58 protein-coding genes (1 of these 58 running past the window's edge) are annotated in these 55,367 nt (G+C 58.6%); 30 read left to right on the top strand and 28 right to left on the bottom strand.

Going from position 1 to position 55,367, the window contains the following annotated elements; genetic code table 11:
• The 5 genes from gcvA to ACE3SE_RS04715 form a co-directional block, all read left to right on the top strand.
• Positions 1 to 468: the 3' portion of a transcriptional regulator GcvA gene (gene gcvA, locus ACE3SE_RS04735; RefSeq protein ID WP_131358505.1), read on the top strand. The gene continues 447 nt to the left of window position 1, outside the view; the window shows 468 of its 915 coding nt (coding positions 448-915); its start codon lies off the left edge, out of view; it ends in the stop codon at positions 466 to 468.
• A gap of 73 nt (positions 469 to 541) precedes the next feature.
• Complete coding sequence (locus tag ACE3SE_RS04730) at positions 542 to 1,579, top strand: extracellular solute-binding protein (RefSeq protein WP_374554082.1); 1,038 nt, start codon at positions 542 to 544, stop codon at positions 1,577 to 1,579.
• Positions 1,580 to 1,582: 3 nt separating this feature from the next.
• Positions 1,583 to 3,307, top strand: coding sequence for a diguanylate cyclase domain-containing protein (locus ACE3SE_RS04725; protein ID WP_374554081.1), 1,725 nt, complete (start codon positions 1,583 to 1,585; stop codon positions 3,305 to 3,307).
• Positions 3,308 to 3,354: 47 nt separating this feature from the next.
• Positions 3,355 to 4,617 carry an Hpt domain-containing protein gene (locus ACE3SE_RS04720; RefSeq protein ID WP_374554080.1) on the top strand — a complete coding sequence of 421 codons (1,263 nt, stop codon included), beginning with the start codon at positions 3,355 to 3,357 and terminating at the stop codon, positions 4,615 to 4,617.
• An 83-nt stretch (positions 4,618 to 4,700) separates the two neighbouring features.
• Positions 4,701 to 6,227, top strand: a complete 1,527-nt coding sequence (locus ACE3SE_RS04715) for a fumarate hydratase (RefSeq protein WP_374554079.1) — start codon at positions 4,701 to 4,703, stop codon at positions 6,225 to 6,227.
• Between the two features lie 75 nt (positions 6,228 to 6,302).
• Here ACE3SE_RS04715 and ACE3SE_RS04710 read toward each other — a convergent pair whose 3' ends face one another.
• Complete coding sequence (locus ACE3SE_RS04710) at positions 6,303 to 6,830, bottom strand: cysteine hydrolase family protein (RefSeq protein WP_374554078.1); 528 nt, start codon at positions 6,828 to 6,830, stop codon at positions 6,303 to 6,305.
• A 120-nt stretch (positions 6,831 to 6,950) separates the two neighbouring features.
• On the opposite strand from ACE3SE_RS04710, the gene ACE3SE_RS04705 reads away from it, so the two are divergent.
• Positions 6,951 to 7,895: a helix-turn-helix domain-containing protein gene (locus tag ACE3SE_RS04705; RefSeq protein ID WP_374554077.1), complete on the top strand. Its 945-nt coding sequence runs from the start codon at positions 6,951 to 6,953 to the stop codon at positions 7,893 to 7,895.
• Here ACE3SE_RS04705 and ACE3SE_RS04700 read toward each other — a convergent pair whose 3' ends face one another.
• The gene (locus tag ACE3SE_RS04700) at positions 7,896 to 8,786 is read right to left on the bottom strand and encodes a LysR family transcriptional regulator (protein WP_045847432.1); all 891 of its coding nucleotides are present in this window, start codon (positions 8,784 to 8,786) and stop codon (positions 7,896 to 7,898) included.
• Positions 8,787 to 9,151: 365 nt separating this feature from the next.
• Here ACE3SE_RS04700 and ACE3SE_RS04695 point away from each other — a divergent pair, with 365 nt between their 5' ends.
• The 3 genes from ACE3SE_RS04695 to ACE3SE_RS04685 all read left to right on the top strand — a co-directional run bounded on the left by ACE3SE_RS04695 (position 9,152) and on the right by ACE3SE_RS04685 (position 12,086).
• Positions 9,152 to 10,375, top strand: a complete 1,224-nt coding sequence (locus ACE3SE_RS04695) for a GGDEF domain-containing protein (protein ID WP_045847431.1) — start codon at positions 9,152 to 9,154, stop codon at positions 10,373 to 10,375.
• Between the two features lie 143 nt (positions 10,376 to 10,518).
• The gene (locus ACE3SE_RS04690; RefSeq protein ID WP_045847430.1) at positions 10,519 to 11,397 is read left to right on the top strand and encodes an MBL fold metallo-hydrolase; all 879 of its coding nucleotides are present in this window, start codon (positions 10,519 to 10,521) and stop codon (positions 11,395 to 11,397) included.
• Positions 11,391 to 12,086: a DsbA family protein gene (locus ACE3SE_RS04685; protein ID WP_374554076.1), complete on the top strand. Its 696-nt coding sequence runs from the start codon at positions 11,391 to 11,393 to the stop codon at positions 12,084 to 12,086. Before ACE3SE_RS04690 ends, ACE3SE_RS04685 begins: the two co-directional genes overlap by 7 nt.
• A 42-nt stretch (positions 12,087 to 12,128) precedes the next feature.
• Here the strand turns inward: ACE3SE_RS04685 and ACE3SE_RS04680 are convergent, their stop codons facing one another.
• On the bottom strand, positions 12,129 to 13,277 hold the full coding sequence (locus ACE3SE_RS04680) for a PP2C family protein-serine/threonine phosphatase (protein ID WP_374554075.1): 1,149 nt from the start codon (positions 13,275 to 13,277) through the stop codon (positions 12,129 to 12,131).
• Positions 13,278 to 13,475: 198 nt separating this feature from the next.
• Here ACE3SE_RS04680 and ACE3SE_RS04675 point away from each other — a divergent pair, with 198 nt between their 5' ends.
• A complete protein-coding gene (locus ACE3SE_RS04675; RefSeq protein ID WP_374554074.1) occupies positions 13,476 to 13,928 on the top strand; it encodes a YaiI/YqxD family protein in 453 nt (150 codons plus the stop codon).
• 288 nt (positions 13,929 to 14,216) lie between these two features.
• Positions 14,217 to 14,969, top strand: coding sequence for a class I SAM-dependent methyltransferase (locus ACE3SE_RS04670; protein ID WP_374554073.1), 753 nt, complete (start codon positions 14,217 to 14,219; stop codon positions 14,967 to 14,969).
• Between the two features lie 212 nt (positions 14,970 to 15,181).
• On the opposite strand, the gene ACE3SE_RS04665 is transcribed toward ACE3SE_RS04670, so the two are convergent.
• The 3 genes from ACE3SE_RS04665 to tadA are packed head-to-tail and all read right to left on the bottom strand — an operon-like array spanning position 15,182 to position 16,999.
• The gene (locus ACE3SE_RS04665; protein WP_045847426.1) at positions 15,182 to 15,595 is read right to left on the bottom strand and encodes a DUF2721 domain-containing protein; all 414 of its coding nucleotides are present in this window, start codon (positions 15,593 to 15,595) and stop codon (positions 15,182 to 15,184) included.
• Positions 15,596 to 15,600: 5 nt separating this feature from the next.
• Positions 15,601 to 16,251: a L,D-transpeptidase family protein gene (locus ACE3SE_RS04660; protein ID WP_374554072.1), complete on the bottom strand. Its 651-nt coding sequence runs from the start codon at positions 16,249 to 16,251 to the stop codon at positions 15,601 to 15,603.
• A 1-nt stretch (position 16,252) separates the two neighbouring features.
• Positions 16,253 to 16,999 (bottom strand): tRNA adenosine(34) deaminase TadA, encoded by a 747-nt coding sequence (gene tadA, locus ACE3SE_RS04655; protein WP_374554071.1) that lies wholly within the window; start codon positions 16,997 to 16,999, stop codon positions 16,253 to 16,255.
• A gap of 127 nt (positions 17,000 to 17,126) precedes the next feature.
• On the opposite strand from tadA, the gene ACE3SE_RS04650 reads away from it, so the two are divergent.
• Positions 17,127 to 18,041 (top strand): hypothetical protein, encoded by a 915-nt coding sequence (locus ACE3SE_RS04650; protein WP_374554070.1) that lies wholly within the window; start codon positions 17,127 to 17,129, stop codon positions 18,039 to 18,041.
• A 40-nt stretch (positions 18,042 to 18,081) separates the two neighbouring features.
• Here ACE3SE_RS04650 and ACE3SE_RS04645 read toward each other — a convergent pair whose 3' ends face one another.
• From ACE3SE_RS04645 to ACE3SE_RS04635, 3 genes are read right to left on the bottom strand one after another with little or no spacing between them, the layout of a single operon-like run.
• Positions 18,082 to 18,360 (bottom strand): hypothetical protein, encoded by a 279-nt coding sequence (locus tag ACE3SE_RS04645; RefSeq protein WP_045847423.1) that lies wholly within the window; start codon positions 18,358 to 18,360, stop codon positions 18,082 to 18,084.
• Position 18,361: 1 nt separating this feature from the next.
• Complete coding sequence (locus tag ACE3SE_RS04640; RefSeq protein ID WP_374554069.1) at positions 18,362 to 18,748, bottom strand: phage holin family protein; 387 nt, start codon at positions 18,746 to 18,748, stop codon at positions 18,362 to 18,364.
• A gap of 15 nt (positions 18,749 to 18,763) precedes the next feature.
• Entirely contained in the window at positions 18,764 to 19,114 is a 351-nt protein-coding gene (locus tag ACE3SE_RS04635; RefSeq protein WP_445290645.1) for a DUF883 family protein, read from the bottom strand.
• Between the two features lie 432 nt (positions 19,115 to 19,546).
• Here ACE3SE_RS04635 and ACE3SE_RS04630 point away from each other — a divergent pair, with 432 nt between their 5' ends.
• Positions 19,547 to 20,314: a glycosyltransferase family 2 protein gene (locus ACE3SE_RS04630; protein ID WP_131358541.1), complete on the top strand. Its 768-nt coding sequence runs from the start codon at positions 19,547 to 19,549 to the stop codon at positions 20,312 to 20,314.
• Positions 20,315 to 20,401: 87 nt separating this feature from the next.
• Here ACE3SE_RS04630 and ACE3SE_RS04625 read toward each other — a convergent pair whose 3' ends face one another.
• From ACE3SE_RS04625 to smpB, 4 genes are all read right to left on the bottom strand, one after another.
• On the bottom strand, positions 20,402 to 20,770 hold the full coding sequence (locus ACE3SE_RS04625) for a 50S ribosome-binding protein YggL (RefSeq protein ID WP_374554068.1): 369 nt from the start codon (positions 20,768 to 20,770) through the stop codon (positions 20,402 to 20,404).
• 231 nt (positions 20,771 to 21,001) lie between these two features.
• Positions 21,002 to 22,579, bottom strand: coding sequence for a glutamine-hydrolyzing GMP synthase (gene guaA, locus ACE3SE_RS04620; RefSeq protein WP_374554067.1), 1,578 nt, complete (start codon positions 22,577 to 22,579; stop codon positions 21,002 to 21,004).
• Between the two features lie 65 nt (positions 22,580 to 22,644).
• Positions 22,645 to 23,001, bottom strand: coding sequence for a hypothetical protein (locus ACE3SE_RS04615; RefSeq protein ID WP_045847418.1), 357 nt, complete (start codon positions 22,999 to 23,001; stop codon positions 22,645 to 22,647).
• On the bottom strand, positions 22,998 to 23,453 hold the full coding sequence (gene smpB / locus ACE3SE_RS04610) for an SsrA-binding protein SmpB (RefSeq protein WP_045847417.1): 456 nt from the start codon (positions 23,451 to 23,453) through the stop codon (positions 22,998 to 23,000). The genes ACE3SE_RS04615 and smpB overlap by 4 nt, the downstream gene beginning before the upstream one ends.
• 178 nt (positions 23,454 to 23,631) lie before the next feature.
• On the opposite strand from smpB, the gene ACE3SE_RS04605 reads away from it, so the two are divergent.
• Entirely contained in the window at positions 23,632 to 24,069 is a 438-nt protein-coding gene (locus ACE3SE_RS04605) for a type II toxin-antitoxin system RatA family toxin (protein WP_045847416.1), read from the top strand.
• Positions 24,062 to 24,370 carry an RnfH family protein gene (locus tag ACE3SE_RS04600; RefSeq protein ID WP_045847415.1) on the top strand — a complete coding sequence of 103 codons (309 nt, stop codon included), beginning with the start codon at positions 24,062 to 24,064 and terminating at the stop codon, positions 24,368 to 24,370. Before ACE3SE_RS04605 ends, ACE3SE_RS04600 begins: the two co-directional genes overlap by 8 nt.
• A gap of 37 nt (positions 24,371 to 24,407) precedes the next feature.
• Here the strand turns inward: ACE3SE_RS04600 and ACE3SE_RS04595 are convergent, their stop codons facing one another.
• The 5 genes from ACE3SE_RS04595 to ACE3SE_RS04575 all read right to left on the bottom strand — a co-directional run bounded on the left by ACE3SE_RS04595 (position 24,408) and on the right by ACE3SE_RS04575 (position 30,460).
• The gene (locus ACE3SE_RS04595; protein ID WP_131358549.1) at positions 24,408 to 26,201 is read right to left on the bottom strand and encodes a GGDEF domain-containing protein; all 1,794 of its coding nucleotides are present in this window, start codon (positions 26,199 to 26,201) and stop codon (positions 24,408 to 24,410) included.
• A 76-nt stretch (positions 26,202 to 26,277) separates the two neighbouring features.
• Entirely contained in the window at positions 26,278 to 26,568 is a 291-nt protein-coding gene (gene ftsB / locus ACE3SE_RS04590; protein WP_045847413.1) for a cell division protein FtsB, read from the bottom strand.
• Positions 26,569 to 26,576: 8 nt separating this feature from the next.
• Complete coding sequence (eno, locus tag ACE3SE_RS04585) at positions 26,577 to 27,860, bottom strand: phosphopyruvate hydratase (RefSeq protein ID WP_045847412.1); 1,284 nt, start codon at positions 27,858 to 27,860, stop codon at positions 26,577 to 26,579.
• A gap of 105 nt (positions 27,861 to 27,965) precedes the next feature.
• Complete coding sequence (gene kdsA / locus ACE3SE_RS04580) at positions 27,966 to 28,817, bottom strand: 3-deoxy-8-phosphooctulonate synthase (protein WP_374554066.1); 852 nt, start codon at positions 28,815 to 28,817, stop codon at positions 27,966 to 27,968.
• A 2-nt stretch (positions 28,818 to 28,819) separates the two neighbouring features.
• Complete coding sequence (locus ACE3SE_RS04575) at positions 28,820 to 30,460, bottom strand: CTP synthase (RefSeq protein WP_045847410.1); 1,641 nt, start codon at positions 30,458 to 30,460, stop codon at positions 28,820 to 28,822.
• Positions 30,461 to 30,728: 268 nt separating this feature from the next.
• Here ACE3SE_RS04575 and rpmB point away from each other — a divergent pair, with 268 nt between their 5' ends.
• From rpmB to ACE3SE_RS04560, 3 genes are read left to right on the top strand one after another with little or no spacing between them, the layout of a single operon-like run.
• Positions 30,729 to 30,962 (top strand): 50S ribosomal protein L28, encoded by a 234-nt coding sequence (gene rpmB / locus ACE3SE_RS04570; protein ID WP_011137003.1) that lies wholly within the window; start codon positions 30,729 to 30,731, stop codon positions 30,960 to 30,962.
• 34 nt (positions 30,963 to 30,996) lie between these two features.
• Positions 30,997 to 31,152, top strand: coding sequence for a 50S ribosomal protein L33 (rpmG, locus tag ACE3SE_RS04565; RefSeq protein WP_028453358.1), 156 nt, complete (start codon positions 30,997 to 30,999; stop codon positions 31,150 to 31,152).
• A gap of 2 nt (positions 31,153 to 31,154) precedes the next feature.
• On the top strand, positions 31,155 to 32,084 hold the full coding sequence (locus ACE3SE_RS04560) for a type 1 glutamine amidotransferase (RefSeq protein WP_374554065.1): 930 nt from the start codon (positions 31,155 to 31,157) through the stop codon (positions 32,082 to 32,084).
• A 21-nt stretch (positions 32,085 to 32,105) separates the two neighbouring features.
• Here the strand turns inward: ACE3SE_RS04560 and ACE3SE_RS04555 are convergent, their stop codons facing one another.
• Genes ACE3SE_RS04555 through ACE3SE_RS04515 form a run of 9 tightly spaced genes read right to left on the bottom strand, consistent with a single transcriptional unit; the run spans position 32,106 to position 40,438 of the window.
• Positions 32,106 to 32,954, bottom strand: a complete 849-nt coding sequence (locus ACE3SE_RS04555) for a uracil-DNA glycosylase (protein ID WP_374554064.1) — start codon at positions 32,952 to 32,954, stop codon at positions 32,106 to 32,108.
• Positions 32,951 to 33,388 carry a ribosomal protein S18-alanine N-acetyltransferase gene (gene rimI, locus ACE3SE_RS04550; protein ID WP_374554063.1) on the bottom strand — a complete coding sequence of 146 codons (438 nt, stop codon included), beginning with the start codon at positions 33,386 to 33,388 and terminating at the stop codon, positions 32,951 to 32,953. Before rimI ends, ACE3SE_RS04555 begins: the two co-directional genes overlap by 4 nt.
• The gene (tsaB, locus tag ACE3SE_RS04545; RefSeq protein WP_374554062.1) at positions 33,385 to 34,053 is read right to left on the bottom strand and encodes a tRNA (adenosine(37)-N6)-threonylcarbamoyltransferase complex dimerization subunit type 1 TsaB; all 669 of its coding nucleotides are present in this window, start codon (positions 34,051 to 34,053) and stop codon (positions 33,385 to 33,387) included. The genes rimI and tsaB overlap by 4 nt, the downstream gene beginning before the upstream one ends.
• A 32-nt stretch (positions 34,054 to 34,085) precedes the next feature.
• Positions 34,086 to 35,309, bottom strand: a complete 1,224-nt coding sequence (locus ACE3SE_RS04540) for an EAL and HDOD domain-containing protein (RefSeq protein ID WP_045847405.1) — start codon at positions 35,307 to 35,309, stop codon at positions 34,086 to 34,088.
• A 24-nt stretch (positions 35,310 to 35,333) separates the two neighbouring features.
• Positions 35,334 to 37,232 (bottom strand): chemotaxis protein CheA, encoded by a 1,899-nt coding sequence (locus ACE3SE_RS04535; protein ID WP_374554061.1) that lies wholly within the window; start codon positions 37,230 to 37,232, stop codon positions 35,334 to 35,336.
• Between the two features lie 43 nt (positions 37,233 to 37,275).
• Positions 37,276 to 38,016, bottom strand: coding sequence for a protein phosphatase CheZ (gene cheZ / locus ACE3SE_RS04530; protein ID WP_374554060.1), 741 nt, complete (start codon positions 38,014 to 38,016; stop codon positions 37,276 to 37,278).
• A 54-nt stretch (positions 38,017 to 38,070) separates the two neighbouring features.
• Positions 38,071 to 38,460, bottom strand: coding sequence for a chemotaxis response regulator CheY (gene cheY, locus ACE3SE_RS04525; RefSeq protein ID WP_082696246.1), 390 nt, complete (start codon positions 38,458 to 38,460; stop codon positions 38,071 to 38,073).
• A 51-nt stretch (positions 38,461 to 38,511) separates the two neighbouring features.
• On the bottom strand, positions 38,512 to 39,453 hold the full coding sequence (locus ACE3SE_RS04520; RefSeq protein WP_374554059.1) for a chemotaxis protein: 942 nt from the start codon (positions 39,451 to 39,453) through the stop codon (positions 38,512 to 38,514).
• A 34-nt stretch (positions 39,454 to 39,487) separates the two neighbouring features.
• On the bottom strand, positions 39,488 to 40,438 hold the full coding sequence (locus ACE3SE_RS04515; RefSeq protein WP_374554058.1) for a chemotaxis protein: 951 nt from the start codon (positions 40,436 to 40,438) through the stop codon (positions 39,488 to 39,490).
• 202 nt (positions 40,439 to 40,640) lie between these two features.
• Between ACE3SE_RS04515 and ACE3SE_RS04510 the strand changes: the two genes are divergently transcribed.
• The 10 genes from ACE3SE_RS04510 (at position 40,641) to cheD (ending at position 52,106) form a co-directional block, all read left to right on the top strand.
• Positions 40,641 to 41,801: a sensor histidine kinase gene (locus ACE3SE_RS04510; protein ID WP_374554057.1), complete on the top strand. Its 1,161-nt coding sequence runs from the start codon at positions 40,641 to 40,643 to the stop codon at positions 41,799 to 41,801.
• Positions 41,802 to 41,822: 21 nt separating this feature from the next.
• A complete protein-coding gene (locus tag ACE3SE_RS04505; protein WP_045848486.1) occupies positions 41,823 to 42,128 on the top strand; it encodes an STAS domain-containing protein in 306 nt (101 codons plus the stop codon).
• 441 nt (positions 42,129 to 42,569) lie between these two features.
• Positions 42,570 to 43,493 (top strand): methyl-accepting chemotaxis protein, encoded by a 924-nt coding sequence (locus ACE3SE_RS04500; protein WP_165494168.1) that lies wholly within the window; start codon positions 42,570 to 42,572, stop codon positions 43,491 to 43,493.
• 28 nt (positions 43,494 to 43,521) lie between these two features.
• Entirely contained in the window at positions 43,522 to 43,887 is a 366-nt protein-coding gene (locus ACE3SE_RS04495; protein ID WP_062791228.1) for a response regulator, read from the top strand.
• Between the two features lie 78 nt (positions 43,888 to 43,965).
• On the top strand, positions 43,966 to 46,242 hold the full coding sequence (locus ACE3SE_RS04490; RefSeq protein ID WP_374554056.1) for a chemotaxis protein CheW: 2,277 nt from the start codon (positions 43,966 to 43,968) through the stop codon (positions 46,240 to 46,242).
• A gap of 16 nt (positions 46,243 to 46,258) precedes the next feature.
• A complete protein-coding gene (locus ACE3SE_RS04485) occupies positions 46,259 to 46,753 on the top strand; it encodes a chemotaxis protein CheW (protein ID WP_045848483.1) in 495 nt (164 codons plus the stop codon).
• A gap of 30 nt (positions 46,754 to 46,783) precedes the next feature.
• A complete protein-coding gene (locus tag ACE3SE_RS04480) occupies positions 46,784 to 49,561 on the top strand; it encodes a methyl-accepting chemotaxis protein (protein ID WP_374554055.1) in 2,778 nt (925 codons plus the stop codon).
• Positions 49,562 to 49,579: 18 nt separating this feature from the next.
• Complete coding sequence (locus tag ACE3SE_RS04475) at positions 49,580 to 50,422, top strand: CheR family methyltransferase (protein ID WP_045848482.1); 843 nt, start codon at positions 49,580 to 49,582, stop codon at positions 50,420 to 50,422.
• 2 nt (positions 50,423 to 50,424) lie between these two features.
• A complete protein-coding gene (locus tag ACE3SE_RS04470; RefSeq protein WP_374554054.1) occupies positions 50,425 to 51,504 on the top strand; it encodes a protein-glutamate methylesterase/protein-glutamine glutaminase in 1,080 nt (359 codons plus the stop codon).
• A complete protein-coding gene (gene cheD / locus ACE3SE_RS04465; RefSeq protein ID WP_131358596.1) occupies positions 51,501 to 52,106 on the top strand; it encodes a chemoreceptor glutamine deamidase CheD in 606 nt (201 codons plus the stop codon). The genes ACE3SE_RS04470 and cheD overlap by 4 nt, the downstream gene beginning before the upstream one ends.
• Before the next feature lie 2 nt (positions 52,107 to 52,108).
• Here cheD and fdxA read toward each other — a convergent pair whose 3' ends face one another.
• Positions 52,109 to 52,435: a ferredoxin FdxA gene (fdxA, locus tag ACE3SE_RS04460; RefSeq protein WP_374554053.1), complete on the bottom strand. Its 327-nt coding sequence runs from the start codon at positions 52,433 to 52,435 to the stop codon at positions 52,109 to 52,111.
• Positions 52,436 to 52,614: 179 nt separating this feature from the next.
• Between fdxA and gluQRS the strand changes: the two genes are divergently transcribed.
• Positions 52,615 to 53,508 (top strand): tRNA glutamyl-Q(34) synthetase GluQRS, encoded by an 894-nt coding sequence (gene gluQRS / locus ACE3SE_RS04455; RefSeq protein ID WP_374554052.1) that lies wholly within the window; start codon positions 52,615 to 52,617, stop codon positions 53,506 to 53,508.
• Between the two features lie 339 nt (positions 53,509 to 53,847).
• On the top strand, positions 53,848 to 55,176 hold the full coding sequence (locus ACE3SE_RS04450) for an amino acid permease (protein WP_045848479.1): 1,329 nt from the start codon (positions 53,848 to 53,850) through the stop codon (positions 55,174 to 55,176).
• Positions 55,177 to 55,367: the final 191 nt, after the last annotated feature.

Here is a 55,367-nt window from a genome sequence, read left to right as displayed (position 1 = left end):
AATGGGGTGTGGCCCGGTGCCGAGGCCAGCTGGCTGTTTGGCGAAGAAATGATTCCGGTCTGCAGCCCGCAGCTGGTGTGCGGGGCCGCGGTACCGGCTGCGCAAATCGCCCAATACCCCTTGTTGCATTTGTCGGCCCGGCATGAGGCCTGGCAACGTTGGTTTGTAACGGCAGGGGTGGATAATCCGCAGGCTATGGTAGGGGCGCGCTACGAGCTGTTTTCCATGCTGGTGGAAGCAGCCCGTGCCGGCATGGGCGTGGCACTGGTGCCACGCTTTCTGGTGCAGCAGGAAATCAGCAGTGGCAATCTGCTCACCCCTTGTGATATTTCCTTGCCCAGTGACAATGCCTATTACCTGGTCTGCCCGCCGGACCGCCAGCAATCGCCGCCACACCGGGCTTTTGCCGACTGGTTGTTGCAGCAGGCGGCGCGCTATCGGGAAAGCTTGTCAAAGCAGAATGAATGAGTGAAAAAAACAAGTAGAAATGCTTACAAACAGCTACATTCAAACGGTGGCTTGAAAAAGAAGAACAGTAAACGTGACATCAAGAGCAATACGCCTGCTTGCGGGGGTGATTGGCTGCCTGTTGTGCTGCCAGTTGGTCATGGCCAAGGACGTGCTGCGCGTGTTGGCCTGGCCGGGTTACGCCGACCCGGATGTGGTGCATGACTTTGAACGGCGCTATCAGGTCAGCGTCGAAGTGACCTTTGTCGATTCCGACGAGGCACTATGGGCCCGCATGCACGCCGCAGGCGGACCACGTTTTGATGTGGTTGCCGCCAATACCGCCGAAATGCAGCGCTACCATGCTGCCGGGCTGTTATTGCCACTGAACCCGTCCCTGATTCCCAATCTGCAACGCCAGCTGCCACGCTTTCGCGACCGGGCCAGCATTCCCGGCCTGCAGCAGCAGGGGAAGCTGTATGCCGTGCCCTATACCTATTCCACCATGGGCATCATTTACGACAAGCGGCAATTTGCCCGTCCGCCGGACTCCATGAACGTGCTGTGGGACCCGCGCTATCGTCACAAGGTGCTGGACTTCAACAGCGGGCCGCACAATTTTTCCTTTGCCGCGCTGGCCAGCGGCATTGCCCAGCCCTTCCAGCTGGATACTGCACAACAGGCCGCCATGGTGAAGCGGCTGATCGACCTGCGGCGTAATGTACTGACTTATTACAACCTGCCCGAAGAAGCCACCGAACTGTTCATCCGCCACAAGGTGGCGGTGATGTTCGGCAATTACGGCACCCAGCAGCTCAACTCGCTGCGCCAGGCCGGGGCCGATGTCGGCTATGCCATTCCGCGCGAGGGCGTGCTGGCCTGGCTGGACTGCTGGGCGATGACGCGCGCAGCACGCCAGCCGCAATTGGCCCAGCAATGGATCAACTACATGCTGGAGCCCTCGGTCAGCGCGCTTCTGCCCACCAGACAGGGGCTGGCCAATACACTCAGTGCCAGTGCCGACCTGCCGTCCGGTGCGCGCGTGTTGTGGCTGCAGCCGGTGGAAAATGCCAACCGGCGTGAAGCGCTGTGGCAAAAAATCTATTCTGGCGACTTGCCGGGGAGCTTCTGAATCATGCGCTCCGGTCTCTTGCTCAAACTCGCCTTGCTGCTGGCCATTTTCGGCATCCTGTCCTCCGGCATTACCGGCTACTACGCCTATACCGCCAATCGCGCCATGCTGGTGTCGGCAACGCAAAGCGACTTGCTGACCGCCGCGCGCGCGGTGAACCGGCGCATGGTGCAATGGGAGGATGAAGCCGCAGACGATACCTTGCTGCTGTCACGGCTGGTGCAGGTGCAGGTGGTGATCAACCAGCGCAATGGCAGTGAAGCCAGGCGGGCGCGGGATGAACTGGCGCAGGCCTTCGCTGCCATGCTGGCCCTGCATCCGGAATACCTGCAGGTGCGGCTGATCGGCGCGGCGGACAATGGGCTTGAACTGGTACGGGTCGACTCCAGGTCCGGGCTGACAGCGCGGGTGGATGGTGGCGATTTGCAGGAAAAAGGCCACTTTCCCTATGTGTTTGAAACCCTGGCGCTGCCGGCCGGGCAAATTTACCAATCCTCGATCGAAGTCAATCACGAGCGCTCCTCCCACGATGCCGAAGGCCGGCCCGGCCTGATGGTAGCTACCCCCTTGCCACGCAGTGATGGCCAGCCCGGCGGCCTGCTGGTAATCAATCTGGACCTAGAACGCTTGCTGGGCCAGTTGCGCAGTGATTTGCCCAAGGATTACCAACTGTATCTGGCCAATCGCTGGGGGGATTTTCTGGTTCACCCGGACCCGGCGCAGACCTTCGGTTTTGACAAGGGACGGCGGGTGCTGATGCAGGACAGTTTTGCCGCCACCAAAGCCTTGTTCGAACGCAAGCAAAACCAGCTGGCGCTCAGCGGCCTGGACGACCCGCAACAAGCCGCCGGACAGGTGATGGCCTTTGTCCGCCATCCGCTTGGCCGTGGCAATCGAGACGACTTCATCGTCACCGGCCTGGTGCAGCCGCTGGATACCGCGGTGGCCGGTGCGGCACCACTTGGGCAGCGCATCATCCACATGGTGCTGGCTTTCAGCGTGATTGCCATCATGCTGGCGGTGGTGTTTGCCCGTGCCATGCTGCGACCCATCAACACCCTGGCGCAGGCGGCCAGCAGTTTCTCCACCACGCAACTGCAGCAGGCACTGCCGGTAGAGCGCAATGATGAAATCGGCGTGCTGGCACGCAATTTCGATCGCATGCAGCGGCAGATCAACAGCCATATGGCCAGCCTGTACGACAACCAGCGCGAATTGAGCTATCTGGCACACCACGACAGCCTGACCGGCCTGGCTAACCGTGCGCTGTTTTTCCAGCGGCTGGAGCAATTGCTGGAACAAGCGCAACGCAATGCCAGCCAGTTTGCCGTGCTGTTTGTCGACCTGGACCACTTCAAGCAGATCAACGACCAGCATGGTCATGCCATTGGCGACCAGGTACTGCAGATCGTGGCGCGCCGCCTGCTGCATGCGGTGCGTGGCAACGACATGGTGGCGCGCATGGGCGGGGATGAATACCTGATCCTGCTACAAGGCAGCTTTACGACAGATGGTCTGTCCGAACTGCTGTCCAAGCTGTCGCTCAGTATTGGCGAACCCATGGTGGTGGAAGGCAAGAAGCTGGAAGTCGGGGCCAGCATCGGCTACAGCCTGTACCCGCGCGACGGCACCACGGCCGAACAACTGGTCAACCAGGCCGACCATGCCATGTATCATGTCAAGGCCATCCAGCGTGATGGACATACCCGGCAACTGCCTTACAACTGAGCACGGCCCAGCCCTCTATTTCCATTGACATGTCCAGGCCCGACCACGTGGCGACCACGTCTTTCCGCTTTCCCTTGCTGACGGCTTGTCGGCAGGGGCGTACTTCTCCCGGCAGCGTACAGGCCTTGCCGGAACTGCTGCGCCAGCTGCATCACTGTTTCCGCCTGCCATGCGAGCGCATGGGGGTGGAATTCCAGCTGGAACTCGACCCCGCGCTCAGCACGCCGCTGCTGCTGGATGCCATGCGTCTGCAAGCCCTGGTCCGCCATTGGCTGGCCGCAGCCCTGCAAGATGGCCAACTGCGACAAATCAGTTTGCGGGTGCAGCTCTTGGCCCAGCAACAAATGCAGCAGATCATCAGCCTTGAAGTCAGCACCGTGCGCCATGTGCCGCTGCCGGGCCGGGCCCCGCACGCACTTGCCCGGGCCCGCAAGCCGACAACAGCGGCTTTGTCATCTGCTGTTATCTGCCGGCAACTGGCGCGGCAGCTGGGTAGCCGCCAGCACTGCGAATACCAGGCTGATGGCCAGCAATACAGTGTGCTGCTGCATGCTCCGCTGGCTTCTCCCGGCATGCTGCCGCAGCCCTGGCAGTGGCCCATCCTGCTGCTGGAGCCGGATGCTGGCCGTGCGGCCGAACTTGCCGGGCAATGGCAGGTACTTGGCTATCCATTTGAAAGAGTGGACACCGCGACTGCTGCACGGCAGCGCTGGCAACAGGGCCCGCTGGCCTTGCTGCTGGTGAGCGAGCGGCAATGGCTGAACGCCAGTCTGGAACTGGCACAATCCATTCGCGAGTGCGAAGCCGCCGAACCATGGCGTGGCCATACGCCCTTGCTGCTGGCTGGGGCCGATCCTCTCTCGCTGAGCGCATCCGCTTTGCCCCTGCTGGATGCCAGCTTGCCATGGCCGCCGGATGACGACGCCTGGTTACGTGCGGTGACGGGCTGCCTGCCGGTGGCGCCTCCCGCGGCCATCCACTTGCCGGTACTGGACCGGCAGGTGCTGTTTGGCCTGAGCCAGGGGGACTGGGCGCTGGAGCTACCCTTGCTGCAGGATTTCGCCCGCGACAAGCAGGCCGATCTGCAGCAACTGCTGCAAGCCTGGCAGCGCTCTGACCAGCAAACCTTCATCCTGCTGGCCCATCGCATCAAGGGTGCCAGCCGCACGGTGGGCGCGGCAGCCATGGCCGACTGTGCCGCCCGGCTGGAAGCCGAAGCGCGTGCCGGGCTGTCTGCCGCCTGCATGTCCCAGGTGCTGGAGCTGGAACAGGCGCTGGACGACTTTGTCGATTATCTGCAGCACGGATGAGGGGAGCGGGCATGGCGCAATGCGGCACAAGCGCCTAAAATGTCCCGACAATTCCTAAAGCCCCTACGCTGGAGAGACCGCTCATGGCTGTTATCCGTCAGGATGATTTCATTCAAAGCATCGCCGATGCTTTTCAGTACATCAGTTGCTACCACCCCAAGGACTACATCGACGCCCTGTATCAGGCCTATCTGCATGAAGAAAGCCCAGCGGCCAAGGACGCCATGGCGCAGATCCTGATCAACAGCCGCATGTGTGCCGAAGGCCGTCGCCCCATCTGCCAGGATACCGGCATTGCCGTGGTGTTCCTGAAAGTGGGCATGAATGTGCAGTGGGACGCCACCCTGTCGGTACAGGAAATGGTCAACGAAGGCGTGCGCCGCGCTTACAACAACCCGGACAACAAGCTGCGCGCTTCCGTGCTGCTGGACCCGGCTGGCAAGCGTCAGAACAGCAAGGACAACACCCCGGCCGTGGTGCACTTCGAAATCGTCGAAGGCGATAGCGTGGAAGTGACCTGTGCGGCCAAGGGCGGTGGCTCGGAGAACAAGTCCAAGTTCTACGCGCTCAATCCGTCCGACAGCATTGTCGATTGGGTGATCAAGACCGTGCCCACCATGGGTGCCGGCTGGTGCCCGCCGGGCATCCTGGGTATCGGCATTGGCGGTACCCCGGAAAAAGCCATGCTGCTGGCCAAGGAAAGCCTGATGTCGCACGTGGACATTCACGAGCTGAAAGCCAAGGCTGACAGCGGTGCCGAACTGTCCCGCGTAGAACAGCTGCGCCTGGAAATCTTCGAAAAAGTGAACGCGCTGGGTATTGGCGCACAAGGCCTGGGCGGTCTCACCACCGTGCTGGACGTGAAGATTCTGGACTACCCGACCCACGCCGCCAGCCTGCCGGTGGCCATGATCCCCAACTGCGCCGCCACCCGTCACATCCATTTCCATCTGGATGGCAGCGGCCCGGCCCATCTGGCTCCACCCAGCCTGGAAGACTGGCCGGAAATCACTTACGACACCAGCAATGGCAAGCGCGTGGATCTGGACAAGATCACCAAGGAAGAAGTGGCCAGCTGGCAGCCGGGTGATGTACTGCTGCTCAACGGCAAGATCCTCACCGGTCGTGATGCCGCGCACAAGCGCATGGTGGACATGCTGAACAAGGGCGAGGCGCTGCCGGTGGACTTCACCAACCGCTTCATCTACTACGTAGGCCCGGTTGATCCGGTGCGTGACGAAGTGGTTGGCCCGGCCGGCCCCACCACTGCCACCCGCATGGACAAGTTCACCCGCCAGATGCTGGAACAGACCGGCTTGCTCGGCATGATCGGCAAGGCCGAACGTGGCCCGGCTGCCATCGAAGCCATCAAGGACAACAAGGCGGTATACCTGATGGCGGTGGGCGGTTCGGCTTACCTGGTGTCCAAGGCCATCAAGGCCTCCAAGGTGGTAGGTTTTGCCGACCTGGGCATGGAAGCCATCTACGAGTTCGAAGTAAAAGACATGCCGGTAACGGTAGCGGTCGATTCCAACGGTATCTCGGTACACAACACCGGCCCGGCGGAATGGCGCGTCAAGATTGGCAAGATTCCGGTCAACAAGGCCTGAGCCTGAACCGGCATCGCTGCAAGCAGAAACCCGCCATCCGGCGGGTTTTTTCATTTGCGCTCCAGCCCGGCAGCTTCAGGCCAATGCCTGTGCCGCCGTGGGCAGTGGCACGCGGATGGACAGGGCGTTGAGTGCGATGGCATGCAGCATCTGGTCCACCGTGGTGCAGCAGTCGGCCAGCACGGCGACTTTATACTTGTCGGCAGCGCGCGACAGGGCGGTATGGGTGACGCAGTTTTGCGTCATCATGCCGCACAGCAGCAGCTGGCGGATGCCCAGTTCATCCAGCGTGGCTTGCAGGCTGGTTTCATGAAAGCTGTCGGCCGCCCGTTTCACTACCACCGGAGCATGCGGTGCGGCGGCCAGAATGCGCGGGTGCAGGGCAACGCCTGCGCTGCCGGCATTGAAGAAGGGGGCGATACCCTTGCTGCTGTCCGCTACGTGTTGCACCAGAATCACCGGCATGTCCAGTGCATGTGCCCGCTCGATGGCGGCCACGCAGTTATCCAGTACTGCTTCGCTGTTCCACAGCGGGTATTTGCCGTCGGGGAAATAGTCGTTTTGCAGGTCGATGACGATGAGTGCGCGTTGTGTGTGCGGCATGATGTGCTCCGGTTGTGGCTGAAGGTGCAGCCATTATCGGTAGTCACTGCGTTGGGAAAAAGTGGCCCGATTGCCAGAATGCGTTAAGATCGGGCCAATTCCACCAGCCGGAAATGCCCCATGTCACCTCCCGTCATTGCCGTACTGGCATTCCAGCACATCAGCCCGTTTCATCTGTCGGTGCCCTGTGTGGTGTTTGGCGATGCGCATCCGGACATGCCGGCCTTCACCCTGCGTGTATGCGCAGTGGACGCCGGTCCCATCCGCACCTCGTCCGGTTTTTCCATTGCCTGCGATTACGGGCTGGAAGGGCTGGACGGCGCGGACATCATCATCCTGCCCAGCTGGCAGGTAGGCAGGCCGGTACCGGATGCGCTGGTGCAGGCCTTGCAGCAGGCGAGTCAGGCTGGCGTGCAGATAGTCGGCCTGTGCCTGGGAGCGTATGTGCTGGCCGAAGCCGGTTTGCTGGATGGTCGCAATGCCACCACCCACTGGGCGTATGCCGAGGACTTTGCCAGTCGTTACCCGCAAGTGCGGCTGGACCCGGCGGTGCTGTATGTGGAAGACGGGCCGCTGCTGACCTCCGCCGGTACCGCCGCCGGGCTGGATTGCTGCCTGCATCTGTTGCGTCAGCGTTATGGCGCGGAGCTGGCCAATGGCGTGGCCCGTCGGCTAGTGGTGCCGCCGCATCGGCAGGGCGGGCAGGCGCAGTTCATTGCCCAGCCGTTGCCAGTGTCGGCCGGTGATGCCCGGCTGGCGGCCTTGCTTGACTGGGTACGGGCCAATCTGGCCCAGACCCATACCCTGGATAGCCTGGCTGCCCGCATGGCCATGAGCCGCCGCAGCTTTACCCGGCATTTTCGCCAGCTTACCGGCAGCACGGTGGGGCAGTGGCTGGTGAGCGAGCGCCTGCGCTACAGCCAGCGTTTGCTGGAAAGTGCCGAATACAGTGTGGAGCAGGTGGCGGCACTGGCCGGTTTCGGCTCTGCCGCTGCCTTGCGCCATCATTTCCGCCTGCATTACGGCGTATCACCCATGCAGTGGCAGCAGAATTTCCAGGCCTGATCAGCACTGGGTCTGGCTGAAATGCTGCTGCAGGAAGTCCAGCAGGCTGCGCATGGCCAGCGGTAACTGGCGGCGCGAGGGGTAGAGTGCGTGAATGCCCATGCTGGCGGGCTGCCAGTCTGGCAGAACGGCAATCAGCTCGCCTTGTGCCAGCAAGTCCTGCACCAGATACAAGGGCTGCATGGCCAGCCCGGCACCATGGCGGCAGGCTTGCAGCAGTGCCATTGTTTCATTGGCACTCAGCCGTGCATTGACCCGGACCACCTCTTCCTTGTTGTCGCGATACAAGCGCCATTCGCTGCGGCCGACGCGGCTATGGCTCAGGCAGTGGTGCTCCCGGAGGTCCGCCGGTTGTTGCGGCTGGCCGTAACGTGCCAGATAGGCCGGTGATGCCACGATGACCGAATGGCATTCGGCCAGCCGGCGGGCGATCAGGCCCGGTTCCGGGTCGTTGGTGATGCGGATGGCCAGATCTATGCCTTCCTCGATCAGGTTCACCGCGCGGTCGCCCAGTTGCAGGTCGATACGCAGTTGCGGGTGGCGGCTCATGAAGTCGGTGATGGCAGGAGCCAGTTGTGCCATGCCGAATGACATGCTGGTGGTGATGCGCAACTGGCCGCGCAACTGGCCATCACGCAGCCCCACTTCCTCGCGGGTCTGGGCTGCCAGTTCCAGCATTTGCTGGCAATGGGCGAGGCAACTGTTGCCAGCATCGGTCAGGGTTACGCTGCGGGTGGAACGTTGCAGCAGGCGTGCGCCAAGCCAGTCTTCCAGTTCGGCGATATGCCGGGTCACCATGGCGCGGGACAGGTCCAGCTCCCGGCTGGCCGCCGTGAAACTGCCCCGGCGTGCCACTTCGACAAAAACCTGCATGGCCGTCAGTCTGTCCATCGTCTTCCTTGCATGTGTGCCGGAGCTCCGGCAGTAAAAGTGCGACATGATATGCTGTGGCAAAGCCATCATGCCATCAGGGTATCTGGTGGAAATGTGCCGGCAAACGCCATGTTTTCGCGTTTAATGCCATGACTGTCGGCTTTTCCTGCATATGTCATCGAAAATCGGCAGCTTGGTTTTACACGGATTTACCGGGCCGGTTTTTCGTTATACTTTTGTATGACTTACAAATCAGCACATTTTTCTATTCTGTTTGCAAGCACTGTTTTTAATGCATGCCTGGCCGGGCAGGCAGAGAACCTTCTCATGACTGATGCCCTACGCATCCTCCTTTGTCGGCAGACCGCACCTGGAGTGACAGCATGACCGATCACCCCGCATCCCGTCTTGAGCAAGAGCTGGCTGCAGCCGAGAAGCAGCCATGGTTCCAGCTGCGTTTTCTCCCTGCGCTGGAGCAGTCTTTCCAGTCCTCTACGTTTGATCAGCGCATGCGCCGCTATCGCGTATTCGGTGCGCTGGGCATTGTGGTGTTCATGTTGTACGGCCTGATCGACAAATATTATCTGGCCGATGTCTACGGCCAAATCTGGATGTGGCGCTGGCTGATTTTGCCAGCTATCGGCGTGGCGTCCATCATCAGCAGTTTTTGTCCGCCTTTACGCCGCTGGTACGAATACACGGTCGTGATTGCCGGTACGGCCTTTGTGCTGGGGCTGATCTGGTTTTTTTCGCTCAGCCGCATGCCCACCGCCCAGCATTACTATGGCGGGGTGATGCTGTGCCTGGTATTCCTGATGTTCGGTCTGCGCATCCCGTTCCGGCTGGCCTGTTACAGCAGCGTGGTCAGCCTGCTCTACCTTGGCTGGGTGCTGGTGGACTGGCCATTTCTCGAACAAAGCACCCGCTCGCTGATTTTCATCCTGGTGATTTCCTGTGTCTTGCTGGGTTTGCTGGGCCTGTTCCAGCTGGAAAAGGAAGCGCGTCGCAGCTATGTGCTGTCCCTGCAGTTGCAGCGCGATCATCGCCAGTTGCAGCAGGGTTTCCGCTATTTGCAGCAATTATCCAGCGCTGACGGCCTCACCGGCCTGCACAACCGGCGCTATTTTGACCAGCAGCTGCAAGCCGTATGGGATGCACGGCTGCGGCAGAAGTCGGACATCGCGCTGCTGTTTTTCGATGTCGATTATTTCAAGAAATACAACGACAGCCAGGGACACCAGATGGGCGACGATGCGCTGATCCAGGTCGCCCGGGTGATTGGCAGGCATGCCGATGCCAGCCAGGGTTGCGCGGCGCGCTATGGTGGCGAGGAGTTCGTCTTGCTGCTGTCTGCCTGCAATTTGCGTCAGGCAGGCCAATTGGCCGAGCAGATCCGTCAGGATGTCGAAGCGCTGGCCTTGCCCCATCCCACCTCGCAGTGCGGCCATGTGGTCACCATCAGCATCGGTCTGGCGGTGGCTCACTCCAGCATCAGCCAGAAACCGGAGTGGCTGGTACGCACGGCAGATGCCGCCCTGTATCAGGCCAAAAAACAGGGACGCAATTGCATCGTCACCATGCACTCCTGTCAGCCACTGCCAGGGTGAAGCACGAGACCGAATCAGTTGATTAGTCTGTTTAATGAAACAATGTTGCCCGGTTTGATGGATTTATCTGTCTTTATCCAGACGCTAAAGTACGAGCCATCATTCATCACGCACCGTCACTGGCGGTGCTAGCGGAGCACATCATGGCACGTCACACCACACTCTTCTTGTCTCTTTCCCTGTTTGCCGGCTTGTCTGCCAGCCTTGCCCAGGCCGCCGAACCGTTGCAATTGTCGGTTTATCAGGCCGATGACAACAGCTTCAATGTCACCTCGGTACTGGTCAGCGGCCAGCATGATGCCGTGTTGATCGATACCGGTTTCACCCGCGCCGATGCCTACCGCATTGCCGCCCGCATTCTGGATAGCGGCAAGCAGCTGAAGGCCATTTACATCAGCCAGGCCGACCCTGACTATTATTTTGGCGCCACCACCCTCAAGCAGATTTTCCCCAAGGCAGAGCTGCTGGCTGCTGCGCCCACACTGGCGCGTATAGAGGCCAATGTGGCCGGCAAGGTAGCATTCTGGGGGCCGAAAATGGGTGATAATGCGCCGTCCACGCCGCTGACCCTGCCGCATGCCCTCAAGGACTCCCGGCTGATGCTGGAAGGGCAGAGCCTGGAAGTGCGCGGCAGCACGGGTGTGCTGGCACACCGCGGCTATGTATGGATTCCTTCCATTCGCGCCATCGTGGGCAATGTCGGTGTGGTGTCCGGCCTGCATGTATGGACGGCTGATACCCAGCGCAAGGAAGAGCGTCAGGCCTGGCTGGCCCAGCTGGATGAAATGGAAGCCTTGCAGCCGAAACAGGTGATACCCGGCCACATGGCCGCCAATGCACCCACCGGCCTTGCCAGCATCCGCTTCACCCGCAGTTATTTGCAGCAGTTTGAACAGAATCTGGCCCTGTCAGGCAATAGTGGCGAGTTGATCCAGCGCATGCAGCAGGCCTTCCCGCAAGCCGGTGAAGCCATGTCGCTGGAAATCGGTGCCAAGGTCAACAAAGGTGAAATGAAATGGTAACTGCCACCCTGCATTACATTTACGACCCGCTATGCGGTTGGTGCTATGCCGCTTCGCCACTATTGCAGGCGGCGGCCAGTCTGCCCGGCCTTGATATGCAGTTGCATGCGGGCGGTATGATGAGTGGTAGCCGCCGTCAGGCGGTTACCCCGGCGCTGCGCGACTACGTCATGCCCCACGACCAGCGCATCGCCAGTCTTACCGGCCTGCCGTTTGGTCAGGACTATTTCGATGGCCTGTTGCGGGATGAAACGGCAGTGTTTGATTCGACGCCGCCGATTGCCGCCATCCTGTTGGCCGCACAACTGGGCCTGCCGGCCTTGGCCATGTTGTCGGTGTTGCAGCGTGCTCATTACCAGCGCGGACTGCGCATTGCCGACCCGGCCGTGCTGGCCCGGCTTGCCGGTGAACAAGGGCTGGATGCCGCCGTATTTGCTGCCCGGCTGGGTGAGGCAATGCATCTGGCAGAAGCCCATATCCAGACCAGCCGCAGCCTGATGCAGCAATATCGTGTACAGGGTTTCCCCAGCCTGTTGCTGGAGCGGGACGGACAATGGCAGCGCGTGGATGTGTCGCCGTGGCTGGGGCAGCCGCAGGCCTTTGCTGCCGCCTTGCAGCAGGAATTATTGCCTGCGGCAGAAGCAGCTGGCCCGGCTTGTCCGGTCGATGGGTGTCAGCTGCCAGGCTGACTTCCAGACCGGGCGGGCAGTCAGCAAGGGTGGTGCGCCCGCTCAGGCGCAGCGTACCACCACCAGCGAAATGTCATCGTGGTTTTCATTCCCGGCCAGATGCCGGTTGACTGCCTGGGTGATGGCGCCCTGAATGTCCAGCGAACCCGCTTCGCGTATGGCTTGCAGCACACCATCCAGCCCCAACGGTTCCTTGTCGGGGTTGCTCGCTTCGGTGACGCCATCCGAGCACACCACCAGTGCGCCTCCCTCCTGCCAGCTGAAATAATCCAGCGTGGATTCGAAATCGCTGTCCGGCAAAATACCCAGCGGTGGCGAGCGCGAAATAAAGCTTTTCTTCACCTCGCCATCGCGGTCCACATACATTGCACAGGGAATGCCACCGTTCCACACCGCAATGCGGCGCAGCTGGTAGTCCACTTCAATCAAGGCGGCAGCAACAAAGCGTCCAATCGGCAAAATGGTGTGCAGCTTGCGATTGATGGTGCGGGCTATTTCCTGCACCGGCAGATTGCGGTCGCACATGGCAAAGAAGGTATCCACCGCGGGTAAACCGCAAATGGCTGCTGCCAGCCCGTGGCCGGTGCTGTCTGCCAGCATGATGCGGTCCAGCCCCGGGCGGCTGCGGCGGATGCAGATGGTATCGCCGCTGAAGTTCATTGCAGGACGTTGCCACTGCTGGATATTGGGCGGAGTCTGCTCGGCGCGGCGGGTAAACCGGTCCAGCACCATCTGGGCAAACATCTGCTCTTGTTCGTTGATGCGGTAATACGCTTCCAGCCGCTCACTGTCATGCGCAATGCGCTGTTGCATTTCAGAGATGCGAATCAGCACATGCAGCTTGGCGGTGAGGATATCCAGGTCAATCGGCTTGGTGAGATAGTCATCCGCCCCCATGGTCAGGCCGCGCAGCAACTGGCTGCGATCGGACAAGGAAGTGAGGAAGATGATGGGAATCCAGTGCTCGCCCAGTAGCTGGCGGATGGCGCTGGTGGCGGCAAAGCCATCCATCACCGGCATGGTGACATCCATGAAAATCACGTCAGGCCGCTGCTGGATGCAGTAATCCACTGCCTCCTGGCCATTGCATACGGCCACGGCGGTATGGCCCAGCAGCCGGATGTAATCAATCAGGATCTGACGGGATGTCGGGCTGTCTTCCGCAACCAGAATGGTCAGCGCGCGGGTCATTCAACAAACCTTGTGGGGGAAAGGGCAGGGCACGGCGCTGCCTGTGACATAAGCGGTCGCATGTCCAGCTACTATAGAGCGCTCCGGCAGTTTATGCCATTAGCTTGGCAATGATTCCGCAAACTTTAACAAACAACGTGGGCAGATCGGCATGACTGTTGTAGGCTTGCCGCACTATTTTCAACTGGAGCGATGTTGATGACCATCTGGGTTGATGCGGATGCCTGCCCGGCTGTGGTGCGTGACATCATCTGCCGGGCGGCCCAGCGTACCGCCAGGAACGCGGTATTCGTGGCCAATCGCATGACGGCCCTGCCTGCCAGCCCTTACTTGCGCGCCATCGTGGTTGCCAAGGGCTTTGATGTGGCCGATGCCGAAATCGCCAGACAGTGTGAGGCGGGCGATCTGCTGGTGAGTGCGGATATTGCACTGGTCGCGCAGGTACTGGCCAAAGGCGCTGCTGCCATCAATTTCCGTGGAGAACCCTTCTCTGCGGACACCATAGAAGGACAACTCACCATGCGTGATTTCATGGATACCTTGCGAGCCAGCGGTATTCAGAGTGGTGGTCCCCCGCCTTTTAGCCAGGCCGATCGTCAGCAATTTGCTGCCAGACTGGACCGCTGGCTGGCTACCGGGCATACGGGCTGAATGCTGATGTCCAGCGTCACACGCGCAGTCGCGCATTGTCGTCCGTTGGTCACCCCACAAGTTTTGCATCCTACTGACGATAAAGAAGGCAGGCCTGCAGAACTGCTCCACCTTAAATGGCCATTACGATTACTTACTGATTGTTTTTAAATAATAATTTTAAATTGAAATAAATTCGTATCAGGCGTCGAGTGTGATGCTATTATCATATTCACCTTGCCTGCAAGGGGTGTTGCGGAATGGTCCGACGCACCGTTTAGCCGAGAGAGTGTTCATTTGAGCCCAATCATGGATACACGTGCCATCGCCACTTTCGATTTGCACTCCGAGCAATATGCGCGCTATCGCCCGCAATACCCGGACATGCTGTTTCGCTGGTTGCAGGCCTCAGTGTCGAATCATCACCGTGCCTGGGATTGCGCAACCGGAACCGGCCAGGCGGCGGGCAAGCTGGCCTTGCTGTTCGACCGTGTCGATGCTTGTGACATCAACCATAGCCAGTTGGAAGCGGCCGAGCGTGCTGCCAATGTGTTCTATCTGGAGTGCCCGGTCGAACAATCCCCTTACGGTGATGCCGTTTTCGACCTGATTACCGTAGCGCAGTCCCTGCACTGGTTTGATTTCTCCCGCTTCTGGCCGCAGGTGGAACGCACACTCAAGCCCGGTGGGGTATTTGCCGCCTGGGGCTACGACTGGTTCCAGGTGTCACCCGAAGTGGATGACGCCATGCGTTTTTTCCGGGCGGTGATCGAGCCGTTCTGGTCCAGCTGCAGTCAGTTGCTGTGGGATGGCTACCGGCATGTCGGCATGCCGCTGCCTGCGCTGGATACGCCGCGTTACCAGATCACCATGCAGTGGAATCTGGAACAACTGCTTGGCTATCTCCATACCTGGTCTGCCACCAAGCTGTGCGTACAGAGCCTGGGCAATCACGTGCTGAACGATGCGCGACAGCGTCTGGCGCGGGGCTGGGGAGACGCCGCCACCGTGCGGCGTGTGGTCATGCCGCTGCATTTCATTGCCGGACGCAAGCCGCTCTGACCTGGACAGTGCTGCTCGCTTCCATCAAGCAAACCGAGGGACTCTCGGAAGGCCGGGGCGGTGGGGATGGACGGGAAGGCTGCAGTATGGATCACTTCATGGCAAGGCCCGGTTTTGCCGGGTCCCGTGAAGTCCTGGCAAATCATTCTGTCAGCAGGCTGAAAAAAACCGGCACAGCCGGTTTTTTTACGTTCTGTGCCGACCGTGTGCCTTTACTGCTGGCGATGCGATTCCGCTTCCAGATCGGACAGCAGAATGTTCAAGGCATCCGAGGAACGCACCAGCTCCCACAGCGAGGTCGCCAGCGAGGCAATCATCAACAGCAGGCTGATGCCAAAGGATAGTTCGCCCAGCTGTTGCCAGCCGGTGTAAATCTGGAACATGGCCATAGTGCAGAGAAACAGGCTGCCTATGCCCAGAAATTGCATCCATTTGATCAGCTGGATACGGGTACGCAAATTGCCGATCTGCAACAGGATCTTGGGATTCTGTTCGGCTTTGTAATCGGTATACAGATTGCGGATGATGCTGGCCAGTCCGAGAAAACGGTTGGTATAGGCCAGCAACAGCAGCGAAATGGCAGGGAACAGCAGGGCCGGGGTGGTCAGGTTCAGTGCAGCATGCATGGTGTTCAGGAGTTCTCGTCTATCAAAACGTCGATGCCGTTGGGCGTTTGGTCAAACAGCTGGATGATGTCGGGATTTTTCATCCGGACACAACCCAGCGAGGTCGGGGTGCCAAAGGCAACATGTTCGCCCGCTCCATGCAGATAGATGGCGCGGTCGTAACTGTCTACATTACCACCCTGGTTCTTGCCCGGTTCATCACCGCATAACCACAGGATACGGGTCAGAATCCAGTCTTTTTCCGGATATTGCCGGTGCAGTTCCGCCGTGTATTTCCATGGGGTGACCCGCCGCCGGAAAATGATGGTGTTTTCCTCTGCGCCAGCACCCAGCTTGTCGCAGACATGGTGCCAGCCGCGCGGGGTCTGGTAGCTATTGCTCATTTCTCCTACGCCACGCCGGGCAGTGGAAACCAGATAATGTTGCTGCAGGCGACCCCATTCATCAAACAGGCTCAGACTTTGGCTGCGGATGCCAACCAGTATCCAGGGCTGGCCGTAATGGCGCATATTGGCACGGGTTGCTTGCAATGGCACAGCCTGCTGTTGCAGCACAAAGGCGGCATCAAGGCTGCCATCCGGTGGCAGGGCTTCCGCCTGTACCGGCAGCATGGCAGCGCTCGCCAGTAACAACACAGACAATAGATGGCGCATCATCTCATTCCCGCGCCTTGCGACGCGCAGCAAAAAAGCTGCTGAGCTGCTGGCTGCATTCTTCTTGCATCACGCCCCCCCAGATCGCGGTATGGTGATTTAGTTGCGGCAGGGAAAACAGGTTCAGCACACTGCCGGCTGCGCCGGTCTTGGGCTCGCTGGCACCATAAATCACCCGGGACAAGCGGGCTTGCAGAATGGCACCGCTGCACATGGCACAAGGTTCCAGTGTGACATACAGGTCGCAGCCGTCCAGTCGGTAATTACCCTCATGCAGCGCGGCCGCGCGCAAGGCTTGCATCTCGGCATGGGCGCTCGGGTCACAGCGGCCTGCCGGCTGGTTGAAGCCGCGGCCAATGATCTGGCCATTCTTCACCACGATGGCGCCTACCGGGACTTCCTGCTGTGCTGCAGCCAGCGTGGCCTGCGCCAGTGCCTGTTGCATGAAATGCTGGCAGGTAGCCGGGTCGGGCGGCATGGCAACCGGCGGATGTGCGGCCAGCTGTCGGCTCAGCTCCTGTTTGTCCCGCTCGGTCAACGCCGACCAGTGTATGCCGCGGGCTGCGGCTTCCAGCGCGAACAGCAAGCGTTTGGTGACGGTATGTCCTGCTGCCTTGAGTTGCAGAAAGGTCGAGACACTGCCTTGCTGCAGCAATTGATGCCGCGAGCAAATACCCATCTGTTGCAGCCACAGCACTGCCGCCGGGGGCAGGGGCGGTGTTGCAAGCGGGGAGTCTGGCAAGGTGGACATGGCAGGTGGCAGTGGTCAACGGAAACATCACTATTTTAGCCTGATCGCGCCGCAACTTCGTGATGGCTGTTTAAAGAAACGGCCAAAAATGCCGATAAATGCTGGTCACCATCTTGATACCCAGCCCATGTCCCTGCCTTCTGTCAGTGAATCCGGTATTGCCAGCTTGTGGTCCCGCGTGAACCGCCAGCAGTCAGGGCCTGCTGCCACCAGCCCGGCCATGAATACGACAGACGCCGCATCCGGCAGCACATCATCCGGTCCTGCAGTCTGGTCCGCTAGTGATCCGGCACGGCAGGCCGTCAGCCAGTCGCTGCATCAGGCACTGGCGCAGTGGCAACAACAGCAATCCAGCCAGCTCAAACAGGCGCAGCAACGCAAACAGAGCAATAGTCAGCCACTGGATGCCAACCGCATGGAAATGCTGAAGGAGAGAGTGAAAAACCTGCGGCAGATGCTCATGCTGGTAGGTAAGGACAAAGGTGGTTTGCGTGCGATTGCCCTGCAGTTGAAACAAATCACTGCCGAGTTGCGACAGATGGTGGCCAATGCCAGCGGGCAAGGGCAGGCGTCTGTCATGGAAGTAAGCGTCAATGTCACCAGCGGCGGCAGTGTCGCCAGCGATCAGACCGACCATGCCGCAGATCAGGCCGATTGTGCTGTTGCCAGTACCGATGATGCTGCCACGGCGGCATCAGACAGCAGTACAGTGGCACCATCGCAGGCGGCAATGGCGAGCACTGGCAGTGCAGGCAATCAGGGCTTGGGCGGCAATATGGAGTTACAGGCCTTGCTCAACAGCATCAAGGCCATTGCCCAGTGGCTGAAGCAGCGTAGCCAGCAGGGCCAGGATGAAGGGTTGAAAAAGTGGCTGAATGGCAGTCAGCAGGATCTGGCAGCCATCGACCATATGCTGGCAGGTGGAAGCAATAACGCTCCGGGTGAGTTGAGTGTGAGCATCCAGCTTGCCACGGGTGTTGATGCGGGAGAAAGCGCAACGTCAGATGCCGGTAGTGCCGGCAATGTAAATGTTCAGGCCTGAAACCATCTGCTGCAGACCGTCTTGCACATCAGCCAGGCGGTCAGCGTGCTGGCCAGAACTTGCTGGCCAATTTCCATAACAACATCAGCCGGGTACCACGGCGCAGCCAGCGGCGTAATGCTTCGGAAGGGAGCACTCCGGCCAGGGTGGACAGGATGCCGCCTAGACGTCCACCATCGGCAAAGGCCTTGAACCCTTCACCAGCCATGCCAAGCGGATGTTTGCGCAGCTGCTCCATTTCCAGGCTCAACTTCACGCGCAGGACTTCTCCCTTCATCAGCAGCAACTGTTTCTTGATGGCGCGATCCTGCGGTTTCATGTCAAAGCTTTCCGCTCAGGCTGTCCCAGTCCTTGCGGACTTCGGTCAGGGTTTCGGTAAAGGGGGAAGGGCTGCGTCGGGCGCGTTGGCGCAGCTGCCACAGCAGGGCCACGCCACCTCCTGTGCTGCACAGCATCAGGCCGCCCAGCAGCAAGGGACGCCAGCTGTCAGGAGTCAGCACCAGTACCAGCAGCAAGGCGGACAGCAGGCCCACCAGGAGCAGGATCAATGCCAGCCCGCCTAACAACAGGCTGAACAGCAAGGCGTCCTTTTGCTCATCCGCCTCAAGCACCAGTAGTTCAATACGGGTAAGCAGCAAGGAAAACACCCCGCCCAGCAGCGAACGCAAGCTGCCGGGGCGGGGCGGACGGGAAGAGTTGGCAGACATGCGGCAGTTGCGCGCTTAACGACGTGAAACCAGCATGCCCAGCAGGAAGCCTACGCCAGCGGCGATGCCAATGGATTTCCACGGGTTTTCGTGAACATAGTCGTCGGTTGCCTTGGCTGCCACCTTGGCCTTGCCGACCACCACTTTTTCGGCTTCCAGCAGGCGCGACTTGGCCAGACGGATATTTTCAGCCAGACGCTTGCGCAGTTCACGGCCTTTCTCGCCGCCTTCGTCACCCGCTGCACCCAGCAGGTCCTCGGTACTGGACAGTACCTGACGAACGTCATCCAGCAGTTGTTCTTTTTCCTGATTCAGTGCGGCATCGGACATGGTGATTTCCTCGATGAAATTGAAACGGGTAAACAAAATCAGACTGCAATGCGGAACGGATGGTTCCCTGCACAGATTACGCCCTTTGACCGTATCAGTGGAGCGACAGTCCGTCAAATGCAGGCGGTTTGGCTGATACTGCAGTGCAACACATCCGGTGAGCCAGAGGGCATCCATTCGGGATGAGATTGTACTTGTCAGCTCTGGCAGTCAATTGTCTGCGACCTTCCCTGCCATTCTCAGGCGTCAGGACAAGTTTGCTATGGATATCATTTGTTCTGCCTGCAGCTAATCGGGATAATACATCCCCAATTTCAGGCGGTTTTTCATTTGCATGCACATGGCAAGTGAAGCTGCCTGGTGATAACAAGCGTCAGCCTGTCCGTATGGCAAACCGAGCCCGTGTTGTTCGACCTGCGGAGAGGAGCTGGCACACTGGTTTGATGATTCCGATGGGACCAAGGCGGCATGACACCACTGTCCATTTATGTTCTGACTTTCAATAGCGAAAAATACTTGTCTGCCATCCTGCAGGCAGTTGCCCCTCTGGCCGACGATTTGCTGGTGGTGGATAGTGGCAGTTCCGATCAGACCGTGGCCATCGCCACACAGTGTGGTGCCCGGGTACTACATCGCCCGTTTGATGATTTTCGTCAGCAGCGTGATTTTGCCCAGCAACAATGCAGGCATGATCACGTGTTCTTTCTGGATAGTGACGAGATTCCCAGTCCCGAGCTGGTGGCTCACCTCCTGCAACTCAAGCAGAGCGGATTCCAGCACGATGCCTATGCAATCCAGCGTGACTGGATTGTAATGGGGCAGCAGGTGCACGCTTTATACCCGGTAGGTTGCCCGGATTTTCCGGTGCGCATTATCGAGAAAAACCGGGTGAGGCTTTCCGAGCAGGCTGTGCATGAGGATTTTGTCGGCTACCGCAGCCGTGGCCGGATTGAACTCCCCATCAAGCATCAAACTTTCCATTCCATGGACGAAATCAATCGCAAGCTGGAGCTGTATACCAATCTGGATGCCAGCGATCTGGCGCGCATGAGTAGCCGCAAGAACTTTGCCCTGCGTCAGTGGACCAGCCCAGTTGGAGCGTTTTTCAAATGGTATGTGAAGAGTGGTAACTGGAAGGATGGCCGGGTCGGGCTGATTCTGGGTGTGTATGCCGCCCGCTTTGCTCATCGCAAATACAAGAAGGCCTTGCAGATAAGACGTGAGACTGGTCTCTGAGTCCAACGCGTTGCGGGTGGATTCGAACATGACAAAGCCGGTCATTGACCGGCTTTGTCATGTCTGGGGTTCTGGGCTGGCAATGTTTCAGACTGCCTCGAACCAGCTGTCGTCATGCCAGGCATCCAGCAATTCGCTTACCTCCGCCCTGCCAACGGCAGGATAGGCACTGACCCAGGCGTGCAGACTGTCCCGTTGAGCCAGCGTGACACTGCCACTGGTGTAGGTGGTAATAAAGCCGCTGCTTTCATCGCCACCGTAAGTCAGCCCCAGTGCCTCGACTTGTTCAATCAGGGCTGCAACATACTGTTCCCGTGCGACTTCATCCAGAGGGGCCGCAAATTGCACGGACAAGGTAAAACCGAACTCGGTAAATTCACCTGCGTGGTGTTTCTTGCGCTGGCGTCGGTTCCAGTTGGCAAGGCGACGACGGGATGGGATGACGAGATAGTTCATTATTGACCTTTAATGGTGGCCAGGCAGCCATCTGTGGCTTCGGCAAAATGCAAGGATTGTCAGATTATAAAGAAAAAGCCCGGTTTCCTGGGCTCTGGATAACATGCTGGCTGTCCATATGCTGTCCAGGCAGCCTGCTGGGCAAGGTAGCGCAGCATGACACACTTCAAAGCTTGTTCTCTTGCTCAGCATTGCCTGCCTGGTGTGTAGCCAGCTGATATTTATCGGTTTTTATTCCCACTCAATCGTTGCCGGCGGTTTGCCCGATACATCGTAAACCACGCGGTTGATGCCGCGCACTTCGTTGATGATGCGGTTGGAAGCGCGGCCCAGCAGGGAGTACGGCAGCTCTGCCCAGTGGGCGGTCATGAAGTCGCTGGTGACTACGGCACGCAGGGCAACCACGTAGTCGTAGGTGCGGCCATCGCCCATCACGCCAACCGATTTCACTGGCAGGAACACGGCAAAGGCCTGGCTGGTGAGGTCGTACCAGTTTTTGCCGGTTTTCTCGTCCACGGTGTTGCGCAGCTCTTCAATGAAGATGGCGTCGGCCTGGCGCAGCAGGTCGGCGTATTCCATTTTCACTTCGCCAAGGATACGCACACCCAGGCCCGGGCCCGGGAAGGGGTGACGGTACACCATGTCGTGCGGCAGGCCCAGTGCCACGCCCAGTTGACGGACTTCGTCCTTGAACAGCTCGCGCAGCGGTTCCAGCAGCTTGAGGTTCATGTCTTCCGGCAGGCCGCCCACATTGTGGTGGCTCTTGATGGTGTGGGCCTTTTTGGTCTTGGCACCGGCGGACTCGATCACATCGGGGTAGATGGTGCCCTGGGCCAGCCACTTGGCATTGGTCAGCTTGTTGGATTCAGCCTGGAATACTTCCACGAACTCGCCGCCGATGATCTTGCGTTTCTTTTCCGGATCGGTTTCGCCGGCCAGCTTGCTCATGAACTGTTCGGTGGCATCCACGTGGATAACCTTCACGCCCAGGTTCTGCGCAAACATTTCCATCACCATCTTGCCTTCGTTCAGGCGCAGCAGGCCGTGATCAACGAAGACGCAGGTCAGTTGCGGGCCGATGGCGCGGTGAATCAGCGCAGCTGCAACCGAGCTGTCCACACCACCGGACAGGCCGAGGATGACTTCTTCATCGCCCACTTGCTCACGGATTTTCTTTACCGCTTCGTCGATGTAGTTGGGCATGGTCCAGCTGGGCTTGCAACCGGCCACGTGCAACACAAAGCGATGGATCATTTCGGTGCCGCGCTTGGTGTGGGTGACTTCCGGGTGGAATTGCACACCGTAGTAGCCACGGTCTTCATCGGCCATGGCGGCGATGGGGCAGGACGGGGTTTCGGCAATGACATGGAAGCCGGCCGGCAGGGCGGTAACCTTGTCGCCGTGGCTCATCCACACATCCAGGAAGCCGTTGCCGGCGTCGTCGATATGGTCTTGCAGGCCTTCCAGCAGTTTGGAGTGATGGCGGGCCTGGATCTGGGCGTAGCCGAATTCACGCTTGTCACCGGCTTCTACCTTGCCACCCAGGCTTTGCGCCATGAACTGCATGCCGTAGCAGATGCCCAGTACCGGGATGCCCAGTTCGAACAGGACCGGGTCTGCCTGGTAGTCGGATTCGTACACCGAGTTGGGGCCGCCGGACAGGATGATGGCCTTGGGGCCGAATGCACGGATTTCTTCAATCGGCATGTCAAACGAATGAAGCTCACAGTAGACGTGAGCTTCGCGTACGCGGCGGGCAATCAACTGGGTAACTTGAGAGCCGAAGTCGAGAATGAGGATCTTGTCCATGCCTGTCCTTGGTAGGTTCCGTTGGCCCGTGGGCCTGTCGTTCAATGAGTAAATGGTTTGCCGTTTCAGCGCAGGTCATGCTGGTCCGGCAGGGAGCGCCAGCGTGCGCTGCGCTCCGGAATTCGGTCGCTACGCGACAACAGCATCAGGAGACCGGCCAGTACCATGCCCAGCGACAACAGATGACTCAAGTGTAGTCCCATATTGTCACGCAGGTAGATGGCGGCTCCGGCATAGATCAGCAGCGGGCAGCTGACCAGGGTGGATTTGTTCAGGCCATCCAGCAAGCCCAGCAGCACGCCGGCAATGATCAGCAACAGTGCCAGCAGGGTACTGGTACTGGGCAGCAGCGCGGTGCTTTTCAGAAACCAGACCGCACCCAGGCAAATCAGTGCAATCGGCAGCGCGGCACTTTTTTTCATGCGCCACCTCGCTGGTTTTTCATCAGGCGCTGCTTTTCACGCTGCCATTCGCGGTCTTTTTCCGAGTCACGCTTGTCGTGCAGCTTCTTGCCCTTGGCCAGGCCAACCTGGGCCTTGATATTGCCTTTGCTGTAGTGCAGGTCCAGCGCCATCATGGTGTAGCCGGCACGTTCCACCTTGCCGATGAAACGGTTGATTTCGGATTGCGACATCAAGAGTTTGCGCGGGCGTACCGGGTCTGGCTTGACATGGGTGGAAGCGGACTGCAGGGCGGTGATATGGCAGCCAATCAGCCAGAAAGCGCCATTTTTCCAGTCGATATAGCTTTCTTTCAGCTGGATGCGTCCGGCACGGATGGCCTTGACCTCCCACCCTTCCAGCACAAGCCCGGCCTCGAGTTCTTCCTCGATGAAATAGTCATGGAAGGCTTTGCGGTTCTGGATGATGCTCATGCGCCTGAGGTTTCCGTGGCATTGAATGGGAATCGGCTATTCTACCAGAAGCTGGCCGCAGGCCAAAATTCCTGAAAATCAGCGGCTTGTCTGCTACATGAAGGCTGGGCCGGACAGGGCAGATGGCTTTTGGTAAACTGCTGGGCTTGAACCATTTTGCACAGTGTGCGCTTGTCCCATGCAGGTTGTTGAAAAGAAAGTTCTGGTTGCCCATACCCCGGCGCAAATGTTTGCGCTGGTGGACAAGGTAGAGAATTACCCGCGTTTTCTGCCCTGGTGTGCCAAGGCGGAGGAGCACTCACGTGAGGGTGATCAGCAGGTGGCCAGCCTGCATATCGATTACCTGAAAATCCGCCAGCATTTCACCACGCGCAATACCCTGCGTGATGGGGAGAGCATCCTGATGGAGCTGGTGGAAGGGCCTTTCCAGCATTTGCAGGGTTTGTGGCAGTTTACGCCCCTGGGGGATTTTGGCTGCAAGGTGGAGTTCAGCTTGCGTTACGAGTTTTCCAGCAAATTGCTGGAAAAAGTGATCGGCCCGGTGTTTGGCCATATTTCCGGTACGCTGGTGGATGCTTTCATCAAACATGCTGACAAGGTGTATGGCGATGACTGAGCGGTTTACGGTGGAGGTGGCCTGTGCCTTGCCGCAGCGGCAGTGCATCATGTCGCTGGAGGTGGCTGCGGGCTGTACTGCCATCGAGGCGGTGCAGCAGTCCGGCATACTGGCGCAGTTTTCCATGGTGGACAGCAACAATCTCAAGCTTGGTATCTTCAGCAAGGCCATCAAGCCGGACACGGTGTTGCGTGCCGGCGACCGGGTGGAAATCTATCGTCCCTTGCAGGCCGACCCGAAAGCAGTGCGTCGGCAGCGGGCTGAGGCGGGGAAGGGTATGAGCAAGGGCGGCGAAGAATGAAAAAACCGGGGATGTCCCCGGTTTTTTTTGGCCTTGTTCAGATCATCCTGTCCGGTTCGGCGGAAATCACGCGGTTCTTGCCGCTGATCTTGGCTTGGTACATGGCCTGGTCGGCACGTTCGATGACTTCGATGTCCTGTTCACCCAGATGCCATTTGGCAATACCGGCACTGAAGGTGATGACCAGGCGGTCGTTATTGGCCATGAAGAAAGTGCGTGTCAGCTCGCGCTGCAGACGTTGTACCGTGTCGATGGCTTCATCCACCGGGGTGTCCGGCATCAGGACGACAAATTCTTCCCCGCCAAAACGTGCGACGATATCTGCAGGGCGCATATTGTGCTTCATCACGTCCACCAGGTATTTCAGCGCGTCGTCCCCGGTCAGGTGGCCGTAGCGGTCGTTCAGTTGCTTGAAGTTGTCGACGTCGATCAGCGCGACGCTCAGGTCGCTATTGGTGCGTTCGGCACGGCTGATTTCGCGCTGGAAATGTTCGGCCAGGCCGCGACGGTTGTAGGCGCCGGTCAGCTGGTCTTCCTTGACCTTGGCGCTGGCAGCTTCCAGCGCGCTTTCCAGTTCGGTGATGCGTTGTTCTGCAGCTTCAACCTGTTCGCGTGCCGCCAGCAGCTCGTCGCGGGAGCGGGTGAGATCCAGCTGCATCAGCGAGGTGTCTTCCATCAGCGCGGAGACTACTTTGCCGAGATCCTCGACATTGCTGGTATTTTTCAGCTTTTCGCTATGCTTGCTGATCTTGCTGTGGAAGTCGTCAGTCGAATCCGTCATTTGCGCCAGGCGCGAAATGAAACGGTCCAGCAAGGTGCGCAAGGAACTGGTGGCTTCATCCAGCGTGCTCTTCAACATGCCTTGCTTGCGGATGACTTCCTTCAGACTGGTTTCCAGCTGGTAAACCTGTTGCATGGACAGCGGCTGGTGCGACAGGACTTCCTGCAATGAATGCACTTGTCCAACCAGATAGTCATCCGAACGATTGATTTCAGCCACATTGTCCAGCAGCAGGCGCAGCAGATTGGTCAGCCCGGAAACCAGGCGGCCTTCTTGCTGGGTTTGCAGTTCCAGCTTCAGCATGAAGCTGCGCAGCTTGGGCATGTAGACATTCAGGCTGGCATCGTCGCTTACCTGATCGAGCTCGCGAATCAGGGCTTCCAGTGACTCACACATGTCCGGCATGCTGATCAGGCGCGGTTCCAGGCCGTGCTTGAGGGCAAACGCCAGGGTACGCTGCCAGAGCGGCCAGCTGCTGCTGTTGCTGGCTGGCTGGCTGGTGGATTCTGCCGGGGTATCTGTCAGTGCGCCACCTGCGTCCAGTACTTCAATGGGGTCGCGCTGACTGGCGGGCGCACTCCAGTTGCGTACCAGGGCGGATAGCTTGAGATTGAGTTCTTCCGGCTGGTTGCCGAAGTTGATCAGTACCCGTTCCAGTGCTGCTTGCTTGTGATGCTGGGGCAGGTCGGGCAGACGCAAGTCCCAGCTGCGGATCAGGTTCTGGATCAGGCTGCCCCAGGGCTGGGACAGGTTGGTCTGGCTTAGTGCCAGCTTGAGAAAATCGATGGCCAGCTGCGGCAACAGTTCCCAACGGGATTCGTCGGTGGCCTGTTTGATGCGCAGCAGCAGTGTCTTGGTTTGCGGTGATTCAGCCGGAATGGTTTCCAGAGCTCGCAATAGCTGGGTACCCAGCTTGTTGTCTCGCTCAATCGGAGTTTGCGTGAGCTCGTGATAGACGCGCTCGAAATTTTCCGGTGTTGGTAGCAGTTTGCGCAGACTCAGCTGTTTGAGCGTTTCCCGTGCAACCTCTATCGGATTTTGTGTTGTCATTGACCAAACCCTGGAAGTTTTGTAGCCAGCCATAGTTATTTTTAGTTCAGGAAGGTGACGGTTTGGACTGGCTTAGTCAATGTTTTGTCGCAGTCGCCGGATCCAGTAATTGGAAAAATACCTCACCATTACGAATCATACCAAGTTCGTTACGTGCTCTCTCTTCAATTGCATCGGTTCCTTGCTTCAGGTCACGAACTTCGGCATCCAGGGCTGCGTTACGGGCTATCAGCTTTTGGGTGACAGCCCGCTGTTCCTGCAGTTGCTTGTCCAGCTGCCAGACCCTGAGCCAGCTCCCCTTGCCAAACCACAAGGGCCATTGCAAGGCGATCAGCAGGGTTACCAGTGTCAGGGTCAGCCAGCGCATCTTCAAGCTTACTTCAGATGGTAGAAAGCAGCACGACCCGGGAACCAGGCAGCATCACCCAGTTCTTCTTCGATACGCAGCAGCTGGTTGTACTTGGCCATGCGGTCGGAGCGGGACAGGGAGCCGGTCTTGATCTGCATGCAGTTGGTGGCAACTGCCAGGTCGGCAATGGTGCTGTCTTCGGTTTCGCCGGAACGATGGCTCATGACGCTGGTATAGCTGGAGCGCTTGGCCAGGTCAACTGCTTTCAGGGTTTCGGACAGGGTGCCGATCTGGTTTACCTTCACCAGCAGCGAATTGCAGATGCCGGCTTCGATACCCTTGGCCAGGATCTTCGGGTTGGTGACGAATACATCGTCGCCCACCAGCTGGATACGCTTGCCCAGGCGGTCGGTCAGGATCTTCCAGCCTTCCCAGTCATGTTCGCTCATGCCATCTTCGATGGAGATGATCGGATAGTTGTTGACCAGGGTTTCCAGGTAGTCGGCAAACTGCTCGGAAGTCAGTTGCAGGCCTTCAGCGGTCAGATGGTACTTGCCGTCCTTGTAGAATTCGGAGGAGGCGCAGTCCAGAGCCAGCATCACGTCCTGGCCCGGTACGTAACCGGCGGCGTCAATGGCTTCCAGGATCAGCTTGATGGCATCTTCGTGGCTGGCCAGGTTCGGGGCAAAACCGCCTTCGTCACCCACGGTGGTGGCGTAACCCTTGGCATCACACAGTTTTTTCAGGTTGTGGAACACTTCGGCACCACAGCGCAGGGCTTCGCGGAAGGTTTGTGCACCAACCGGCATGATCATGAATTCCTGGATGTCCAGGGTGTTGTTGGCATGCGCACCACCGTTGATCACGTTCATCATCGGCAGCGGCAGGGCCATCGGGCCAGCACCACCCAGGTAGCGGTACAGCGGCAGGCCGGCATCTTCGGCAGCTGCGCGGGCAACGGCCATGGAAACGGCCAGCATGGCGTTGGCACCCAGGCGGGACTTGGTTTCGGTGCCGTCCAGTTCGATCAGGGTCTTGTCGATGAAGGCCTGGTCTGCAGCATCGAGGCCAATGATGGCTTCGCAGATTTCGGTATTGATGTTTTCAACAGCTTTCAGAACGCCCTTGCCCAGGTAGCGGCTCTTGTCGCCGTCACGCAGTTCCAGTGCTTCCTTCTCGCCGGTGGAGGCGCCGCTCGGTACGGCTGCGCGGCCCATTACGCCGGATTCCAGCAGTACATCGGCTTCAACAGTCGGATTACCACGGGAGTCGAGAATCTCGCGGGCTACTACGTCAATGATCGAACTCATACTTGTCCCCTTCAATTGCATTGCTTGGTTAACCGTATCACTGTCAGCCCGCCATGTTGGCGGGCTGAAGAATGCTTGCTACCACAACTCGGACTGCAACAAGACTCAGAGTGAATGCTCGGGCCAGCCGCCTTGCTTGACCAGACGGTCCAGCTGCTGCAGCGTGGCCAGCAGTTCTTTCATCCGCCCCAGCGGCCAGGCGTTCGGGCCATCGGACATGGCACATGCCGGGTTGGGGTGGGTTTCCATGAAAATGCCGGCAATGCCTGCAGCCACGGCAGCACGTGCCAGAACAGGCACGAATTCGCGCTGGCCACCGGAAGAGCTGCCCTGACCGCCAGGCAGCTGCACCGAGTGGGTGGCATCGTAGACTACCGGGCAGGCCGTATCACGCATGATCATCAGCGAACGCATGTCGGATACCAGATTGTTGTAGCCGAACGATACGCCACGCTCGCAGGCCATGAAACAGTCCTCTGGCAAACCGGCTTCCAGTGCGGCGGCGCGGGCCTTGTCGATGACATTTTTCATGTCGCCCGGGGCAAGAAACTGCCCCTTCTTGATGTTGACCGGCTTGCCGCACTGGGCAACGGCGCGGATGAAGTCAGTCTGGCGGCACAGGAAGGCCGGGGTCTGCAGCACATCCACCACGCTGGCAACCTGGGCGATTTCACTCTCGGCATGCACATCGGTCAAGACCGGAACGCCGATCTGGCGCTTTACTTCGTCCAGAATGCGCAGGCCTTCATCGATGCCAAAGCCACGGAATGAGGTGCCGGAGGACCGGTTTGCCTTGTCGTAGCTCGACTTGTAGATGAAGTTGATGCCCAGTTCGCGGGTGATTTCTTTCAGCTGACCGGCGGTATCCAGTGCCATCTGTTCGCTTTCGATGACGCAGGGACCTGCAATCAGGAACAGGGGCTGGTTCAGGCCGACTTCGAATCCGCACAGTTTCATGCTTATTTCCCTTGCTTTTCAGCCTTGTAGTCGATGGCTGCCTGCACATAGGCCTTGAACAGCGGATGGCCATCGCGCGGGGTAGAGGTGAATTCCGGGTGGAACTGGCAGGCGAAGAACCAGCGATGGTCTTTCAGCTCGATGGTTTCCACCAGCTTTTCATGACCGGCGGAGCGGCCGGAAATGGTCAGGCCGGCTGCTTCCAGACGCTGTACGTAGTAGTTGTTCACTTCGTAGCGGTGGCGATGGCGCTCGACGATGTCGGTGGAGCCATAAACGCGTGCTGCCAGAGAGCCTTCTACCAGATCGCAGTGCTGGCCGCCCAGACGCATGGTGCCGCCCATATTGGAGTTTTCGTCACGCTTTTCGATCTTGCCATCGTGATTGACCCATTCGTCGATCAGCGCCACCACCGGGTAATCGGTATCCAGATCGAATTCGGTGGAGTTGGCACCGGCAAGTCCGGCCACATCACGTGCGTATTCGATCAGTGCAATCTGCATGCCCAGACAGATACCCATGTAAGGGATGTTGTTCTCGCGGGCAAACTTGACGGCCTTGATCTTGCCTTCCACGCCACGCTTGCCGAAGCCACCCGGTACCAGGATGGCATCCATGTCCTTCAGCGATTCGGCACCGTCACGCTCGATGTCTTCGGAGTCGACATAGATGATGTTGACGTCGGAACGGGTGTGGATGCCGGCGTGCTTCAGCGCTTCCGACAGCGACTTGTAGGATTCGGTCAGGTCAACATACTTGCCGACCATGGCGATGTTGACGGTTTGTTCCGGATGTTCGATGGCGTCGATGATGCCAGCCCATACCGACAGGTCAGCCGGCGGGATATCCAGCTGCATGTGTTCGGTAATGATGTCGTCGATGCCTTGTTCGTGCAGCATGGCCGGGACTTTGTAGATGGAGTCCGAGTCGTAGCAGCCGATGACGGCGTTTTCTTCGACATTACAGAACAGGGCGATCTTGCGCTTTTCGTCGGCAGGCAGCTCGCGGTCCATACGGCACAGCAGGATGTCCGGCTGAATGCCGATTTCACGCAGCTCTTTTACCGAGTGCTGGGTCGGCTTGGTCTTGATTTCACCTGCGGTGGCAATGAACGGCACGTACGACAGGTGCACGTACATGGTGTTCTTGCGGCCCAGGTTGGAGCGCATCTGGCGGATGGCTTCCAGGAAGGGCAGGGACTCGATATCACCCACGGTGCCGCCGATTTCGACGATGGCCACGTCGGCATCGCCCGCGCCTTCATGCACCTTGTGCTTGATTTCGTCGGTGATGTGCGGAATGACCTGCACGGTACCACCCAGGTAGTCGCCACGGCGCTCCTTGGTGATCACGGATTCGTAAACCTGACCAGTGGTGAAGTTGTTGCTCTTCTTCATCTTGGATTTGATGAAGCGCTCATAGTGGCCAAGGTCGAGGTCGGTTTCTGCGCCGTCTTCCGTCACGAATACTTCACCGTGCTGGAAGGGGCTCATGGTACCCGGGTCGACGTTGATGTACGGGTCGAGCTTCAGCATGGTGACTTTCAGCCCGCGCGACTCAAGAATGGCAGCAATGGACGCAGCGGCGATGCCCTTCCCCAGGGAAGACACCACACCGCCGGTTACGAAGATATACTTGGTCATGGAATTACGGCTCTATGGGAATCCGGGATTTTAACCTGAAATCGCTTGGATTTGAACCGCCACGGCACGCCTTGTTGCAACAATGAATGCAACACTTGTTCGGTCTGATTTCAGCTTGTGCTCGCCAGTTTGTGGTAATTCCGTTACAATGCGCCCCGACTGTTTCATATACGAGATCGTGCTTTCCACGGAAAGTGCGCATCATGCTTGAATCGCTGGCTTTTTTCATGGTATAAAGCCAGCTTTTACCGGTTTTGGGAGTGTTAACATGGCGCGTGTTTGCAAAGTCACCGGCAAACGTCCGATGACCGGGAACAATGTTTCCCACGCCAACAACAAGACGAAACGTCGTTTCCTGCCGAACTTGCAGTACCGCAAGTTCTGGGTAGAAAGCGAAAACCGCTGGGTGCGCCTGCGCGTATCCAACGCTGCACTGCGTACTATCGATAAAGTTGGTATCGATGTAGTGCTGGCAGATCTGCGCGCTCGTGGCGAGATCTAAGCGGTCCTCTAGATAGCGACAGATAGGTAATACAATGCGCGATAAAATCAAGCTTGAATCCACCGCCGGCACTGGCCACTTCTACACTACTACGAAGAACAAGCGCACGATGCCGGAAAAAATGGAGATCAAAAAATTTGATCCCGTTGCCCGTAAACACGTTATCTACAAGGAAACCAAGCTGAAGTAAGCTTGATTTTCAGTAACGTCGAAGAGCCCTTCTCTGGTGCACGGAGAAGGGTTTTTTATTGCCTGCCTTTTGTGCACTTCCTTCATTCTCTTCTTGCTGTTCTCTTTGTTTTTGATCAAATAAAATTCCATATATTGATATTTTTGGGATATATTTTCAGGTTATGTAATTTTGTGATCATTTTTCGGGTGCAAGCCGGATTGTGCAGAGGAATAGCCATGAAGCCCATTGCCATCATTCAGCATGTTGCGCTGGATGGTCCGGAGTATTTTCTTGATTACCTGAATCGTTCCGGAATTCCATCACGCATTTTCAGGGTCTATGCCGGGGATGCCTTGCCACCGGATGTCCGTGACTATGCCGGTGTGGCCAGTTTTGGTGGGCCGATGAGTGTGCATGATGTGGCAGAGCATTCGTGGATCTTGCCTGAGATTGAATTCTTGCATCGCGCCGTGGCGGCGGATGTGCCGGTGATTGGCCACTGTCTGGGCGGGCAGTTGTTGGCGTTGGCACTGGGTGCCGAAGTCAGCAAGGCGGAGATTCCCGAAATCGGCTGGATTGATTTGCAGCCTGCGGCTGCCGCAGTGACAGGCGAGTGGTTTGGAGACAGGCAGGCACTACGCGTGTTCCAGTGGCACAGCGATACCTTTGCCTTGCCTGCCGGTGCCCGCTTGCTGGCTAGCAGTGCTTTTTGCCGCAATCAGGCATTTTTGTACGGCGGCAAGCATCTGGGCATGCAGTTTCACTGTGAAGTGAAAGCCCCCATGATTCGCAAGTGGTTGCAGGTGGGCTATCAGGAAATTGACGGACATGATTTGCCCAGCGTGATGTCCGTCGATGAGATTGATGCTTCTCTGGACGCTGGCATGCCGCAAAGTCATGCCCAGGCGGATGCCATCTATCGCCGCTGGCTGCAGGGTGTGTATGGCTGAGTGCTGCGGTAACAGGCTGGATCAGCCAGCCTGCTGCACATAGGTTTTTTTGGCCAGCACCATGTCCTGCCATGCCTTGGCCTTGTCGGGCAGATTGCGTAGCAGGTACGCCGGGTGATAGGTGGCAATCAGCGGAATGCCTTGGTACTGGTGGACCTGGCCGCGCAGTTTGCCAATGGTTTGTTCGCTTTGCAGCAGGGTCTGCACGGCAAAGCGCCCCAGCGCCACAATCAGCACGGGCTGGACGTGCTGAATCTGTTGTTGCAGATAGCCCTGGCAGGCCAGGATTTCCTCTGGTGCCGGGTTGCGGTTGCCCGGCGGGCGGCATTTAAGGACGTTGGCAATGTAGACATCACGGTCGCGATCCAGACCAGCGGCGGCCAGCATATTGTCCAGCAGCTGCCCGGCCTTGCCGACAAAGGGCTCGCCTTGTCTGTCCTCGTGCTCTCCGGGAGCTTCGCCAATCAGCATCCAGCGCGCCTGAGGATTGCCACGACCAAATACGGTCTGGGTGCGCGTGCGGCACAGGGTGCAGCGTTCGCAATTGGCAACGTTCTGTTCCAGTTGCTCCCAGTCGGGAAGGTGGTCGACTGCATCGACTTCGGCTGCGGGCAATGCAGTGGCTGGCAATACTGGCAGCTGGCTGTCCTGCTGCGGCGGTAAGCTGGCTGCTGCCGCCTGCGCTGCTGGTTCGGGTGTGGCTGGTGCTGCCGTTTCCATGTGATGCAGCTCGGCCATGGCTGTGTCGTGGCTGGCTTGTATCAGTGCATGCCTGGCAATTTCTGCCGGATGATCGGTGAACCAGCCCTCGCGGGATTCCCAGGTGGGGCCCAGGCCCATGGCTTGCTGGATGAAACGGCTGCGATTCATAGCACGGCCTCCATCAGGATGGCGTGTTCGCGTTCGCCATTGGCGCTCGGGTAGTAGTTTTTGCGCATGCCGGTTTCCTGAAAGCCGCAACGGTTGTAAAGCTTGCGGGCCGGCAGGTTGCTGGCACGAACTTCCAGAAACAATTTGGTGCAGCCGTGTCGCTTCAGGTCTTGCATCAGCCCGGTCAGCAGGGCAAGGCCCAGTCCGCGGCCTTGCTGATCGGCGGCAATGAAAATATTGAGCAGTTCGGCTTCGTCCAGCAGCGGCATGACGACGGCGCAGCCAAGAGCCTGCTGGTCCAGGCCATAAAATACATGTCCTGCCTGGATGGAGTCCTGGTAATTGCGTGCGCTCCAGCCATGTGCAGTGGCTGCAGCTTCCAGTTGTGCCAGTTGTTCGGCATTAACAGCTTGCTGGCGCAAAACCTGGCTCATCCCTTCAAAGCCTGTTGTTCGATGGATGTGAGAGCCACCTTGTTGCGTACATACAGCAACTCGGCTTCTCTGGGGTGCTGCTGTGGGTAGCGACCGCTAAGGGCCAGCGCAATATGAGAGCGGGCATCGGCGCGGAGGATGCCGGAGTGCCGTGTGCTGTCGCGCTGGGCAGCCAGCAGTGCCGGATAATTGGTAAAGCCATCTCCTGCCAGCATGGTGATGCCATCCGGCAAGGCGACGTCTTGCGGGTCTTGCAGGGTAATGGGGGTCAGCCGCTGCCATGTCGGCCCGGTCTGGTAGCTGGCACAGTAAACCTGCTGCATGCGGGCATCCAGGCAGACCAGTACCCGCTCGGCAGCACTTTGCTGGGCAACGGCATCCAGCGTGGGGATGCCGATGACCGGCAGTCCGGCGGAAAATGCCAGTCCTTGAGCCAGCCCGCAGGCAATGCGCAGCCCGGTGAACGAACCCGGCCCCTGGCCATAGACGATGGCATCCAGATCGCTCAAGCCGATGTCAGCCTGTTGCAGCAGTCGCTCGATTTCCGGCAGCGTGCGCTCGGCGTGCTTTTGTCCCATTTCCTCATGGAAATTCAGTAACTGATTATCCAGGCTGAGGGCAAGAGACAAATAACTGCTGGAGGTGTCTATGGCTAACAGTTTCATCGAGATGTGCTGACCGGCTGAAGGGCTGGCAATTATAAGCCCAGATCCTCCACCCAAGCGAGTGCGGCAACGTGGGACTGGTTGAGTTGTTCCGGAGTCAGGCCCAATTGCTGACACAGCGCATCCACACCGTTGAGCTGGCCATCTTCGCAAGACTGGGTCAGTTGCAGCAGCATGCCCATCCGGCCCTTGCGGGCGGCCAGGGCTTCGATGATGCAAACCGGCAATTGCAGATGTTCCAGAATGGCGTTCATCGGCATGTCAAACAATACGTCCAGCAGGCTGAACATGCCGACAATGAACAGGTTGTCGCAGTCATCCGGACTCATACCCAACTCCGCGCCAAGAAGCTCCATCAGGCGGCCGCGTGTGACGGCCGTTTTTTGAAGTGCCGGTGGTGCGCGTCCGTCGTCGGATGCGGTAACCAGCAGCAGGGTGAGCCAGCGGTACAGCTTTTTGTAGCCCAGTACCGTGACTGCGTGCGAGAAGGAGCTGATGGTTGTGTTCAGGCCGGCAGCCGCCGAGTTGACATAGCGCAGCAGCTTGTAGGACAGGGCGACATCGCGCTTGAGAATCTGCTCCACCTTGCGCAGGTCGGCATCCATCCGCAGCAGGTTAAGCAGCTCCAGCGCGTTGCTGAAGGTCGGGTGAATTACCTTGGCCGACAGGGTTTCCGGTTTGGCAAAGTAATAACCCTGGAAGCCATCCATGCCCAGTTCCTTGCACAGATGGTATTGCTCGTGGGTTTCCACGCGCTCGGCAATGCGGATGACCGGGTAACTGCGCAAGCGGGCCGCCAGTACCTGGAAGTGATTGGGGTCGCGATTCTGGATGTCCAGCTTTACGTAATTGGCAAATTCCAGAAATGCAGCGGACTGTGCTTCAAAACTGAAATCATCCAGTGCAATGCCAAAACCCAGCGAACGCAGGTGGCGGGCGCGCGACAGCAGCTCACTGGAGGGCGAAATATCCGGTGCGATGTCCAGGATGACGCGCCGTGGTGGCAGCAGTTCCAGAAAGTCGCTGGTCAGCATGGCTTCGCCGACATTGATGAAAGCCAGCTTGTTGCCGATCAGCCAGCTGGTACCCATATTGTTCAGGGTATTGACCAGCACGTCGGTGTCAGCTTGCAGATCGCTGTGTGGGCCAACGGAACTGGCTTCCTTGCTTGCACGAAAAAGCAGCTCATACCCGATGAGCTGCTGGTTGCGGTTGAGAACCGTTTGCCTTCCGATGAAGGCGCATTGAGTGGTCATTAAAGCTTGCCAGTCTTGGTTTTTTTATACGGAAATCAGCTCCGAAGTCCTGACTTGGCCATTGGTGCCGTCGCTGGAGCTGAGCAGGTCTTCCATGTCCAGTACCAGAACCACCGAACCATCGCCAGACAGGGTGGCACCGGCCACACCCTTCGGACGAATGTTCTGCAGCGGCTTGATGACCACATCGTCGCGACCGACAAAGGAGTCGATGGCCAGGATGAAGGACTTCTCAGCCGATTGCATCAGCACGCCAAAGTAGGGCTTCTGGGTGGGTTCCCAGCCCAGCAGACCAGCCAGGGTACGCAGCGGCAGGATTTCATCACGCACCACGATGGTGGGTTTGCCCGAAACTTCCTGGATGGCATTCGGGTCGATGGTGATGATTTCGCGCACCATGGCCAGTGGTACGGCAAACGGCTGGTTGCAGGCACGCACCACCAGCACCGGCAGAATGGCCAGCGTCAGCGGCAGCGAAATGCTGATGCGGGTGCCTTCGCCCGGTAGCGAGTTGATGTCGATGCGGCCATTGAGCTTCTGGATGTTGGTACGCACCACGTCCATGCCTACGCCGCGGCCGGAAACGCTGGAGATCTGGTCCTTGGTGGAGAAGCCCGGCATGAAGATGAGCTGCAGGCATTGCTTCTCGTCCAGACCGTTGGCCGTTTCCTGATCGATCAGGCCTTTTTCGATGGCCTTGCGACGCAGGGCGTCCGGGTTCATGCCCTTGCCGTCGTCGGTGATTTCGATCTGGATGTGATCGCCCACCTGTTCGGCAGTCAGCTGGATCAGCGATTGCGGCTTCTTGCCGGCAGCAATACGTTCTTCCGGCGATTCGACACCATGGTCAACCGCATTGCGCACCAGGTGAACCAGCGGATCGTTGAGGTCTTCGATCATGGTCTTGTCCAGCTCGGTTTCTTCACCGGACAGCACCAGTTCGACTTCCTTGCCCAGTTGACGGGCCAGGTCACGTGCCAAACGCGGGTATTTCTGGAACAGGCGGCCAATCGGCTGCATGCGGGTTTTCATCACCGCGTTCTGCAGGTCGCCCACCAGCAGGTCCAGCTGGCTGATGGCTTCATCCAGCGAACGCAGGGTATTGCCGTCGCGATTGCCCTGCAGGATTTCCGTGCGCAGGGTAGTCAGGCGGTTCTTGGTCAGGCCGATTTCGCCGGACAGGTTCAGCACCATGTCCAGACGAACCGTGTCGATACGGATGGTATTTTCCTGCGGGCCGCTGCTGTTGCCTGCGCTGCTGGGCTGCTTGTTGGCAACCGGCTTGGGAGGCTGCTTGACGGCCGGCAGGTGCTCGGCGGCGGTGATCAGTTCGTGGGCCGGGGCGGCTGCAGGCGCTGCCGCAGCCGCAGGGGCGGCAGCTGGGGCCGGGCTTGCACTGGCCGGGGCAGCTTGCGGCACGATGGCCTGGTGCAGTGCATTCCAGTCCGGACCATCTGCAGCAGCCGGTGCAGCCGCCGGACTGCTGACAGCTGCGGGGACAGGCTCTTCTGCACCTGCTTTGGTCGGAGTCTGACCTGCCAGTACGGCATCCAGGGCATTCAGTACGTCGGCATCAGCCTCGGCCACCATCAACCCCTGACCGAGCGTGCCAAACATGTCGCGCACGATACCGGTAGCGTCCAGAATGACGTCCATCACTTCCGGTGTGATGTGCAGCTCGCCGTTACGCAGCTTGTCGAACAGGTTTTCCGTGCGATGGCACAGGTTGACCATCGGGCCGACGTTCAGAAAGCCGGCACCACCCTTGATGGTATGAAACCCCCGGAAAATGTCGTTGAGCAACGCCTTGTCTTCAGGACGCTTTTCCAGTTCCACCAGCTTGTTGTCCACGTCGGACAAGAGGTCGGTGGATTCCATCAGGAAGTCTTGTAGCAGTTCTTCCATGCCGCCAAAATCGCTCATATTCTCACCCCGCTTATGCCGCTAACACGTTCACCGCTATTGTTCAGAAGCCCAGGCTTTCCAGCAGGTCATCAACCTGCTGTTGGCTGGAAACCACGTCTGTCCTGCCTTCCGGATTAATCACCGGACCATTGAGCAGGTTATTGTCCAGGCCTGCCTTTTTCGAGTCCGGCGAGAACTCGATCAGGAAGGTCACCAGTTCCTTCTCCAGTATATGCACCATGTCCATCATTTTCTTGATGACTTGGCCGGTTAAATCCTGAAAGTCTTGCGCCATCACAATTTCCAGCAACTGGGCATTGGTGGCTTGCGTCTGTTTGGGCACCTGTCCCAGGTACTGACGCGTGTCTTCGGCAAGATTCTTGAATTCGGCAATGGACAGCTGATTGGCATACAGCTGTTCCCAGCGGGCCGTCAAGGCGCGGGCCCGGCTTTCGATTTCGTCCTGATAAGGCTTGGCCAGATCGGTGGCATTGAGCACACGCTCTGCAGCGCTCTCGGTCAAGGATGCGATATAACCCAAGCGGTCCTTGGCATCGGGAAGTGCATCCGCCACCTTTTCCAGCGACTTGTCATAGCCCAGATCACGCAAGGCATCGTGCATCTTGCGGGTCAGCTGGCCGATCTGCTCGTACATCACGGCAGGGTTCTGTTCCGCCGTATTTGCCACCGTGCCGACAGGGTCGCTGGCGGTGTCAGCATCTTTTGGCTGACTGGCGGCAATGCTGTCGAACAGTGCTTCCAGATCCGGGGAATCTCCACTTTCCAGAATGTGATCCGGCACGATAGCCTCTCCTCAGGACTGACCAGGCAAGTGTGTTTGCTCTGTTTGTTGGTTTTACTTGTTCATGTTCTGGAAGATCTTGTTCATCTTTTCTTCCAGCGTGGCCGCGGTAAACGGCTTCACGATATAGCCGCTGGCACCGGCCATGGCTGCCTCGATGATGTTTTCCCGCTTGGCTTCGGCGGTGATCATCATGAAGGGAAGATGCTTGATCTGCTGGTCGGCACGGACCGCCTTGAGCAGCTCGATGCCCGTCATGTTGGGCATGTTCCAGTCTGAAACTATAAAGTCGAAATGTTGCGTTTTCAGCTTGTGCAAGGCGACCTGGCCGTCTTCGGCCTCGTCGACATTGGTAAAGCCCAGCTCTTTCAACAGGTTGCGTACGATGCGTCTCATGGTAGAGAAATCGTCCACAACGAGGAAGCGCATGTTTTTATCTGGCATCTGGGTAGGTCCTGAAATGTCGGTATTCCATTGAGCCGTTGATTTTAACGGTTACCTCTGCAGAAATGGAATCAAAGTTTCAGCCAGGATTGCCGGGTCGAATTTGGCAACATAGGCATCCACCCCCACGCTGGAACCCATGGCCTTGTTGGCATTGGACGACAGCGAGGAGTGCATGATAACCGGGATGCCTTTGAAGCGGACATCGGATTTGATCAGCTTGGTCAGCACATAGCCGTCCATCTCCGGCATTTCCGCATCCACCAGAATGATCTTCAGGTAATCGTGCAGGCACTCGTCCTCACCCCAGGTGCGGCTGGCCAGCACCTGCAGGCGCTCCCAGGCTTCGCGGCCATTGGTGGCCTGCTGGAACTTGATGCCCATCTTCTCCAGTACGCTGGTGATTTCCTTGCGGGCCACCACCGAATCATCCACGAAGAACAGGTACTGGTCGCTCTCCAGCTGGGCTTGCGGAATTTCCGGCAGACGCGGTTCGCCCACCACCGTGGCCAGGATCTGCTCCACGTCCAGGATGGAAACCAGCTTGCCGTCTTCCAGCTCGGTGATGGCGGTGATCAGGTTGGAGTTGGTGGCGCTGCTGTTCATCATGTTTTCCGGGGCGCGCACGCGGTCCCAGTCCACCCGGATGATGCGGTCTACCGAATCCACCAGGAAAGCCTGGGTACTCTTGTTGAATTCGGTGACGATCATGGTGTCGAACTTGCGGCCGCTTTGCTCGGAACCGACAAAACGGGCCAGCGAAATCACCGGAATGATATTGCCGCGCAGCGACAGCACGCCCTGCACGCCAAAGGGCATGTTGGGGGTTTTGGTGATGGCGGGGGTCTGCGACACCTCGCGCACCTTGAATACATTGATGCCGAAGGTTTCGCGGGTACCCAGCGAAAACAGCAGGATTTCCATCTTGTTGGAGCCGGCAAGCTTGGTGCGGGCGTCCACGCTGGCAAGCAGGGATGCGTCAGTGGCTGACATATGAATACCTCTCCCGGATGAAGTCTGTTCTGGTTTAGTTGTTGGTCAGCTTGAGCATTTCGCGCAACTTCATCGACAGCTTCTGGGCTTCGAACTTGGACACATACTCATCCACGCCCACCGACTGGCCGAGCTTCTGGTTGGAGCTGCCGGACAGCGAGGAGTGCATCAGCACCGGAATGCCGGCAAAACGCGGGTCGCTCTTGATCAGCTTGGTCAGCATGTAGCCATCCATTTCCGGCATTTCCACATCGGTCAGCACCAGATGCAGGGTTTCGTTCAGGCGCTTGCCGGAGAGTTCGGCCTGCATGGCCATTTTTTGCAGCTCTTCCCAGGCACGCATGCCGTTGATGGCGTAAGCGTATTTCACCTGCATGGCGTCCAGCGTACGCTCGATCTGCTTGCGGGCGACGGCGGAATCGTCGGTGAAGAAGATCATGCGTTCTTCTTTCACCGGCTCGATATTGATGAAGTGATGGGAGTCGTCCACCAGCGAGGTTTCCGCCAGCACTTTTTCCACGTCCATCATCATCACCAGCGTGCCGTGATCCAGCTCGGTGACAGCGGTGACCAGGCCGGCCATGCGGTTGGTGATCATGTCCGGCGGCACGCGCATGGCAGACCAGTCCAGACGCAGGATGGTATCAACCGCCTCGACCAGGAAGCCCTGGGTGTGGCCGTTGTACTCGGTGACGATCATGATTTCGGGCTTGTTGCTGGTGACGATGCCGGCGTACTTGGCCAGGTCGATGACCGGGACCAGCGAGCCACGCAGGCTGACCATGCCTTCAACCGAGGAGGGCATTTCGGGTGCGGAAGTGATTTCGGGCGTCCGCATGACTTCGCGGACCTTGAAGACGTTGATGCCGAAGACTTCCTTCCTCCCGGTACGCTGGTCGTGACCCAGGGAGAACAGCAGGATTTCCAGCTTGTTGGTCCCTGCCAGTTTTGTTCTGGCATCGATTTTTTTAAGAAGCTCTGACACAGAAACCTCCGCAGCCTCGGTTCGTTGTTATGGCGTATTACTCCCGTTGTATACGCCAGTTATGCATTTTCCCAGCTTTCTTTGAAAACTGTCTTGGTTAAGATCAGACTTTAAGTTGGCTTGGCTCAGACTTAGTCATTATCATACTGTTTAAGTCCTTTTTACAAATACGACGCGAAACATGGCCAAGACAGCATCAAATTTGAAAGACCAGGAGATGCTGGAGGCGGCTTTCGAGCAGTTCAATACGGTCTCCAGTCAATTGATTGATGCTTATCGTCAGCTGGAAGTACAGGTAAATGTACTCAATGCCCAGCTGGATGAGGCTAACAATCAATTGCGAAAGCAGCGTGACGAAAATGCCGAGTTGGCCGAGCGCCTGGGCATGTTGCTCGAAGCCCTGCCGGCCGGCGTGGTTGAGCTGTCGCCAGATGGTGTGGTGGTTGCGCAGAATCCGGCCGCACAGTCCTTGCTGGATGGTGAGCATGTCGGCCAGGGCTGGGCCACGGTAGTTGGCCGGTGGGAGCATGCCGAACTGGACGGAACGTATATTCTTCCCTATCAAGGAGGGGAACGGCGTCTGGCCTTGCAGTATCAGGATTTGCCTGCTTCTGGCGGACGCATCGTGCTATTGCATGATGTCAGCCGACTGCATCATTTGACCGTGGAGCTGGCCCACCAGCAAAAGCTGGCAGCAATGGGTGGCATGGCAGCTTCACTGGCCCACCAGCTGCGCACCCCTTTGGCCACGGCCATGCTCTACACTGCCAATCTCAAGCAAGAGGGACTACGCCCGGAAGACCGGGCGCGCTTTGTCGACAAGAGCCTGGCGCGGATGAAGGCACTGGAGGGTTTGATCCAGAACATGCTGGGCTTTGTCCGTGGGCAAACCAGTGCACTGGAAGTGCTGGATGTGGACGTGCTGGTGGAAGATGTGGCGGCGGTGTTGATTCCACAATGTCATGAGCGTGGCATGATTTGGGATTGCCACAAACAGCTACCGTCTGCCATAACGGTAATGGCAGATCGCAAGGCCTTGCAAGGTGCCCTGGTAAACCTGCTGGAGAACGCCATGCATTTCTCTCCGGAAGGCGGGCGGATCGGCTTGCTGGTGAGCTTGCAGGGTAATCAGGTACATTTTCGGGTTGAGGATGACGGTATCGGTTTGGGCGGGGCGGATCCTGCCAGGCTGTTCGAACCCTTCTTCACCACCCGTCCTGGCGGAACCGGCCTGGGCTTGTCGATTGTCAAGAAGGTGGCCGATGAACTATCCGGTAGCGTGACGGGTGGGGATCGCCTGCAAGGCGGTGCTTTTTTTGAATTGAGTCTTCCCTGTCTTGGTGGGGAAATGGCGCATGACTAAGTTGATCAGGGGGAAATGCATATGAAACCAGTGGTAAAAGTTGATGGCCAGATCGGTACGCTGATGCTGGTAGGCCAGTTCGATTTCAATCTGCACAAGGATTTTCGCCTGGCCAGTCAGGAATTGCTGGAAAACCCGGCCATTCAGGAAATTCAGGTTGATTTTGACCAGGTGCCGTTTCTGGACAGTTCGGCGCTGGGCATGCTGCTGTTGCTGAAGGAGAGAGCAACCAGTCAGAAAAAATCCATGTCACTGGTGAACTGTCGCGACACGGTACTGCAAGTGCTGGAAATTGCCTGCTTTAACAAGATGTTTACAATTAAATAAGCATTGACTAGTACTCCGGAGTGCATCAGCGCTTCAGGTCAGGCTTGATAAATTCTTTGATAAGCAGAAATTAAAATAATTTAAGCCTATCCGGATATATACGTATTTACCTGTTTTACACGATTCGCCCCTTGATTTAATCGACAGATTGGCTGATGAAGAAGTTAGTACATTGGCAATTTGTTGAAAGCCGGGGGAGACATGGTGCTTTCGGATCGGCAGCGACGGTTGGCAGGTAGCGGATTCAGTATTTTTGCCATGGTGCTTGCACTGGCTGCGGGCATAGGGGGGCGGCTGGATGGCTTCCTGGCCGTTTTGTTGGGTTTGGTGCAAGTGGCGGCGTTGGTGTGTTGGTGGTTGCCAAAGGAGGACGGGGTGTCTGATCAGGAAAATCCAGCTGCATCCAGTCAGCCATTACAGGCAGTCCCTGTGCCTGACTGTGTGGATTTCATCCATGAGCAGATCTCCCAGTCCAAAGGCGAGGTTGCGCGGGTGCAGGCGCTGATTGAGGACGCTGTCGTCACCCTGGCTAACAGTTTTTCGGGTTTGTCGCGTGAAGCTGCAGCCCAGCTGGAACTGGCAGAGTCATTGGCCAAGGGCGACCTGGGCATGGATGCGCATGCGCTTTCCTTCACCGGTTTTGTCACCGAGATCGCCGCAGCCATGTCCGGCTTCGTGGAAAAGACGGTGGACAACAGCCGTCTGGCGATGTTGCTGGTCGAGCAGATGGAGTCCATGGGCAAGGAGATGCAGGATGTCATCCGGCTGCTGGATGAAATCCATTCCATCACCAACCAGACCAATATGCTGGCGCTCAATGCATCGATTGAGGCGGCGCGTGCGGGGGAGTTGGGACGCGGTTTTGCCGTGGTGGCCGATGAAGTGCGCCATTTGTCCGGACGGACCAGCTCTTTCAGCGAGCAGATCCGCGACCTGATCAACCGGGTCAATGGCTCGGTGACACATGCCGAAGGGCTGATCAACCAGCTGGCTTCACAGGACATGATGTTTACCTTGCAGGCCAAGCAACGGCTGGATGAGACCTCTTCCCGCATCAGCGACATGGATGCCCTGATGGCCGAATCGGTAGGTCGCTTGCGGCATGGTGTGGGCTTGCTGTCCGACCATGTGGGGGATGCAGTGCGTTCCCTGCAGTTCCAGGACATGGTGTCCCAGTTGATTGCCCATGTCGGCAAACGCCTGTATGGCATTGAAGAAATGATGGAATTGAACAGCCGTCCGGCACAAGAACAAGAAGAGTGGGCATCGACGGTGGCGGCAAGGCTGACGGAACTGCGTCAGGCCTTGTCCAGCAACCCGGTGGCGCAAGGCCGTATGGAAAGCGGCAGCATAGATCTGTTTTGAGCGTGAACAAAAGAAAAGTGGGAACAACATGCCAAAAAAAGTACTGACAGTTGACGACTCGGCATCCATTCGCCAGATGGTGACCTTTACCTTGAAGAGTGCGGGCTACGAAGTGGTAGAGGCGACGGATGGCAATGGCGGCCTGGCGCGGGCGCAGGCAGATACCTTTGACCTGATCCTGACCGACCAGAACATGCCGGGCATGGATGGGCTCAATCTGATACGGGCATTGCGCAAGCTGCCGGCTTACGGCAGTACGCCCATCCTGATGCTGACCACCGAGTCCAGCGACCAGATGAAATCACTTGGCCGTGCTGCGGGTGCCACCGGCTGGCTGGTCAAGCCGTTTGATCCGCAGAAATTGCTGGATGTCGTGAAGCGCCTGGTCGGTTAATACAGCGCTGCCGGCCGGTGTCGGCCATGGCAATCAGGGTGGCTTGCATTTTTGCATGGCCCAGCAGGGGGATGCATCGTGTCTATTGATATGTCGCAGTTTCATCAGGTGTTTTTTGATGAGACCGACGAACACCTAGCTACCATGGAAGGGATATTGCTGGCGGTGGATGTAGCTGCACCGGACAGCGAGGACCTCAATGCCATCTTTCGTGCCGCGCACTCCATCAAGGGGGGCGCTGCCACCTTTGGTTTTGGCGATCTGGCCGCACTCACCCATGTCCTGGAAAACCTGCTGGACAAGGTGCGCAAAGGCACCATGCAACTGAGCACCGCCATGGTGGATGTGTGCCTGCAAGCCAAGGACGTGCTGGCGGCCATGCTGGCTGCGCATCGTGGCGCACCGCCTGTAGACCCTTCTTCCGTGCGGGCAGTCGAGCAGCAACTGACCGCGCTGGTGAATAAGGACGCGGCAGTGTCCGCGCCTGCCGCAGCGATTGTTCCCGCCGTGCCTGCCAGTGATCCGCCAGCAAGCAGCACGATGTATATCGAGTTGGATCATCTGCCGGATACGGACTACGACGCCTTGTTGCAATCCATGGCCTTGCTGGGAGAGATGAGTCTTGTCCAGCCAGGGTCTGATGACCCGGCTCAGCCCTGGGTGCTGGTCTTGACCAGTACCCTTCATGCCGAGGAAGTATCCGAGTCGCTGGCCTTTTCCATCGCGCCAGACCATTTCCGCATCACGGTGGACCATGGTCAGCAAGACGAAGGCGATTTCGGCCTGTTCCTCTCCGCCAGCGTAGGCGAACCGGCTGCGGCCCTGGGTGGTGATGTAGCCTTTGAAGAGGATGGTTTTGGCCTGTTCGCGCCGTCTCTTCCTGATGGTGCTGTCCATGGCGATGTGGACGATGGCTTTGGCCTGTTCGAACCCTTGCCCGCTGCCAACGCGACGCCGTCCGTCGCACTCGAGGAAGATGGCTTCGGCTTGTTTGTTCCGCTCGGTGCCGCAGAACCTGCGCCTGTCATGGTGCACGAAGAAGAGGGCTTCGGCCTGTTTGCGCCAATGCCTGCGGCATCTCCTGCCCAGGCTGTACCACCGCAGCCGGTGGCTCCTGTGGCTGCGCCCCGTGCCGAGCGTGTGCAGCCCGCGGCAGAAAACTCCATCCGGGTGAATACCGACAAGGTGGACCTGTTGTTGAACCTGGTAGGTGAGCTGGTCATCACCCAATCCATGCTCAGCCAGTCCGGAGAGAATCTGGACCCGGTCCAGCATGAACGTCTGCTGGGCGGGATCCTGGCTTTGCAGCGTAATGCCCGCGAGCTGCAGGAAGCCGTCATGTCCATCCGCATGACGCCGATTTCTTTTGTCTTCAACCGTTTTCCCCGTGTGGTGCGTGACCTGGCCAGCAAGCTGGGCAAGCAGATCGAGCTGAAAATGGTTGGGGAGAATACCGAACTGGACAAAGGCTTCATCGAGAAGCTGGCCGACCCCTTGACCCACTTGGTGCGCAACAGCCTGGACCATGGGGTGGAGTCGCCCGAAGTGCGTGTGGCCAAGGGCAAGTCGGCCACTGGCCGCCTGACCCTGCGGGCATTTCATCAGGGCGGCAGCATTGTCATCGAAGTGACGGACGACGGAGCCGGGCTGAACCGGGCGCGCATCCTGTCCAAGGCACGTGAGCGCGGCATGGCGGTCAGCGATGCACTGAGCGACAGCGAAGTATGGGGCTTGATCTTCGAAGCCGGCTTTTCCACTGCTGCCGAAGTGACCGATGTGTCCGGTCGTGGTGTCGGCATGGATGTGGTGAAGCGCAATATCCAGAGCATGGGCGGGCGTATCGACATCGACTCCCTGGCGGATTTTGGCACCACCATCAGTATTCGCCTGCCACTGACGCTGGCCATCATGGACGGCATGTCGGTACGCAGTGGTGACGATATTTATGTCATTCCACTCAGCTTTGTGCTGGAGTCCCTGCAGCCGCAGGCCGCAGATCTCAAAACGGTTGCCGGCAAGGGGCAGGTGGTGAATGTGCGCGGACAGTATCTGCCCATCGTCTCACTGGCGGCCTTCTTCCCTGGCGACAGCAGCCATGTCGCCACCGATCCGACCCGTGCCATTCTGGTGATTGTGGAAGCCGGCGGCCAGCAACTGGCCTTGCAAGTGGATGAGCTGATCGGCCAGCAGCAATTCGTAGTGAAGAACCTGGAAAGCAATTACCGCAAGGTAGAAGGTGTTGCCGGTGCCACCATCATGGGAGATGGCAGGGTAGCCCTGATTCTTGATATTTCCATCATCGCACGCCACAGGCAGCGGCAAGCCGCACGGCCCATGGCGAGCGATCCGGCATAGAAAAAGGCAAGTTTCCATGAGCGAACAGCTGGAATACCGCCACGGACAAAGCAAGGCAGTGCGCGAGCTGCTGGTGTTTACCCTGGGGCAGGAAGAATACGGCATTGATATTCTCAAAGTACAGGAAATCCGTGGTTACGACCCGGTCACCCGCATTGCCAATGCGCCCCCCTTCATCAAGGGCGTGGTCAATCTGCGGGGCAGCATTGTTCCCATCGTGGACATGCGCATCAAGTTTGGCCTGGGCGAGCCGGTTTACGACGCATTTACCGTGGTGATCATCCTCAACATTTTCCAGCGCACGGTGGGTGTGGTGGTGGATGGCGTGTCGGATGTCATCCAGCTGGAGGCCGACGAGCTGCGTGAGCCGCCGGAGTTCGGCTCGGTGGTGGAAACCACCTATATCGAAGGACTGGGTACCAAGGGGGAGCGCATGGTGATCATTGTGGATATCGAGCGCCTGATGAGCAGCGATGAAATGGCGCTGGTTGATGTGACGGACCAAGGCTGAAGCCGACAGGCTGTAAGGGAGAGGTGAAACATGAATAATCTGAAAGTAACGCACCGCTTGCTACTGGGTTTTGGCCTGCTGGTTGCCGTCATCATTGCCGCCATGGCGGTGGCCATCAGCCAGATTCACAGTCTGCGTGATGATATTGACGAAATTGCCAATGTCCATGTGCCGCGCGCGGCCGAGGCCAACAAGGTGATTGATGATGTCAATCTCACCGCCCGCGCCACGCGCACGCTGCTGCTGGCACGCGACCCGAACGTGCTGCTGGACCAACACAAGCAGGTTGAAGACGCACTGGGCCGCATCACCACCGAGATGGGCAAGTTATCCGGCGGCGTACCTGCGGCAGGCCAGGCATTGTTTGACAAGGTCAAGACCCAGGAAGCCGGCTACCGCCAGCAGTTGCAACAATTCTTGCAGCAACTGAAGGCCGGGCAGGAGGAGGAAGCCAGGAATTACCTGCTGCAAACCCTGCGTCCCACCCAGGTTGAGTACATCAAGTCTATTGGCAACTATGTCGAGTTCGAGGAAGGCCTGTCCAAGCAAGTTGCCGAAGGGACGCTGGCCCGCGCCAATAGTGCCGGGACATTGCTCAATATCCTGCTGGCAGCTGCCGTGCTGATCGGCATCATTGCCGGTTGGCTGATCAGCCGCTCCTTGCTGTGCCAGATTGGCGGAGAACCGGCTGATGCAGTGCAGCTGATGCAAGAGCTGGCAGCCGGCGAAGTCACCACCGAACTGAAAGTGGCGGCAGGGGACAGCAACAGCCTGTTTGCCTATATCCGTCAGGCTGCCGACAAGGCGGTGGAAAACATCCGGGTACGCAATGCACTGGATCACGCCGCCACCAACATGATGATTGCCGATGCCGAATTCAATGTGGTGTATGCCAATCAGTCGGTGGTCAACATGTTTGCCCTGGCGGAAAACGATATCCGTCATGACCTGCCGCAGTTCTCTGCCCGTAACCTGCTGGGCAGCAATATCGACCAGTTCCACCGCAATCCCGGTCACCAGCGCGGCCTGATGCAGCAGTTGCGCGGTTCGCACAATGGCACCATCCATATCGGTGGCCGCACCTTCAACCTGATTCTCACCCCCATCAATGGTGCTGGTGGCAAGCGACTGGGCTACGGTGTGGAGTGGATTGACCGTACTGCCGAACTGGCTCACCAGGCTGCCGAACAGCAGCGCATCGAGGCCGAACGTGCGGTTGCCGCCGAAAACGCCCGTATCCGCAGTGCACTGGATAACGTCACCACCAATGTGATGATTGCCGACAACGACCGCAACATCATCTACGTGAATCACAGCGTGATCGACATGCTGACCAATGCCGAGGCGGACCTGCGCAAGGCTTTGCCCAACTTCAGCGCACGCCACGTACTGGGGGGCAGCATGGACATGTTCCACCGCAATCCGGCCCACCAGCGCGACCTGCTGGCCAATCTGCGCGCTACCTACAAGGCGGACATCGCAGTGGGCGGGCGTCATTTCTCGCTGACGGCCAACCCGGTGTTCGGGGCTGATGGTGAACGCCTGGGCAGTGTGGTGGAGTGGAAGGATCGTACCGGCGAGGTGATGATCGAGAAAGAAGTGGAAGCCATCGTCCATGCCGCAGCGCGGGGCGACTATGGTTCCCGACTGGTACTGGAGGACAAGACCGGCTTCTTCCGCATGCTGTCCGAAGGCGTCAACCAGCTGCTGGATGTGACCAGCCGCGCGCTGGATGATATTGCAACCGTGCTGGGCGGCCTGGCGCAGGGCGACCTGACCCGTACCATCCACAACGATTACGACGGCATGCTGGGTCAGCTCAAGAGCGATACCAATACCACGGTAGAGCGACTGCGCAGCATCGTGGGCAATATCCAGGAATCCACCGAGGCCATCAATACCGCAGCCCAGGAAATCTCGGCGGGTAACAGCAATCTGTCCGGCCGTACCGAACAGCAGGCAGCCAGCCTGGAGGAAACCGCCTCCAGCATGGAGGAAATCACCAGCACCGTCCGGCAGAATGCGGAAAACGCCAAGAAAGCCAATACCCTGGCGACCGGTGCCTCCGACATTGCCGCGCGTGGTGGTCAGGTGGTGGGCAATGTGGTGTCCACCATGAACGAGATCAACGACAGCGCCAAGAAGATTGTCGACATCATCAGCGTGATTGACGGCATTGCCTTCCAGACCAATATCCTGGCGCTCAATGCGGCGGTGGAAGCCGCCCGCGCCGGCGAGCAAGGCCGAGGTTTTGCCGTGGTGGCCAGTGAAGTGCGCAGCCTGGCCCAGCGTTCGGCGGCAGCGGCCAAGGAAATCAAGCTGCTGATTGGCGATTCGGTGGACAAGGTGGAGTCCGGCAGCCGGCTGGTGGATGAAGCAGGCCGTACCATGGATGAAATTGTCAGCGCCATCCGCCGTGTGGCGGACATCATGAGCGACATCTCGGCAGCCTCCATCGAACAAAGCTCCGGTATCGAACAGGTCAATCTGGCCGTAACGCAGATGGACGAAAACACCCAGAAGAACGCTGCACTGGTGGAAGAGGCCGCTGCCGCAGCGGAATCGCTGGAGGATCAGGCCCGGCACCTGATGGATGCCGTTTCCATCTTCCGGCTGGATGGCAGCGGTGCGCCGCGACTGGCAGCCCCCAGAAGCGGGCAGGGACGAGCATCGGTTAGCCCGGCGCGACTGACACAGCAAGCGGGACAGCAGGTCAAGCCGGTAGCGGCACGTGCCCCCGTACATGCCGAGCGCATCAAGACCTTGCCTGGCCCGTCTGCGCATGATGATGAGTGGGAAGAATTCTGATGGGTGCGACAAGGCCTGATGAGCGCTGAACGCGATATCAAGTTCACGGCAGCGGATTTCCGCCGGCTGCGGCAAATGCTCTATCAGCGCGTGGGAATTTCGCTGAATGACAGCAAAAGCCATATGGCGTATTCCCGGCTGGCCAAACGTGTGCGCCAGCTGGGTTTCCGCCAGTTCAGCGATTATCTGGACTTGCTGGATGGCAGTGCGGAGACCGAGGAGTGGCAGCATTTCGTCAATGCGCTCACCACCAATCTGACCGCCTTTTTCCGTGAACCGCATCATTTCGACCTGTTGCGCCTGCATGCGATGGAGCGAGCTGGCCAGGACCGTTTGTACCGCGTATGGAGTTCGGCCGTTTCCACCGGCGAGGAGGCTTACTCCATCGCGATGACCTTGCTGTCGCTGCCGCAGCTCAACCGGCAGCGGCTTGAGGTGGTGGCGTCGGATATCGACACCCGGGTGCTCAGTCATGCGGCAGATGGTGTGTATGATGCCGAGCGTACCCGTACGCTGGATCCCGCTCTGCTCAAGCGTTATTTTTTGCGCGGCGTGGGGCGCAATGCCGGCAAGGTACGCATTCGCAAGGAGCTACGCGAGCACCTGTCGTTTTATCAGTTCAACCTGGTTGCAGAGCCGTGGCCGGACATGGGGCGCTTTGACGTGATTTTTTGCCGCAATGTGCTGATTTATTTTGACAAGCCAACCCAGGCTGCCATCCTGCAGCGCTTTGCGCGCTGCTTGCAGCCTGACGGTTTGCTGTTTCTGGGACATTCGGAAAACATCATGCATCTGACCGATGCCTTCCAGTCCTGTGGCCGGACGGCTTATCGCCTGCTTGGGCAGGACGCAAGGGAATGAACATGACAGCCACCGCCCAGCGCAAGATCAGAGTGGTCGTGGTAGATGATTCGGCCCTCATCCGCAGCCTGCTCACCAGCATCATCAACGAAGCGCCGGACATGGAGGTGGTGGCCACCGCGTCCGACCCCATCGTCGCGCGCGAGCGCATCCGTGAAACCAACCCGGACATGATCACGCTGGATGTGGAAATGCCGCGCATGGACGGGCTGGAGTTCCTGCGCCGTTTGATGCGCTTGCGTCCGACGCCGGTGTTGATGATTTCGTCCCTGACCCAGAGCGGTTCGGAAACCACCCTCAGTGCGCTGGAACTGGGCGCGGTGGACTTCCTGCCCAAACCCACGGTGGATGTCAGCAATACCATGCAGGATTATGCCGATGATATCCGCGACAAGATCCGCATGGTGGCGGCTGCCCGTTTGCGTCGCCCGGCCCTGTTTGCCACCCCGTCAGCACCGCCGGCCAGCCGGCTGTCTCCTGCGCTGCTGCGGCAGAATGCCATCATTGCGGTAGGGGCCTCCACAGGGGGCACCGATGCCATCAAGGAGTTTCTCGACAAGCTGCCTGCCAATTGTCCGCCGGTGATGATCGTGCAGCACATGCCCGAAGGCTTCACCTTGTCCTTTGCCCGCCGTCTGGACAAGCTGTGCGCCATGCATGTGAAAGAGGCGGAAGACGGTGAACCGCTGCTGCGTGGTACCGCCTATATTGCACCCGGCCATTCGCACATGCGGCTTGGCAAGGGAACGCAGGGCTTTGTCATCTGCCTGGATCAAAGCCCGCCGGTCAACCGTCATCGCCCGGCCGTGGATGTGCTGTTCGAGTCGGTCGCCAACCTGGCCGCCCCGCAGACCGTCGCTGTCATCCTCACCGGCATGGGCAAGGATGGCGCACACGGCATGTTGCAGCTGCGCCAGGGTGGCGCCATTACCTTTGCGCAGGATGAGGCCAGCTGTGTGGTGTATGGCATGCCGCGCGAGGCAGTGGCACAGGGCGGGGTGATGCATGTCCACCCGCTGGCGCAACTGGGTGACAAAGTGCTGGATGTGCTGCGTCTCCCCCATGAGAGGGCGGGAGCATGAGCCATTCCGAGCAGCCCTCTACGCGGCGCTATTTCGATCGGCAGTTCCAGATCGATGCCATCAAGATTCTGCCGGGCGAATATTTTGCTACCCGCCAGCCCTTGATGCTGACCACCTTGCTCGGTTCCTGTGTAGCCGTTTGCCTGATGGACCGCACGGCCGGCGTGCATGGCATGAATCATTTCCTGTTGCCGCAAGGTAGCGACTGGCATAGCCAGACCAGCGTACCGGCCCGCTTCGGGGTCAATGCCATGGAATTGCTGATTACCGACATGCAGAAACTGGGCGCCCAGCGCCAGCGGCTGGAAGCCAAGGTATTTGGTGCCGGCAATGTGCTGGATGGCATGTCGGTGGTGAATATCGGCGAGCAGAACAGTGAATTCATCCGTGCCTATCTCAAGAGCGAAGGCATTCCCCTGCTGGCCGAGGACCTGCTGGGCAGCTTTGCCCGCAAGGTGTTTTTCTTTCCCGGTGATGGCAAGGTGATGGTGCGCAAGCTCAAGAACAGCCGCACCCTGGCTTCCAAGGAAGCCGCCTACCGCCAGCGGCTGGACCGGCAGAGTACCAGCCAGCCCGGTGGCGATATCGACCTCTTCATCTAGCCTCAGTCCCGTTGCAGGTGTGGCAGCTTGTCTGTCACTTCCGCCCAGTCGGCGTGGTCGGGCAGTGGTGACTTGCTGGCGGTGATGCTGGGCCAGCGTTTTGACAGCTCGGCATTCAGCTGGATATACACCTGCTGCCCCGCTGGCACATCATCCTCGGCATAAATGGCAGACACCGGGCATTCGGCCACGCACAGCGTGCAGTCTATGCACTCGTCCGGATCAATGGCGAGAAAATTGGGGCCTTCATGAAAGCAATCCACCGGGCAGACATCCACGCAATCCGTGTATTTGCATTTGACGCAGGCATCGGTTACAACGTAGGCCACTTTGCTTTCCTCCTGAATGGGCCGGGCCAACTGCTGTCACGCGCTTTGTGGTGGCGGCAAGCAAGCCGGGCAGGGGCAGAACGGACAAGGGTAATATCTGAGTATTTTACTCGGATATTATTCACCAAAAATCACCGTGCTGCTCCCCCAATGTGATGTTGATTGCCAGAACTGTTGCCATGCCAGACATTCCCTATCCCTACCGAGGTCGCTTTGCCCCCAGTCCCACCGGCTTGTTACATGCCGGCTCCCTGATGACAGCCGTTGGCAGCTATCTGGAAGCGCGCAGCCGTGGCGGCGAGTGGTGGGTCCGCATGGAAGACCTGGACCCGCCGCGCGAAATGCCCGGCGCTGCCGACCATATCCTGCGCACGCTGGAAGCTTTCGGTTTTGAATGGGACGGCGAAGTGGTGTACCAGAGCCAGCGCCATCACCTGTATCAGGCGGCTTTGCAGCAACTGGTGGACAGTGGTCATGTTTACCCCTGCAGCTGCTCGCGCAAGGAAATCACCAGCGTCGCCAGCCGTGGCGTGGATGGCCATGTCTATCCGGGCTGGTGTCGTGACGGCTGCCGCAAGCCGCGTGAACACCATGCCTGGCGCTTGCGGGTGGATGATACGCCAGTCAGCTTTGTCGACCGGCTGCAAGGCTTGTACCAGCAAAACCTGGCTGCGGACATCGGCGACTTCGTGCTGCTGCGGGCAGATGGCTTCTGGGCCTATCAACTGGCCGTGGTAGTGGATGATGCCGAACAGGGCATGACCGATATCGTGCGTGGTGCCGACCTGCTGGTGTCCACCCCGCGACAAATCCATGTGCAGCGCTGCCTGGGCCTGCCTACGCCGGACTACTGTCATCTGCCCTTGCTGGTGAATGCCGCCGGGGAAAAACTCTCCAAGCAAACCCTGGCACCAGCCATCAATCCGGCCCAGGTCGCGCAGGAACTGCGTCTGGCACTGTGCCGCCTGGGTCAGTTGCCGCCGCCAGAATGTCAGACTGCCGCCGAGCTGTGGCAATGGGCGCTGGCCAACTGGAGTTTGGCCAGCGTGCCTGCCGGTCCCTGTCCGCTCTGAATTCCCGCTTTTTTTCCTGCCCCATGCCCGGCCTGTGCCGGGCATTGTCTTTTCTGCGCTTGCCAACCTGCTAACACGCGCTGCTGTTTATCAGACTTTTATGTGATTTAAGACATGGTGATTTGCCGGCAAAGCACCTAAACCATAGAGATGACCTTGCTGATGGGGTCGGCTGCCGCACTGCGACCAACAATGGCGTGTGCATGTTCAAAACCGCGACATGGAATTACATATGCGTAAATAACATATTTACAAAATAATTAAATACTAATATTGTGAAGCTCATACAGAACACGTTCTTTAACAGCTTCGATTTTCGGCCTCGATGGAGACAAGACCATGAGCGAGACCAAAGTAAAAAAAGCGGCCCTTGGCGTGTGGATGTGTACCGCCCTGGTAGTGGGCAATATGATCGGTTCCGGTGTATTCCTGCTTCCCGCTTCGCTAGCTCCCTACGGGGGGATGTCCCTGATCGGCTGGGCAATAACCTCGGCCGGTGCCATTTGTCTGGCGCTGGTGTTTGCCCGGCTTTCCGCCATGATTCCCAAAGAGGGTGGCCCCTACGCATATATCCATGCCGGCTTTGGCGACTTTGCCGGTTTCTGGATTGCCTGGGGTTACTGGATAGCCCTGTGGGCCGGCAACGCCGCCCTGGCGGTGGCCGCCACCAGCTATATGCAGGTGTTTTTCCCGCAACTGGGGCATGACAACCTGCTGGCAGCTGCCTTTTCCATCGGCCTGATCTGGACCGTTACCTGGATCAACAGCCGTGGTGCACGCAGTTCCGGCCTGGTGGCGGTGGTGACTACCGTACTCAAACTGGTGCCACTGGCAGCCGTCACCTTTATCGGCTTCTTCTACATGCACCCGGAAAACCTGGTGTTCAACCCGCACGGCAAGCCCTTGTTGAGTTCGGTTTCCGCCACCATGGCGCTCACCTTGTGGGCGTTTCTGGGACTGGAATCCGCCTCGGTTCCCGCCGGTGATGTAGTCAACCCCAGCAAGACCATTCCGCGTGCCACTGTCATCGGCACCTTGCTGGCCACCGTGCTGTACATCCTGTCCACGGTGTCGCTGATGGGGGTGATGTCACCGGCCATGCTGGCCAATTCTCAAGCCCCGTTTGCCGATGCCGCCCGCCTGATGTGGGGCGACTGGGCCTACTGGGTGGTAGGGCTGGGGGCGGTGGTGTCCTGCTTTGGCGCACTCAATGGCTGGAGCCTGATGCAAGCCCATGTACCTCATGCCGCCGCCAGGGACAAGCTGTTCCCGCGCCGCTTCGGCCAGACCAACCGCCAGGGTGTGCCGCTGTTCGGCCTGCTGCTTTCCAGCGGCCTGGTGACGGTGCTGCTGGCGATGAAATACGCGGGCGGGGAGGGCGGGGTGAAGATTTTTGAATTCATCATCCTGCTGGCTACGGCCACCACCTTGCTGCCCTATGCCTTCTGCTCGATGGCGCTGCTGGCCATCATGCTGATGCAGAAAGGCAAATACAGCCGGCGCGACTTTACCGCGCCGCTGATCTTCTCCTCCATCGGTTTCCTTTATGCGGTGTGGGCACTGTTTGGTGCCGGCGCCGAGATTGTGATGTGGGGAGTCCTGTTGTTGATGCTCGGTTTGCCAGTCTATGTCTGGCAGATCAAAGAACGTTACGAGACCGAAAACTGAAGCCAGCCTTTTGCTGTTCACTCCTTTGCGCCAGCAAGGGAGTGTACGGAAACAGGTTTATGCAATTACTGATTGAAAGGATTTCATCATGACCGGCAAATTTGGTGTTCATTCCGAATGCGGCAAGCTGCGTAGCGTGATGGTGTGCCGTCCGGGCCTGGCCCACAAACGCCTCACCCCCGACAACTGCC

The organism is Aquitalea pelogenes (genome assembly GCF_041914625.1).
Taxonomy (GTDB): domain Bacteria; phylum Pseudomonadota; class Gammaproteobacteria; order Burkholderiales; family Chromobacteriaceae; genus Aquitalea; species Aquitalea pelogenes.
The sequence above is the reverse complement of the archived record's forward strand: the minus strand, read 5'-3'. Positions and strand labels throughout refer to the sequence as shown.

Excerpts from the sequence above, each read along its gene's own strand:
- ACE3SE_RS04475 (WP_045848482.1), top strand. The coding sequence starts at position 49,580 with ATGAGCGCTGAACGCGATATCAAGTTCACGGCAGCGGATTTCCGCCGG.
- ACE3SE_RS04675 (WP_374554074.1), top strand. The coding sequence starts at position 13,476 with ATGACCATCTGGGTTGATGCGGATGCCTGCCCGGCTGTGGTGCGTGAC.
- ACE3SE_RS04630 (WP_131358541.1), top strand. The coding sequence starts at position 19,547 with ATGACACCACTGTCCATTTATGTTCTGACTTTCAATAGCGAAAAATAC.
- ACE3SE_RS04495 (WP_062791228.1), top strand. The coding sequence starts at position 43,522 with ATGCCAAAAAAAGTACTGACAGTTGACGACTCGGCATCCATTCGCCAG.
- ACE3SE_RS04665 (WP_045847426.1), bottom strand. The coding sequence starts at position 15,595 with ATGCATGCTGCACTGAACCTGACCACCCCGGCCCTGCTGTTCCCTGCC.
- ACE3SE_RS04555 (WP_374554064.1), bottom strand. The coding sequence starts at position 32,954 with ATGAATCGCAGCCGTTTCATCCAGCAAGCCATGGGCCTGGGCCCCACC.
- ACE3SE_RS04520 (WP_374554059.1), bottom strand. The coding sequence starts at position 39,453 with ATGTCAGCCACTGACGCATCCCTGCTTGCCAGCGTGGACGCCCGCACC.
- ACE3SE_RS04670 (WP_374554073.1), top strand. The coding sequence starts at position 14,217 with ATGGATACACGTGCCATCGCCACTTTCGATTTGCACTCCGAGCAATAT.
- ACE3SE_RS04480 (WP_374554055.1), top strand. The coding sequence starts at position 46,784 with ATGAATAATCTGAAAGTAACGCACCGCTTGCTACTGGGTTTTGGCCTG.
- ACE3SE_RS04575 (WP_045847410.1), bottom strand. The coding sequence starts at position 30,460 with ATGACCAAGTATATCTTCGTAACCGGCGGTGTGGTGTCTTCCCTGGGG.
- gluQRS (WP_374554052.1), top strand. The coding sequence starts at position 52,615 with ATGCCAGACATTCCCTATCCCTACCGAGGTCGCTTTGCCCCCAGTCCC.
- ACE3SE_RS04505 (WP_045848486.1), top strand. The coding sequence starts at position 41,823 with ATGAAACCAGTGGTAAAAGTTGATGGCCAGATCGGTACGCTGATGCTG.
- ACE3SE_RS04690 (WP_045847430.1), top strand. The coding sequence starts at position 10,519 with ATGGCACGTCACACCACACTCTTCTTGTCTCTTTCCCTGTTTGCCGGC.
- ACE3SE_RS04470 (WP_374554054.1), top strand. The coding sequence starts at position 50,425 with ATGACAGCCACCGCCCAGCGCAAGATCAGAGTGGTCGTGGTAGATGAT.
- rimI (WP_374554063.1), bottom strand. The coding sequence starts at position 33,388 with ATGAGCCAGGTTTTGCGCCAGCAAGCTGTTAATGCCGAACAACTGGCA.
- ACE3SE_RS04700 (WP_045847432.1), bottom strand. The coding sequence starts at position 8,786 with ATGGACAGACTGACGGCCATGCAGGTTTTTGTCGAAGTGGCACGCCGG.
- kdsA (WP_374554066.1), bottom strand. The coding sequence starts at position 28,817 with ATGAAACTGTGCGGATTCGAAGTCGGCCTGAACCAGCCCCTGTTCCTG.
- ACE3SE_RS04540 (WP_045847405.1), bottom strand. The coding sequence starts at position 35,309 with ATGACCACTCAATGCGCCTTCATCGGAAGGCAAACGGTTCTCAACCGC.
- ACE3SE_RS04725 (WP_374554081.1), top strand. The coding sequence starts at position 1,583 with ATGCGCTCCGGTCTCTTGCTCAAACTCGCCTTGCTGCTGGCCATTTTC.
- ACE3SE_RS04535 (WP_374554061.1), bottom strand. The coding sequence starts at position 37,232 with ATGAGCGATTTTGGCGGCATGGAAGAACTGCTACAAGACTTCCTGATG.
- ACE3SE_RS04680 (WP_374554075.1), bottom strand. The coding sequence starts at position 13,277 with ATGACCCGCGCGCTGACCATTCTGGTTGCGGAAGACAGCCCGACATCC.
- ACE3SE_RS04710 (WP_374554078.1), bottom strand. The coding sequence starts at position 6,830 with ATGCCGCACACACAACGCGCACTCATCGTCATCGACCTGCAAAACGAC.
- ACE3SE_RS04695 (WP_045847431.1), top strand. The coding sequence starts at position 9,152 with ATGACCGATCACCCCGCATCCCGTCTTGAGCAAGAGCTGGCTGCAGCC.
- ACE3SE_RS04595 (WP_131358549.1), bottom strand. The coding sequence starts at position 26,201 with ATGACAACACAAAATCCGATAGAGGTTGCACGGGAAACGCTCAAACAG.
- ftsB (WP_045847413.1), bottom strand. The coding sequence starts at position 26,568 with ATGCGCTGGCTGACCCTGACACTGGTAACCCTGCTGATCGCCTTGCAA.
- ACE3SE_RS04625 (WP_374554068.1), bottom strand. The coding sequence starts at position 20,770 with ATGAACTATCTCGTCATCCCATCCCGTCGTCGCCTTGCCAACTGGAAC.
- ACE3SE_RS04685 (WP_374554076.1), top strand. The coding sequence starts at position 11,391 with ATGGTAACTGCCACCCTGCATTACATTTACGACCCGCTATGCGGTTGG.
- tadA (WP_374554071.1), bottom strand. The coding sequence starts at position 16,999 with ATGTCCACCTTGCCAGACTCCCCGCTTGCAACACCGCCCCTGCCCCCG.
- ACE3SE_RS04450 (WP_045848479.1), top strand. The coding sequence starts at position 53,848 with ATGAGCGAGACCAAAGTAAAAAAAGCGGCCCTTGGCGTGTGGATGTGT.
- ACE3SE_RS04640 (WP_374554069.1), bottom strand. The coding sequence starts at position 18,748 with ATGTCTGCCAACTCTTCCCGTCCGCCCCGCCCCGGCAGCTTGCGTTCG.
- ACE3SE_RS04715 (WP_374554079.1), top strand. The coding sequence starts at position 4,701 with ATGGCTGTTATCCGTCAGGATGATTTCATTCAAAGCATCGCCGATGCT.
- cheD (WP_131358596.1), top strand. The coding sequence starts at position 51,501 with ATGAGCCATTCCGAGCAGCCCTCTACGCGGCGCTATTTCGATCGGCAG.
- ACE3SE_RS04615 (WP_045847418.1), bottom strand. The coding sequence starts at position 23,001 with ATGAAAAAAAGTGCCGCGCTGCCGATTGCACTGATTTGCCTGGGTGCG.
- guaA (WP_374554067.1), bottom strand. The coding sequence starts at position 22,579 with ATGGACAAGATCCTCATTCTCGACTTCGGCTCTCAAGTTACCCAGTTG.
- ACE3SE_RS04705 (WP_374554077.1), top strand. The coding sequence starts at position 6,951 with ATGTCACCTCCCGTCATTGCCGTACTGGCATTCCAGCACATCAGCCCG.
- tsaB (WP_374554062.1), bottom strand. The coding sequence starts at position 34,053 with ATGAAACTGTTAGCCATAGACACCTCCAGCAGTTATTTGTCTCTTGCC.
- rpmG (WP_028453358.1), top strand. The coding sequence starts at position 30,997 with ATGCGCGATAAAATCAAGCTTGAATCCACCGCCGGCACTGGCCACTTC.
- ACE3SE_RS04605 (WP_045847416.1), top strand. The coding sequence starts at position 23,632 with ATGCAGGTTGTTGAAAAGAAAGTTCTGGTTGCCCATACCCCGGCGCAA.
- ACE3SE_RS04650 (WP_374554070.1), top strand. The coding sequence starts at position 17,127 with ATGTCCCTGCCTTCTGTCAGTGAATCCGGTATTGCCAGCTTGTGGTCC.
- ACE3SE_RS04660 (WP_374554072.1), bottom strand. The coding sequence starts at position 16,251 with ATGATGCGCCATCTATTGTCTGTGTTGTTACTGGCGAGCGCTGCCATG.
- ACE3SE_RS04645 (WP_045847423.1), bottom strand. The coding sequence starts at position 18,360 with ATGAAACCGCAGGATCGCGCCATCAAGAAACAGTTGCTGCTGATGAAG.
- ACE3SE_RS04485 (WP_045848483.1), top strand. The coding sequence starts at position 46,259 with ATGAGCGAACAGCTGGAATACCGCCACGGACAAAGCAAGGCAGTGCGC.
- eno (WP_045847412.1), bottom strand. The coding sequence starts at position 27,860 with ATGAGTTCGATCATTGACGTAGTAGCCCGCGAGATTCTCGACTCCCGT.
- rpmB (WP_011137003.1), top strand. The coding sequence starts at position 30,729 with ATGGCGCGTGTTTGCAAAGTCACCGGCAAACGTCCGATGACCGGGAAC.
- smpB (WP_045847417.1), bottom strand. The coding sequence starts at position 23,453 with ATGAGCATCATCCAGAACCGCAAAGCCTTCCATGACTATTTCATCGAG.
- cheY (WP_082696246.1), bottom strand. The coding sequence starts at position 38,460 with ATGCCAGATAAAAACATGCGCTTCCTCGTTGTGGACGATTTCTCTACC.
- ACE3SE_RS04600 (WP_045847415.1), top strand. The coding sequence starts at position 24,062 with ATGACTGAGCGGTTTACGGTGGAGGTGGCCTGTGCCTTGCCGCAGCGG.